The organism is Gordonia sp. N1V, assembly GCF_029269935.1.
GTDB classification, from domain to species: Bacteria; Actinomycetota; Actinomycetes; order Mycobacteriales; family Mycobacteriaceae; genus Gordonia; species Gordonia polyisoprenivorans.
The window spans coordinates 1-57671 of the sequence record NZ_JARJDD010000004.1 but is presented as its reverse complement, the minus strand read 5'-3'; the positions used below and the strand labels follow the sequence as shown (position 1 = coordinate 57671).

The following is a 57671-nucleotide window of genomic DNA, read 5'->3' as shown; positions in this document are numbered from 1 at the left end:
CACCGTCATCCGGATACCCCGCGGCACAAGGGGTCTCGAGGCCCAGCGCCTGGGGCGCCGTGCACCTCGACCACCGGGTGGGGAGGGCCGAGCACGCAACCATCGGGCGGGAAGGGCCCGTCCATCCAACGGGGGTAGGGCGGTCGTCACCGAGTGGCGCCGCTACTCCAGTCGACTGGCCCGCAACTCGTGGCCCTTCGATGTCAGGCAGCGGCCGGTCGGCAGATCCCATTGCCAGCCATGGAGATTGCACGTCAGCTTCTCACCCTCGATCACGCCGAACTTACTCAGGTCGGCCTTGAGGTGTGGGCACCGACGCTGGATCTCCCAGCCGTCCTTGGTGATCGACGCCGAGTCGTCATGCGCCTCGGAGAACCAGCCGTCGGCGTAGGCGATCCGCTCGTCGGTGAGGCACTTGAAGAACGTGTAGAGGAATTCGTTGTAGCCGCCGATGCGCCACGTGGTGAACCGCGTGGAGAGGAAGATCGTGTTGACCCAGTCCGGTTCGTCGTCGCGCAGCACGGTTCGTACGATCTCCGGGGTGATCCGGAAACCGTAGCGGTACTTGCCCTCTCCCTCCTTGGGTTCCCGCACGATGCGGTTGGGAAAGTCCAGGACGACGGTCTCCTCGCCCATCACGAGGCCGACCGGATAGCCGATGCCGTCGCAGATCAGATCTGAGGCGGCCATGATCGGTTCGAACAGCTCCTTGAGTTCGGGGAGCAGCGGGTCGCCTTCGGCAGGGGCCCAGGTGGCCTTCTCCGCGGCGATGACCGGGGCGAACTTCTCCTTCATCCGCTCGAGATAGGCCTGCTTGTTCTCGCCGAAAACCTCATGCGGCGCATAGGGATGGCTGATCTCGTTGAGTGTCGACCCGGTGAAATCGGCGACCGACCCGGAGACCATCATCAGCCCGCGGTGCTTCTCCCCGTCGTCGGTGCCGTGGATGCGCATCTGTTCCAGGAACGTCTCCTGATCCGGGAAGATCGATGTCACGTCGCCTGGGCGCGGGTTGTCGGCACCCTCGATCCCCGACCCGAAATCGTTGAGCGAGAACAGGTCGTCGTCGAGGAACATCGGCGGACCGGCCGAGGGCACCACCCAGGTCGCACCGACCTGCTCGATGTAGGAGCGGGCACGATCCATGCCACGCTGGCGTTTCTGCGCGGCGAAATTGGCCTTGGACCGGCGCGGGATGTCGTAGACCATCGGATACCAGATCGCCCCGGAATACTGCAGCAGGTGCACGTCGACGTGCCCGAACTGCTCACCGATGACGTCGAGATCGATGGGCCGGGCGTCGTTCATGTTGAACACCGTCGTCTCGCCGTCGGAGACGATCAGTCCCGAGTCGCCGATGGGCCCGTCGGCCGGTGCACGCAGCGCGATGATCATCACGTCGAGCGAGCCCTTCGGGCCGTCGACGGTGATCTTCTGCGAGTCGGTGGTCTCGACGAACTTGGTGAAGCCGAGCTTCTCCAGCTCACGCTTGAGGTCGGGGACCGGGTAGTCGGGCAGCAGGACCGTCGCGTCCTTGCTGACGTTGTCGCGCAGGTTCTGCTCATCGAAATGGTCGCGATGCAGATGCGAGACGTAGAGGTAGTCGCATTGCCCGAGACTCTTCCAATCCAGCTCCGAGTTGTCGGGGAAGGGCACCCAGGACGCGAAGTAGGCGGGATTGGTCCACGGATCGCAAAGGATCGACCCGGCGGTGGTCTGGATGTGGAATCCGGCGTGACCGATGCTGGTGATCTGCACGTTTGGCCTTTCGGAGGGGGTGCGCGGGGCTGCGCGCGGTGACGCGTTGCCCATCCAATCTATCGACCCGCGCCGAACCCGTCGTGGGCCCTCGGTACCTGGTTGGGTCTCCGGTGGCTCAGTGGCCGTCGCGTACCAGGAACTTCGGGTGGTCCAACCGCCATGTCACGACCGCGATGATCGCGGTCACCACCGCGAGCGTGGCCAGCGAATTGTTCTCCCCGAACACCGTGAACAGCGCCCCGCCGATCGCGGCACCGGCCAGGAAGCCCGCGTAGGTGGTGGCGTGGGCCACCCAGCCCCATCGTTTGACGCCCGCGAGGTGCAGGCCGGCGCCTTGGCCGATCTTCACCAGGGTCCCGGTGACGTACGACAGCGGCATCACCACCTCGCCCTTGCGGCTGATGGAGGTGTTGAGAGCGCCGAGGCCGAAGGCCAGACACAGCACCGGGCCCGCTCCGTAGTCCTGGTCGGTGGTGTTGATCGCCGAATCCCACACGTAAGCGGTCGTCGTGGAGGCGGCGGTCAACACAGTTGCTCCATGACGTGCCTTGCGCCACAAGCCGATTCGAGCGAGGGTTGCGACCACGACGCCGCAGCAGAAGGCGACGACGGTGGCCAATGCGGTGAATCCCAGTTGGTGGGCGCCGCGATAGTGCTCGAGAACCATTCGCTCGGTGTTGCCGGTCATGAACGTCACGTACCAACCGGCCGAATAGAGCCAGGCCGCTGCGCCGGTGGCGCCGGCGAGTGCGGCGAGCACTGCGGCCAGGATCATTTCGCGGAAGTCGTAGAAGGGGCCGAGTACCGCGCGGGTGGTCGCGACGGTCGATTGCAGTTCGGTGGTGGGCATGAACCTCTCCGGGGCAGGCTGGGCGTGCGTCGGGCGGGGGTGTCGTCGTGCTGTGAACACCGTCGAGCTGAGAGCAGGGACAGCGCAGGTGGACGTGCCTTCTCGCATGGACTTCGGTTCGGCCGGGCCCGCGGATGCGCGAGATGGCCATGAGTTCGGTCACCGCGTCGTGCCACGGCGGCGAGTTGCCTGGTGTGACCGCGGCGTCGGCGCGACCACTAAGCTCGACCCATGGAACCCGTGTACTCCACCGTGATCACCACGGCGCGGTTGTTGTGGCTGGCCGAAGGTCTGAAGTTCAGCATCTCCGGTGTCGAGAACGTGCCCAAGTCGGGTCCGGGCGTGGTCGCGATCAATCACACCGGCTACCTGGACTTCACCTACGCCGGCATCCCCGCGTATCTCCAGGGTAAGCGGTATGTGCGGTTCATGGCCAAGAAAGAGGTCTTCGACAACCGGTATTCGGGCCCGATCATGCGGGCGCTCAAGCACATTCCCGTCGACCGGGCCAACGGGGCGCAGAGTTATCACGACGCGGTCAGCTATCTCAAGAGCGGCGAACTCGTCGGTGTGTACCCGGAGGCGACGATCAGTCGCAGCTTCGAGCTCAAGGAGTTCAAGTCCGGGGCCGCGCGCATGGCCCTCGAGGCCGACGCCCCGATCATCCCGACCGTCATCTGGGGTGCCCAGCGGGTGTGGACCAAGGGTCATCCCAAACGCCTGGGCCGGACCGGCTACAAGATCGCGATCGGCGTGGCCGAACCGATCGAGCCCGTCGGCGACGCCGAGGCGATCACCGCGCAGTTGCACAAGGTGATGGGCGAGAAGTTGCTGGAACTGCAGGATGCCTACGGCGAGCACCCGAAGGGTGAGTTCTGGGTGCCCGCCCGGCTCGGCGGGTCGGCGCCTACGCTCGAGGAGGCCAACCGGATGGATGCGCAGGAGCAGGCGGCCAAGGCTGCGCGGCGGGCCGAGCGCGACCAGCAGGGTGGGGAGCAGCGGGGCGAGTAGTGGCCCCGCGCTCGCTCAGACCGGGTCGGCGACGGGCACCGATGCCTCGCGCATGTCCAGGGTCGGCGCCGGACGCCGGAATCCGCGGGTGAGGTAGATCAGATAGGCGACGCCGACGGCGAGCCACACCAGACCGACCGTGATGGCGGTGGCCGACAGACTGGTCCACAGCCACATCGTCAACCCGAACCCGATCAGCGGCAGCACCCCGAAACGCACCAGGTCGGTGGCGCTGCGTCGCCGCTGCTCGATGAGATAGACCTTGATCACCGACAGATTGACCATCGAGAAGGCGACGAGAGCGCCGAAGCTCACCATCTCCGCCGCGGTGGACAGGCTGATGGTCAGCGCGACCAGCGACACCGCACCGACGATGACGATCGCGTTGGCGGGCGTCGAGAACCGCGCAGTGATCCGGCCGAACACCTGCTTGGGCAGGGTGGCGTCGCGGCCCATGGCGTACAGGATGCGACCGACGCTGGCCTGTGAGGCCAACGCCGAGGCGAAGCACCCGGCCACATAGGCGGCGGTGAAAAAGGTCTCCAACGCGGTCCCACCGACCCGGACCATCACGTCGTTCGCCGCCGAGTCGACGTCGGTGAAGTTGACATAGTCCGGGAAGGCCAACGAGGCGACGAGCGAGACCACGATGAACAATCCGCCGCCGATGACCGTCACCAGCAGGATGGCCCGGGGGATGAGTCGCCGCGGGTCGCGGGTCTCCTCCGACAGGGTGGAGATCGCGTCGAAACCGAGGAACGACAGGCACAGGATGGCCGCCCCGGAGAACAGCAGACCTATCTGGGCGTTGCCGAAGAACACCGAGCCGATCGACGGGGTGCCGGTATCTCCGATGATGTGGCGGACGGCCAGGGCGACGAAGACGACGATGAAGACGATCTGAAAGATGATGAGCGCGTAGTTGAATCGGGTCACCATCTTGATGCCGAGCACATTGAGGGCGGTGACCACCGCGATGGAGACGACCACCCAGACCCAGGCCGGCACCGCGGGCCACAGGGCGTTGACGAAGATGCCGATGACCAGGAAGTTGATCATCGGTAAGAAGATGTAGTCCAACAGCAGCGCCCATCCCGCGGCGAAGCCGACCGACCCGCCGAACGACCGCTGCGTGTACGAGTAGGCCGAGCCTGCGACGGGATGGATGCGAACCATGGCGCCGTAGCTCAGCGCGGTGAAGATCATGGTGGCCAGCGTGATGACGTAGGCCCCCGGCAGGTGGCCCTCGGTGCCGTCGGTGACCACGCCGTAGGTCGTGAACACGGTGAGCGGCACCATGTAGGCCAAACCGAAGAAGATCAGCTCGGGTAGACCGAGGACGCGGTGCAGTTGTCCCGATGACGTTGCGGCAGGGCCGGTTCCGCTCTGGCTGGATGGGGTCGCGGGTTCGGACATCAGTGATCTCCTCGGTGATGGACCACGGCGCCACCGGCGATGGTGGTGACGACGACGGCGTCGGTGGGCAGGTGGGCTGAGCGGGTGATGTCGAGGTCGAGGACGGCGAGGTCGGCGCGGGCGCCGACGGCGATCCGCCCGCCCGACGGATCGTGGTTCACATACGCCGACCCGGCGGTGAAGGCGCGTAGCGCGGTGTCGAGGTCGAGTGCCTGCCAGGGCAGGAACGGCTCGCCGTCGCGGTGGTCGGGGTCGCGACGGGTGATGGCGACCTCGATCTGGGCCAGCGGATCGGCGGTGGTCACCGCCCAGTCGCTGCCCATCGCGATGCGCGTGCCTTGCGCGACGAGATCGGCGAAGGGAAATTGGAGAGCGGCACGGCGTTCGCCGAGGAACGGGATCGTCAGCGCATCCATCTGTGGCTCGTGCTGGGCCCAGTACGCCTGCAGATTGGCCACCACGTCCAGCGCGGCGAAGCGCGGGAGGTCATCGGGATGAACCAACTGCAGGTGGGCGATGTGATGGCGAAGATCGTTGGGGCCATTGGTGGTACGGGCACGCTCGACGGCGTTGAGACAATCGCGGGCGGCGCGATCGCCGATCGCGTGCATGTGCACCTGGAAACCCGCGGCATCCAATGCGGTCACCGCGCGCTGCAGGGTGTCGGGATCCACGTAACTGAGCCCACTGCCGGTGCTGTTGCCCTTACCGGCACCGCGATGGTCCACGCAGGAGCAATAGGGTTCGAGGAGGGCGCCGGTGTAGTTCTCCATCACCCCGTCGGCCATGATCTTGACCGTCGTCGGCGAGAAGTTCGGTGCCGCACCGTGTTCGCGCTGTGCGGCGAACAGTTCGAGCTGTTCGAGACCAGCGTGTCGATCCCACCACAATGCGCCGACGACACGGGCGGTGAGCCCGCCATCGTCGCCGAGATCGCGGTAGGCGGCCAGGGTGTCGGGGGTGACCCACGCATCCTGCCAGCCGGTGATGCCGAGGGAGTGCAGGTGGCGCTGTGCGGTGACGATCGCCGCGCGCCACTCGGCGAGATCGGGTCGGGGTACGTGGACGGCGTCGAAGGCGTATGCCGCTCCTTCGTGCAGTGTCCCGGTCGGATATCCGTGGGTGTCGCGCTCGTAACGTCCGTCGATCGGGTCGGGTGTGTGCTCGTCGATGCCGGCGATCTCCAGCGCCCTGGTGTTGACCCAGGCGCCGTGGACGTCGCGGTTCATCAGGAACACCGGTCGGTCGCCGACCACGGCGTCGAGGTCGCGACGGTCGGGTGTGCCGCCGGGGAAGTACTCCATGGCCCAGCCGCCGCCGACGATCCACGGCAACTCCGGATGCGCGGCCGCGTAGTTGGCGATTTGCTGGAGGTAGGCGCTCTTGCCCTCGGTGTCGTTGAGCCACAGACAGTTCAGGTTGCGCCCGGCGAACGGTGCGTGGACGTGGGCGTCGACGAATCCGGGCAGGACGAGGCCACCCGGAGTGGTCAGCACCCGGGTGCTGGACCCGATGAGGGCCTCGGCCGCCGCACCCAGTGCGCTGATGCGTCCGTCGGTGACGGACACCGCGGTGACCCCGGGGTGGTCGAACACTGCGGCACCGGTGATGACGAGATCTGCTGCCACCGACTACCCCTCTCTGCTCTGCGGAATCAGTGACCTCGATCGAGGTTTGGTGTTCATAACAGCTGTGCCGGAACGTTCCGGCCACTCGAATCGGCATTTTGTAACGTGCAGTTGACATTGCGTTCGGGGAATTACCCGAAGCTCCGCACCGTTGCTGCCGCCGATCTTCGGCCCGCTTACTGTGGTCTTCATGAGTTCTCGCCGTGCGACCCTGCACGACGTCGCCCGCGCGGCAGGGGTGTCCACCACCACGGCATCGGATGCGTTGGCCGGCCGCGGGCGCGTCGCCGACCGCACGCGCGCCCACATCCTCGAGGTGGCGTCGGGACTCGGGTACGTGGCCAGTGCGGTGGCCCGCGGGTTGCGCTCGGGAACCGCCGGGGTGATCGGACTGTTCATCCCCGAGGAGACGGTCGGCCTCGACTACTACCTGCAGCTGATGCAGGGGGCGGCCGAGGCGGCCATCGGTGAGGGGCTCGCGATCACCCTCGTGCCGCCCGGCATCCGGCGCGAGCAGATGGCGGCGCTGGCGCTCGACGGGTTGATCGTCTCCGACCCGAGCCTCACCGATCCGGTGATGGAAACCGTTCGCGGACTTCCGGTTCCGCATGTCACTCTGGAGCGTGACCTCGCGCCGGATGCCACGGCCGCCGCGGTGGTCACCATCGACCACCGCCACGGCGTGGAGACACTGCTCACCCATCTGGCCGACCAGGGGGCGCGTCGGATCGCGGCGCTGGTTCCCCCGTCGACCACCGCCTTCGGTGCCGACCTGCATCGTCTCTTCGCCGAATCCGACCACGACGTTCGCGTGCGCGACGTGAACTTCGCGACCGACCCCGAACAGATCGTCGCCGAGGTGACCGCGGTGCTCGACGATGCGCCCGACGCGATCGTCGCGGCACCCGACGGCGCGGCCCGGTTGGCTCTCGACGTACTCCTCTCCCACGGCATCGAGGTGCCGCATCAGATGCTGCTCGCCGGCTACACCGACACCGCCGCCTACGTGTTCTCCCGCCCCGACATCACCGCCGTCGATCTCGCGCCGCGCAGCACCGGGCGAATCGCGGTGCGGGCCATCTGCGACGTCCTCGAGGGGCGTCCGCCCGGTCCCGCCCTGGTCGAGACGTCACTGCGGGTGCGTGCGTCCACGGCCGGACCGCTGCGCGCGAGGCCGTGATGCGGAGTCTCGCGCGGGCGGTGACCCGATAGTCTGACCGCATGACCAACGCGGATCGGGAGCCGGTGTTCCGGGCCCTGGAGATCATCGCGAACACCCTCGTCCGCGCGCAGAAGGTGGATCTGCGGTTCACCGGGCTCGACAACATCCCCACCCGGGGTGGCGCGGTGCTGGTGGTGAATCACACGGCCTACGTCGATTTCCTGCCTGCGGCGCTCGGTCTGTACCGGGTCGGGCGGCGGGCGCGGTTCATGATCAAGTCCGAGGTCATGGACGTGGCCATCATGCGATTCCTGGTCAACCACACCCGCACGATCCCCGTCGACCGCTCGCAGGGCACCGACGCCTATCGCGCGGCCGTCGACTCGCTGCGCTCCGGTGAGATCGTCGTGGTGTACCCGGAAGCGACGATCAGTCGCAGCTTCGAGCTCAAGGAATTCAAGACCGGCGCGGTGCGCATGGCACTCGAGGCGCAGGTCCCGATGATCCCGACGATCGTGTGGGGAGCGCAGCGGCAGTGGACCAAGGGCGGCAAGCGTCGGATGGGGCGGGCGGGTATCCCGATCGCCGTCGGCTACGGGGCGCCAATCCACGTGCCCGCCGACGCCGACGTCGAGGAGCAGACCGCGCGGTTGCGCGCGCAGATGACCGAGGTGCTGCACGAGGTGCAGGACGCCTACCCGCATCCGGCCGGTGAGTTCTGGGTGCCGACGCGACTCGGCGGCACCGCACCCACCCCGGAGCAGGCTGCGGTGATCGAGGACGAGGAAGCGCAACGCAAGGCGGCGGCACGGGCGGCGAAAGCGGCACAGCGAGAAGGGAAGTCGCGTAGGTGAAGCTCGAAGGCAAGGAGCCGGTGACCCTCTCACGACCAACGCTGATCGCCAGCGACGTCGACGGTACGCTGATCGACGACGAGAACCGGGTGTCGGAGTACACCAAGACGATCCTGGCCAACGCGTGTGCCGCCGGAGCCGAGTTCGTCCTCGCCACCGGCCGTCCACCCCGGTGGATCGCCGAGATCACCGACCAGTTCGACCGGTCGCGTATCCCGGTGCGACATGCGGTGTGCGCCAACGGTGCCATCCTCTACGACGTCGAGCACGATCGCATCATCTCCTCGGCGACACTGTCGCCGGAGATTCTCGTCGAACTCGGCAAGATCGCCCAGGCGCAGATCCCCGGGTGCGGTATCGCCGCCGAACGTGTGGGTCGATCCGCGCACGACGCCGCCACCGCGCCGTTCGTGGCCACCGCGGGCTATCAGCACGCGTGGCTCAACCCCGACCATGTCGAGGTCGGTGACGAGGAGATCTACACCGAACCCGCCGTCAAACTCCTCGTCCGTGCCCCCGGAATGCCGAGTTCGGAGATTGCGCAACGACTTTCCGGAACCATAGGCGATCTGGCGCAGATCACCTTCTCCACCGACAACGGACTCGTCGAGCTGTCGCTTCCGGACACCCACAAAGCCTCCGGGCTCCGAAAGTTGCTGGACCACAACGGAGGTGACGGGTCGACGACCGTCGCGTTCGGTGACATGCCCAACGATGTCGAGATGCTCACGTGGGCGTCGCACGGTGTCGCCATGGGCCACGCACACCCGGCCGCGCTCGCCGCGGCCGACGAGATCACCGTCGGCAACAACGAGGACGGGGTTGCCCGCGTGCTGGCTCGGTGGTTCAGTTAGGTGTGATGTCCAGCCGGGGCGCGTCATTCACTACTGCGCGGGTGCCGGTGCCTCGGGGGCCGGGGAGTCGGGGGCGGGGGATTCGGGTGCGGTCGGCGCCACCGCACCGGCGAGTGCCCGGATCTGATCGAGGGCCGGATATCCCTGAATACCAGGGCAACTGGTGTTGTTGTAATCGCGATGACCGGCGATCACCGGAAGACGCGTCTGCGTTCCGGGCGGAAACTTGCTGTCGGAGAAGTACTCCGACGTCAGGGTGGCCGTCGCGGCGGGGTTGAGGCCGGCCCGGTTCAGACGCCACTTGAGGAATCGGCCGACCGCGGCGAGCATCTGGCCGCTCGGCGCGACCTCGTCGAGGTTGCCGATCATCGAGACGCCGACGGTGTTCTTGTTGAAGCCGCCGGTGTGGGTGCCCTCGACGTTGCGGTCGAGGCCGCCGAACGCGCCTTCGAAGATCTGCCCGTACTTGTCGACGAGCACGTTGTAGCCGATGTCGCACCAGTTCAGGGTTCGTGCGTGGTAGGCGTAGATGCCGCGCACGATCTCCGCCGACTGCTGCGGGGTGTAGTCGTTGCTGCCCGCGGTGTGGTGGACGATCGCGCCGTTCAGCGTGGGGGAGATCGTCGGCTGCGAGCAACGGATGCTCTCGTCGGCACCCCACGCCGCACGTGAGATCACCTGCGGACCACCCGAGAGGGTCGTCAGCATCGACGACCCCAGTGAGAGCAGACTGTCGGGGCTCAACAGGATCGCCGTCAGTTCCGGCAGCACGGTGCTCGCGAGGTTCTTCAGAACCTCTCCGGCAGAGCCGACCACGAGATCGGCCAGGCCGGCACCGGTGGAATCGGCGGCCGGAATGGCGCTCTGGCCGTCGGTGAGCGCGACCTGGATCTCCTTGGCGGCCCCGACCCACACGGGTTCGGTGCCGCCGGGGTGATCGGCCGAGGGGTCGGTGGAGGTCTGGATGGGCTCGAGTTCCACCCAGTCACCCCATCCGCGGACCGGGTCCTTGGCCCGCAGCATCATCGTCGCGTCCTCGGCCTCGTCCCAAACCGGCTTGTTCCACGTGAATCCGACCATCTTGAACGGGGTGTCCCGCACGAGATGCTTCACGAGGGCGCCGACGGGTTGGCGGCCGGGCGCTGTCGGCGACGTAGAGGGCGCTGTCGCGGCGGGCAGGGGGAGCGCGGACAGATCGACCTCGGGCAGCCGGATACCGGCACGCGCCAGGCCGGACCGCGCGAGTTCGACCACCGCATTCGGGACCTCGCGGAGGTCGACGGTGTCGATGGAGGTGGGGTCGGTGGCGGTGGCGTCGGTGGCGGTGGGGTCGATCGCGCCGGCGTCGCCGGGCCCGGTCGAGCGATGGGTGTCGACCGGTCGCACCGACGGCGCCGAGCGCTCGGAGCCGAGATCGATGAACAACGCCGCGCCGAGGGTCATCGCCACGGCGGCAAGGACCACCGAGGGCTTTCGTCGTGGATACCGCACTGGTCTTCTCAGCTCCCTCGGGTCGGTGGTGCGTGCGCGCCGATCGTGTCGTGGTCGGCGCACTGCAGCCGTGCGCCCACGCCGCACCGAGGCAACTCGTGATGTGGTTGTTATCTCCTGTGGTTGGTGATATTCAAGTGACTTGTCTATCGTCACATGAGTCCCACTATTCACATACGTAACATTCGATCATGAGAAACGAGACCTCGTGGCTGTGACGTCCCTGGTCGGCCGAGTCCTGACCATCCGCACCCGACCGGGCCACGCCCGGCGTCGGCGGTTGTCGACGGTCATCGGTGCCGTGTCGGCCACCGCGCTCATGGGCGGCGTCGGTCTCGTCGCCGTCACCGCGTCGGATCGTGTCGAGATCGGCCTGACCGCCGGCTCGGAGATCACCTTGATCGGTCATGGCTTCGGTCACGGCCGCGGGATGGGACAGTACGGCGCGTACGGCTACGCCAAGCAGGGCTGGTCGTACCGGCAGATCCTGCAACACTTCTACGGCGGGACGACGTTCGGCCGCCCGGCCAACCCGATCGTCAACGTCGCCCTGTCGAACAAGAGCGGTGGCGTGAGCGTGCGCTCGGACGCCGGCATGTCCGTGGGTGGGCAACCGGTCGCGCCGAACCAGGCCGTCACCGTCAACGGCACCACCGCCTCGATCACCGCGGGCTGCGGCGGTCCCGTCGTGCGCACGGTCAACGCCGCCTTCGCCGACCCGATCAACACCGCCCCGAACCGACCGGCCAACGAATTCCTCAAGTTCTGCGGATCCAACGAGCCATTCCGCGGCTCCCTCGGCCTCGACGGCGGACGGGTCACCAACCGGCTCAACGTCGACGACTACGTCAAAGGCGTCATCGCCAAGGAGAGCGTGCCCGGGTGGGCGACCTCCGGCGGCATGGAGGCGCTGAAGGCCCAGGCCGTCGCCGCCCGCACCTACGCCCTGGCCGCGATCGCGAGCGGCAAGAAGATCGACGACACCCAGAACTCGCAGGTCTACGGCGGTGTCACCGGCGAGGACCCGGGCGGCGACCAGGCCGCCGACGCGACGGCAGGGCAGATCCTGCTGCAGAACGGCCAGCCGGCATTCACCGAATTCTCCTCGTCCACCGGTGGATACACCGCGGGCGGCCGGTTCCCGGCGGTCGTCGACGACGGAGACGCCGCGTCACCGAACCACAACTGGACCACCACGATCAGCCCCAGCGCCATCGCGAGCGCGTTCGGTCTGCCGAGTCTGGACAGCTTCGAGGTGATCCAGGCCAACGGGCTCGGCGCCGAGAACGGGCGTGCACTCAAGGTGCGGGCCACCGGCGGCGGCCGCAGCGTCGAGGCGTCCGGCGAGGACGCACGCATGAAGCTGGGCCTCAAGTCCGACTGGTTCGCCGTGCAGGGCCAGCGCACCCCGCCGCAGATCGTGAAGCCACCGACCGGCCCGGCCGGCGGGCTGGGCTCCCTGGACCTCGGATCCCTGGACGCGGGATCACTGGGCGGGATCGCCGATCAGGTGGTGCCCGGAGCCGGTGATCTGGTGAGCACCGCGGCCGCGGCGTTCCAGGGCCTGCTCGGCAGCCTCGGCGACGTTCCCGGAACGCTCGGGACGGCACTCGGGGTACCGACCCTGACGCCCGACGGCGCCGGGGTCACCCAACTCTTCCAGCAGGGGATGCTGTTCTTCTCCAAGCAGACCGGAGCGCATGTGCTCGCCGGAAGCGGCTACAAGAACTTCCGGGCACGCGGTGGCATCCCGGTCCTCGGATTCCCGAAGGCCAACGTCCTGCGCTAGGTGGAAGGGTCGGGGCCGGTCAGGTGCCGGGGCCGGCGACGACGACGTTGGCGGCCACGTCGACGAGCTTGGTGTTCGACTCCTGCGACAGGCGCGCGAGGAGCAGGAACGCGGCGTCGGCGTCGATCCGGTAGCGCTCCATCAGCATGCCCTTGGCCTGACCGATCAGATCGCGCGACCCGAGCGCATTGCGCAGTTGCTCCTTCTCGCGGACGGCCCCGAAGGTGGTGGCGCAATGCGCGGCGAACAACTCGGCCAGCGAGCACGTCTCGTCGTCGAAGGCGAAGGGGGTGGTGCTGTGCAGGTTGAGCGCGCCGAAGTCGTTGCCGTCGATGTAGAGGCAGAAGCACGCCATCGACGCAACGCCCAATGCGCTTGCCGCAGCGGCGAACCGGGGCCATCGCGGGTCGTTGGCGAGGTCGTCGATGCGCACCGTGATGTCGTCGACGGCAGCACGGACACACGGGCCCTCGCCGAGCTCACGCTGGAGATCGTCACACTTGCCCGCGAGATCGCCGAACATCACCGGTGTCTCGATCCGACCGCGGGTGACCAGCGTGACACTCGCATACTCTGCGTTGTCGATCGTGTCGACGGCGGCTTTCGAGATCGCGCGCAGCACGGCCTCCTGGTCGTTGCTCTCAACGCGTAGATCGTTGATTACCTCGGTGATCCGGGTGGTGATTTCCGGCGTCATCCCCTCAACTCCTTGCTGCCGACAACTGATGGTCCGTGGACGACTGTGCGCGCATCCGGCGACGCAACTCCTGAGATTACCGCGCTCCTCGACCGCGGTGCGCCCGGTCAGCCGGGAGTGAGGGCCTCACGCTGCGCGACGCTGTCGCGTGGACCGCGATGGAACACATCAAGGCAAAGATCTCTGTCCCGATAGCCCGAATAGTGCAGCAACGGCGAGTGCAACAGCCGCTCGTGGACGGCGTCGCCGGACTGCGGATAGTCGGCGACCGGCCACCGCCAGTGGACCGCGATCACCTCGCCGTCGTCGGTCAACGCCCCGGGAAGTCGCTCTACGACGACGTCGAGGTCGGCGTCACCGAGGTAGTAGAGCACCTCGCTGAGCACGATGAGGTCGAAGGTGCCCGGCGGCCACGGACCGGTTAGATCCCCGGTGGACACACTGACCCGGGCGTCGGTGGTGGCCAGTCGGCGCACGGCGAGTTCGACCGCCCGCGCACTGACGTCGATACATGCGATCTCCTCGCTGCGGTCGGCGAGCGCGGCGCTCAGAATGCCGATGGAACAACCGGGTTCGAAGGTCCGCCGGTACCGCGGAGCGGTCAGCGACGCCAGCGTCAGCGCGTACTTGCGTTGTTCGTACCAGCGGTCGGTGAACCCCCACGGGTCGTCGGTGTCGCGGTAGACGTCGTCGAAGTAGTTCTCCGGCAACGTCTTCGGGCCGTCGTCGGGGTGTCGTGGAGTGGTCATCAGGTGAACACGTATTCGGTGGGCCGGGTGAGGTGGGCCAGCACGTGCGGCGGCAGGATCGCCTTGTCGGCCGGGTCGTCGGACAGGGGCCGGACCTGCGAGGCGAAGGCATGCACGGCGGCGTGCTTGACGGCAACCTCCAACGGGGACAACGGCGCCCGGCGCAGACGATCCCATGGCACGGCATCGTCGCCGGGAGTTGCCCAGTGCCACATCCAGATCGGGTACATCCAGAGCGGAACGCCCCGGCGTGTGCAGACCTCGCGGGCACAGTTTCCGAGTGCCTCGTGATCGGGGTGGCCGTCGCCGGACCAGACCGCGAGCACGGCCACCGACTCGTCGCCGCAGGCGTCGAGGTAGCCGTCGACGATGCGGCACATCGCCTCGTGGTGGGCGGCGAGGTCACCGTCGGGCAGGCCGTGCCACCGTGGCCGGTCGAGTCCGAGAAGGGTTGCAGCCGTGTCGAGTTCGAGATGGCGACGCATCACCAATCGCTCGGGTGAGACCGTTGCCGACCCGGGGTGGGATCCCGAACCGTCCGACATGCACACCACCGTGACCGCTACGCCCGCCCGGGCGGCGATCGACATGATCCCGCCGACCCCGAGGACCTCGTCGTCGGGGTGGGCGCCGAGGACGATCAACCGATCGACCGTCACCTCCAGATCGGTAGGAGTGCGCCCCGAAAGCCATTCTCGCCATCGTGATTCGGGGGTGCCGGGGATGTCGATCGGTCGCTCGGCGAAGCGCAACTGGGTGGGTGAGGGGCCGATGGTGGTCATCGTGTACCTGCTCCGGGCTCGAGGGTGATGCCGTCGCGGCCGGCGAAGCGACCGAACAGCGGGGCTTCGGTGAGCCGTCCGAGGTCGATCAGGTCGCGCTCGGCATGGGACTGCCGGAGGTAGACCTCGAGATCGGCGACGGCCTGCGCGTGCTCGGCGTCGCGCACCAACGGTGTCGGACCGAGAGCCCGCGCGACCCGGTCGATGACCTCGGTGGCCACCTGCTCGACCGACCAGCGGACCGACAGCGCAAGGCGGCGCGCCCCGTCGAGATCGTCGGGGTGTGCATCGACGATGCCGGCCGCCTGCTCGAGCATGGCGAATCCGGCCAGTAGGCGGGCGTCGATCGCGCCGAGATGCATCGCGGTCACGTCGTCGGCCGGGGACGTTCGGAAGATCGCATCGGCGACCTTGCGTGCCCCGCCCCACCAGCACGCGGCCACGCCGATGCCGCCGTGGAAGAACCCGGGACGGTCGAGGTAGGCACCGGGGGGACCGATCGGGCGGGCCGGTACGTCGTCGAGATGCACGGTGCCGGTCTCGGTGGTGCTCATCCCCGTCGCGGCCCACTCGGTGGTCTCCCGACGCACGCCCGCCTCGCTGAGGTCGACGGCGAACAGGGCGCGGGCGCCGTGGTCGACGTCGGCGGTCACCAGGGCGTGCGTGCACGTCTGTACACCCGAACACCACGGCTTCGCGCCGCGCAGCCGCCAGCCGCGATCGGTGCGGCACGCCTCGATACGAGGCTGTGGCGGCTCGGCTGCCCACACGCCCCAGAAGGACCGGGGTTCGGTTGTACCGGAAGCGATTTCGTGAAGGATGGTGCGCGCGTCGAGGTGTGCCTCGACGAGTCGGCCGACGGCGATGTCGTCGTGGGTGAGGTCGGCGAGGAGACGCCAGCGTGCGGTGGTGTCGCCCTCGCCCGGATGCGACACCCGATCGGTGAGATCGTCGGCGATCCGGCGGGCCCGGGCTGCCGGGGTGGCGGGCGGGGGTATTTCAGGCGGGGGCGTGGCGGGAGCGGTCATGCCGAGCGCCGTCCGGTCGTGGAGAGCGAGCGCAGATGCGCGGCGAAGCCCTCGGGAGCGCGACCGTGCCGACGTGTCGAGGTCGCCACCGGGGCCTGGGCGCACCAGGCGATCGAGACACCCGCCGACTCCAGGCGTTCGATCAGGTCGACGTCCTCGTCGTGCGGCAGCTCGCCGAATCCGCCGACCGCGAGGTAGGCGTCGGCCCGCACCCCCAGGTTCGCCCCGTGGATGTGACGGTGGCCGTCGTGATCGCGGTAGCGCCGCCGATAGCGATCTGCCAGTGCCGCGGGCCACCGCGTCCAGTCCTTGGGTGTCACCGTGCCGGCGTAGGCGTCCGCGCCCTCGGACGCGCGCGTCAGATGGCGCTGCAGCCAGTTGCCGGGTACCTCGGAATCGGCGTCGGTGGTGGCCACCCAGGTCCGCTCGGGGTCGCTCTCGGGGAAGGCGCCATGCAGCAATGCCGCGATGCCGGCGGCTCGCGCGGCCCCGACCGTCCCGAACTCGCCGACGATCGGGGTGACCGCGGCGCCGATCACCTCGGCGGACCCGTCGGTGCAGGTGTCGAGCACCACCCCGATCTGCACCGGAACAGGTACCGCGTCCGCCGCGATCCGCACCGCGCGCAGACACGACGGCAGCAGGTCGCGTTCGTTGTGGGCGGGAATCACCACGACAACACGATCGACGGCGAGATGATCGGAGTCGTGAGAGGAATGCGATGCGTTCGGCACGGGCGGCCCCTGAACTCGTTCGCGTGGTCGGGGATGATCCCCGGACCGCGATATCGGGAGTTGCAGGCCCAATGGCTGAAGGCCGGTGTGAAACTCTCAGGTTACCGGACTCGCAGGTGAACGTCGCTCCCACGGACGGACGACATCGGCCGCGCATCCCGACCCGCCACATCGCTGCCCGGCTTTGGGATTCCCTCGGTCGGGTCGGTTACCCTGAACACCCGTGGCATCCAATACCAGCGCCGATTCGCCCCGCTCCGGCCCCTATGACCTGATCGTCGTCGGCTCCGGTTTCTTCGGTCTCACCATCGCCGAGCGCGCGGCCGCCGAACTGGGCAAACGCGTCCTGGTGATCGAGCGTCGAGGCCATCTCGGCGGCAACGCCTATTCCGAGGCCGAACCGACGACCGGCATCGAGATCCACAAGTACGGTGCTCACCTGTTCCACACCTCCAACCAGAAGGTGTGGGACTACGTCAATCGCTTCACCGACTTCACCGGCTATCAGCACCGCGTGTTTGCGATGCACAACGGTCAGGCCTACCAGTTCCCGATGGGGTTGGGCCTGGTCAGCCAGTTCTTCGGCCGGTACTTCAGCCCCGACGAGGCACGTGCGCTCATCGCCGAACAGGCCGCCGAGATCGATACGAAGAACGCGGCGAACTTCGAGGAGAAGGCGATCAGCCTGATCGGACGTCCGCTGTACGAGGCGTTCATCAAGCACTACACCGCCAAGCAGTGGGAGACCGACCCGAAGAACCTCCCGGCCGCCAACATCACGCGGCTGCCGGTGCGCTACACCTTCGACAACCGGTACTTCAACGACACCTATGAGGGTCTCCCCGTCGACGGTTACACCGCGTGGCTGGAGAACATGGCCGCCGACGACCGCATCGAGGTGCGGCTGGACACCGACTGGTTCGACGTGCGTGACGCGCTGCGCACGCAGAGCCCCGACGCGCCCGTCGTCTACACCGGCCCACTCGACCGCTACTTCGACTACTCCGCCGGACGCCTCGGCTGGCGCACCCTCGACTTCGAGACCGAGGTGCTGCCCACCGGCGACTTCCAGGGCACCCCGGTGATGAACTACAACGACGCCGACGTGCCCTACACGCGTATCCACGAGTTCCGGCACTTCCACCCCGAACGCGACACCTACCCGACAGACAAAACGGTCATCATGCGGGAGTACGGGCGTTTCGCGAAGGACGACGACGAGCCGTACTACCCGATCAACACCCCCGAGGACCGAGAGATGCTCGCGTCCTACCGAGCCCTGGCCAAGACCGAGACCACCGACTCCAAGGTGCTCTTCGGTGGACGGTTGGGCACCTATCAGTACCTGGACATGCACATGGCCATCGCCAGTGCGCTCACGATGTTCGAGAACACCTTGGCGCCACACCTGCGAGACGGTGCGGCGCTGGTGGGTCCCGACGCGTAGTGCCCGAGCACGACCACCGGCGATGACAGTGCATTCGCAGACCAGAGCGGAGTAATGAGTGTGACCCCTGCCCAACAGGAGAACGTGGCCGCGTCGTCGACGGTCGAACCCGACTCCACGGCGGTCGAACTGCTGCAGCGGGTCATCTTCCCCCGGCCCGGCGAGCCCATCGACGTCCGTTCGCTCTACCTCGTCGAATCCGCGAGCAATGCGCGCCGTGCCCACGCCCCGAGCCGCACCTCGGTGATCCTCGGCGCGGAGTCCGAGGTCAGCTTCGAGAGCTACTTCAACGCCTTCGCCGCGGCCTACTGGCGACGCTGGTCGATCCTCACCTCGGTGGTGCTGCGGGTCGAGGTGATCGGCACCTGCCGCGTCGATCTCTACCGCTCCAAGGTCGACGGCTCCCGCATCGGCATCGGTGGCGATCTGGTCCCCATCGATGAAAACGGCCGTGGCACCATCGAGTTCGAGCTCGACCTCGGACCGTTCGAGGACGGCGGATGGATCTGGTTCGACGTCACCACCGACACCGAGACCGAAATCGTCTCTGCCGGCTGGTATTCGACGATCCCGGTGCCCAGCGGTCCGGACACCAAACGTGTCACCGTCGGCATCCCGACGTTCAACCGGCCCACCGACGCGGTGAACGCTCTCGCCGCGCTCACCTCGGATCCATTGGTGGACGAGGTGATCGACGCGGTGCTGATGCCCGATCAGGGCACCCGCAAGGTCGTCGACGAGCCCGGTTACTCGCAAGCCGCTGCGGCACTGGGCGATCGGCTGCACATCTTCGATCAGGGCAACCTCGGTGGTTCCGGTGGCTACTCGCGGATCATGTACGAGGCGTTGCGGCTGACCGACTCCCCGTACGTCCTGTACATGGACGACGACATCGCGATCGAGCCCGACTCGATCCTGCGTGCGCTGGCGATGTCGCGGTTCGCCCGCACCCCCATGCTGGTCGGCGGGCAGATGCTGAACCTGCAGGACCGCAGTCACCTGCACTGCATGGGTGAGGTCATCAATCACCACACCTTCATGTGGACGGCGGCGCCGTTCGTGGAATACGACCACGACTTCGCCGAGTATCCGCTGCGTGACCGGGAGAACTCGAAGAACCTGCACCGCCGGATCGACGTCGAGGGCAACGGCTGGTGGATGTGCATGATCCCGCGTGTCTGCGCCGAGGAGATCGGCCTGCCGATGCCGCTGTTCATCAAGTGGGACGATTGGGAATTCGCCTTGCGCGCAGGCAAGGCCGGATACCCGACGGCAACGGTTCCCGGCATCGCGATCTGGCACATGGCGTGGAGTGACAAGGACGACGCCATCGACTGGCAGGCGTACTTCCATCTGCGCAACCGGCTCGTCGTCGCCGCGATCCACCACGACGGTCCGATCAAGGGCATTCTGCAGTCGATGGTCAAGGCAACCGCCAAACATCTTCTCTGCCTTGAGTATTCGACGGTGGCTATCCAGAACGAGGCGATCCGCGACTTCCTCGCCGGCCCCGATCACATCCGTTCGCTGCTGCCGACCGCGCTGCCGAAGATCGCCGCCATGCGCAAGGAGTACCCGGATGCCGTGGTCCTGCCGTCGGCGACCGAGTTGCCCCGAACCAGTGGTGAGGCAACGCATCTCGGGACGACGGTGCCGAGCAACCCGGTCACCAAGCTACGGGCGCTGGCCGGGGCGATCGTCAACAACATGCGCCCGGCCGATCCGCGGCATCACCAAGTGCCCCAGGCCAATTACCCGCCGATCGAGGCGCGGTGGTTCTCTCTCGGCCGGGTCGACGGCGTCACCGTCACCACCGCCGACGGCCGCGGCGTGGTGTACCGCCAGCGCGATCGCGACAAGATGATCGCCCTCGCACGCGAATCCGCGGCGCTGGTACGTGAACTCAACGAGCGGTTCCCCGAGTTGACGGAGCGCTACCGCGCCCAACACCGGGACCTGACCAGTAAGGAGAGCTGGGCGCGTGTCTTCGGAATCGACTGATCGGGGCCCATCGCCGGCCGCACCGCCGCAGGCCGCGGAGCCGTCGGGCGAGGTCGCCGCACTGATCGGTGTCCAGGGTGTGCTGCTCGAGGCGCCCGGCGTCGTGCCCGCCGCCCGTGGGCTCTCGCATTTCGGTGAGCATTCCCTCGGCTGGCTGGCGATCAGTGCTGTCGGTTGGGGGCTGGCGGTGCGGCGCGACGACGAGACCGCGCAACGACGGTGGATCGAGGCCGGCGTCGGCGCCTTCGGCGCACACGCGGCGTCGGTGATCATCAAGCGCATCGTCCGACGCAAACGTCCGCACGATCCGCGAATCCGCGTCGGGGTGTCGACCCCGAGCCGTCTGAGTTTCCCGTCGTCGCACGCCACCTCGACAACCGCCGCGGCGATCCTCATCGGAAGGGCCGCAGGTTTGCCGCCCTACCTGCTTCCGGCGGCGCTGGTGCCGCCTATGCTCACCTCGCGACTGGTTCTCGGGGTGCACTATCCGAGCGATGTCGCCGCCGGAGCCGCGATCGGCGCACTGAGCGCCGGTGCCGTCGTCGTCGGCGATCAGTTCATCGAGCGTGCCGCCGACACCGCGGCCTGCCACCCGCGATCCACCCGGCTCGCAGGTGCTGCTGCCCGCGTCGGCGCAGTGGCACTGATGCCGGGGTCGACAGCACGCCTCCTCGTGGGGCGGGTCGTCGGCGGCAAGTCCACTAAGGAGAAGGCATGAGCGAGGAGCCGATCGAGCACGGAAAGATCAAGGGCCCGCCCAAGAACCTGGCCACCGGGCTGATCAAGGCCGTCCGGCCACGTCAGTGGGTGAAGAACGTCCTCGTCCTCGCCGCTCCGCTGGCCGCGGGTAGCGATGCCCTGACCAACGTCGGTGCGATGGGACGCGTCGGCCTGGCGTTCATCGCGTTCTGCCTCGTCGCCTCCTGCATCTACCTGGTCAACGACGCGATGGATGTCGAATCGGACCGCAACCATCCCACCAAGCGGTTTCGGCCGATCGCCGCGGGCGTGGTGCCGGTATCGCTGGCCTACGGCCTCGCGCTGGTCCTGGGTGCGGGATCGATCGGGGTGGCGCTCATCGCCAACTGGCAGACCGCCGTCGTCATCGCCATCTACCTGGTGATCCAGCTCGGTTACTGCTTCGGGCTGAAGAACCAAGCCGTCATCGACATCTGCATCGTCTCGTCGGGCTTCCTGTTGCGCGCCATCGCCGGTGGTGTGGCGGCCGAGATCCGACTCTCGCAGTGGTTCCTGCTGGTGATGGCCTTCGGGTCGCTGTTCATGGCGGCCGGCAAACGCTACGCCGAACTGCAACTCGCCGAGCGCACCGGCGCCAAGATCCGCAAGGCGCTGCAGTACTACACCACCAGCTACCTGCGCTTCGTGTGGACATTGGCGGCCACGGCCGTCGTGCTGTTCTACGGACTGTGGGCCTTCGACAAGAACTCCGGCCACGACACCAACGTTGCCTATGCCCTGTCGATGGTGCCGTTCACAATCGCGATCCTGCGCTACGCCGTCGACATCGACGGTGGTCAGGCCGGAGAACCCGAGGAGATCGCCCTCGGCGACCGTGTGCTGCAGGTCCTGGCGGTGGCCTGGATAGTATGCGTGGGTGTCGCGGTCTATGCAGTCTCCTGATCGAGGGCAGTCTCCTGATCACGGGCAGTCACCTGATCGAGGGCAGTTGCCCGAGGACGACGCGCCCACTCAGTGGCTGCGTCTGAATCTCGGCGGCGACGAGCCCGACGAAGAGCGCCCGGTCGGCGCGAACGAGCGCACGGTCGACGACGACGAGCGCACAGTAGATGACAACGAGCGCCCAGTCGATGAAGATGAGCGCCCGGTCGACGCAAAGAAGCGCACGGTCGACGTCGGCGCATGGCGGCGTTGGGGTGGCCGCGAGTGGACCGCCATCATCAGCTTCCTGATCGGTGCCATCACCGTCACCACCTTCTTCGCGATCGGTGCGTGGCAGCGGCGCTGGATCGCCGACGACGGACTCATCGTCCTGCGCACCCTGCGCAATCTGTTCGCGGGCAACGGGCCGGTGTTCAACGCCGGAGAGCGGGTTGAGGCCAACACCTCCACGGCGTGGACCTACCTGCTGTGGTTCTGGGCGTGGGTGACCGACGGCCAACTCGAGTACGTCGCCCTGTGGGTGGCGCTGGTGTTGTCGGTGTCGGCGGTGCCGATCGCGATGTACGGGACCGCCCGCCTGTTGCGTCGACGCCTCGGTGGGATCACCGGCGACGGCTACACACTGCTGCTTCCGCTCGGCCCCATCATTTACATCGCGTTGCCGCCGGCGCGCGATTTCGCGACCAGCGGCCTGGAGAACGGGCTCTGCATCTTCTGGGCCGCGGTGCTGTGGTGTCTGCTGATCTCCTGGTGTCGGCGACCTTCCGGGGCCGACGCGACTCGCGCCGGCTCGGCGGCCACACTGTTCCTCGCCTTCTGGGCGGGCCTGGCGCCGTTGGTTCGGCCCGAGCTCACAGTCATCGGCGGTATCGCCCTGGTGCTGGTGTTCCTGGCGCCCCAGACGTGGAAGATGCGTGTCGGCATCGTCGTCGTCGCCGCGATCCTCCCGGTGGGCTACCAGATCTTCCGGATGGGCTACTACGCCCTGTTGGTCCCCAACCCGGCCGTCGCCAAGGACGCCAGCGGTTCCAAGTGGCATCAGGGCTTCATCTACCTGGCCAACCTCTTCGGGCCCTACACGTTGCTGTTGCCGGTCGTCCTCGCGCTCATGGCGGGCATCCTGCTCGCCGTCGGGGTGCGCGCACGCAAGCTCAGCCCCACCGAGCCGCCGTCGCAGACCCCGAAGTCGGTACGTGGCCGGTTGGCGTCGTGGTCGCGGCGTCTGCAGACGCCGGGCGCGGTGGTCACCGCGATGGTGCTCGCCGGCCTCATCGTCGGTCTGTACTGGCTGCGTCAGGGCGGCGACTTCATGCACGGCCGCGTCCTGCTGACACCACTGTTCGTGATGTTGTTGCCGCTCATGGTGATTCCGGTGACCATCCCGGTGCGCGGTGTCGCCGCGGCCTTCCGCCGCACTCGCCGGCCCGTCCCCGCCGACAGCGCCCCCGCCGACACCGACAGCGCTCTTGCGGACGCCGACGGCGCCCCCGCCTCCGCCGACAGCGCTCCCGCTGACGCCGACGGCGCTTTGCGCGCCCGCCGCACACGCCTGCAGCTGGTCGGCTCGACCGTCCTTGCGGCCATGTGGATCACCACCATCGCCTGGGCGGCGATCGTCCACGAGGATGTCCTGCCCAACGCCGGCATCGACATCGGCCGCAGCGGCATCGTCGACGAGCGACGCTTCTACGTCACCAACATGGGCATCGAGAACCCGGTCACCGCCAAGGATTACCTCGACTATCCGCGAATGAAGGCGATGGTCGAGGACATCGCGCAGTATCAGAAGGAGGGCGGCGTGCTGATCGCGTCCTTCGACTACGACCAGTGGTACATCGCCCGCCTCCCCGCCAATACCCCACAGGACAAGCGCCACCTGACGGTGTTCTTCCTCAATCTCGGCATGACCAGCATGAATGCACCGCTCAACGTGCGGGTCATCGACCAGATGGGGCTGGCGTATCCGATCGCCGCGCACACCGAGCGCCTCGACGACGGCCGCATCGGGCACGACAAGGTGCTGCCGACCGAGTGGGTGGTCGCAGAGGCCGGAGCGGTATCGCGAGCCCCGATCCTGCCCGGGTTCCTCGACGAGGACGTCGTACGTCAGGCGCAGGTGGCCCTGACGTGTCCGGCCACCCGGGATCGGATCGCCTCGTACGAGGCGCCGTGGACGTGGCAGCGGTTCAAGAGCAACCTGATCCAGTCGTTCACGTTCAACGACTATCGCATCGACCGTAACCCCGAATACGAGATCCAGCACTGCGGTCTGACGATGCCGCCGCGCATCCACCCGCGCTGACCCGTTAAGAGGAACGCTGTGAGGAACCTTCGCGCAGCATCGGAGGAACTTGCGAGAAATTATCTCGAATCGGTAACGTGCCGCGCAGTGCGACCGATAGACCGACCGTGAGAACTGCGGTGGGACCGATCCGTCCGCGCCAACCTGAGAGAGCTGTGAGAGACATCACAGAGTTTGTCAGGGTTCGGTGGCTGCAATAGGCTGCCGGGGGTTCCTCGTGCTCAAAGTTGCGCGAGGGTTCGGTGTGGGGGATCGGACGTCGCAGAGGTGTAGTCCGGAGTTCGACGCAAGGCTGATCTGCGTCGGAACCGGTGACAGAGGGAGAATGCAGGTCGATGGGTGTAGGTGAACTGAAACCGAAGGCGTCCACGGGACTCAGTGCACGGTTCGTGGCGATTGTGGTCGCCGTGATGACCGTCGCGGGTCTGATCGGAGCAGTGGTCGGGACGGGCCAGGCCGATGCGCGCATCAACGGCACGGGCTTCCGCAAGACGCTGTGGATCGACGCCTGCGGCATGCCCACCAACGGCGCCTTCGGCAACAAGTCCATGGCTCCCGGCAAGGTCCAGGTTCGTACCTGGTTCAAGCCGCAGAACAAGCGCACCGTCATCCTGCTCGACGGCATGCGCGCCCAGTACGACTTCTCCGGCTGGGAGATCAACACCAACGTCCAGGAGCTGGTCAATCGCGGCGTCAACGTCGTCGAGCCGATCGGCGGACCGGCCAGCTTCTACACCAACTGGAACGCGCCCAGTAACTTCAACGGCCAGCAGAGCCGCTACATGTGGGAGTGCGTGATCAACAACCGCCTCCCGCAGGCACTCCGGGCCAACGGATTCCAGGGCAAGAACGGCAAGTACGCCATCATGGGCGTGTCGATGGGCGGTAATGCCGCGCTGGTCCTCGCCTCCAAGCGTCGCGATCTCTACTACGCCGCCGGCTCGTTGTCGGGCTACAACTTCCTCAGTGCCCCCGGAATGCACACGATGATCCGTCTGGCGATGCTCGACGTCGCACCGCAGCCGTGGAACGTCGACGCCATGTGGGGGCCGCCGTGGGACGGCCGCTGGTACGACAACGACCCGTCGCTGCGCATCAACCGCATGCAGGGCCTGAAACTGTTCGTCGGTTCCGGTAACGGACTCTTCGGCAAGTACAACGCGTTGCCGAACGTCTTCGACGACCTGTTCAAGGGCTCGACGCTGGAGTTCCTCGCGTTCACCCAGGCCAAGGCATTCGAAGGTCTCGCCTTCGTCAACGGGCTGCCGATCATGAGCTACTACGCCAACGGCACCCACGCCTGGGGCTACTGGCAGGACATGGTCTGGAACGCCTACTCGCGAGGCTTCTTCAACTGATCGAGTAGCACACTGCTCGACTGAGCAGCGGTCAACTGAGCACCCGGGACAACCCCGGCCGCCACCACACGGTGTCGGCCGGGGTTGACTCGTTGGTCCGGCATGACCGGCTGCTTACGCAACTCACATCACAGAAGTCACAAAAATCTCACCCGCCACAGCGTGGCGTCGCGCCAACCCGTGCCACGACGTGTAAGAAACACCTGAGGCGTAATGACACCAGTGAGATTTCTGTGACTTGAGGGGCCACTGAGTCGACGCGGTCGCCGACCGCGATGCGTCGACCATCAGGGGTGCGAAGGAGCGCGAGGGTATGCGAACAGTGAGTGCGGGGCGAACGAGTGGGCGTACGGCTCCTCGCGGTGCGATGAGCCGGCGAACGCCACGAGTCGTCATCACGATGGTGGTGGTCGTGCTGGTGGCGCTCGGCTGGGCCCTGATCGGTCAGCAGGACGCCGTCGGTGCCCCCGCCCCGGCCCCGGCCCCAGCGAGTCCGGCAGCCCCGGCGAGCCCGGCCCCGGCGGCCCCGGCGAGCCCAGCTGCCCCGGCTCCGGCGGCCACTCCCGCGGCCTCCCCGGCGCCCACCCAGCCCGCCCGCGTCACCAAGGTGTTCTGGTACACCGACCGTCGTGTCGCGCTCTGGGTGTTCTCCCCGTCGATGAACACCGAGATCCAGGTCCAGATCTTGTTGGCCCGTGATTGGTGGGCCAATCCGACGGCGCGGTTCCCGCAGCTGACCATGCTCGACGGTTTGCGCGCGCAGGACGATCAGAGCGGCTGGGTCATCAACACCGACGTCGTCGACTTCTACAAGGACAAGAACGTCAACGTCATCCTGCCCATCGGTGGCGAGTCGAGTTTCTACACCGACTGGAAGGAAACCGACAAGGGCAAGAACTACAAGTGGGAAACCTTCCTCATGCACGAGCTGCCGCCCATCATCGAAGGTGATTGGCGCTCAACGGATGTCCGTGGCATCGAGGGGCTCTCGATGGGTGGCTCGGCCGCCATGATGCTCGCTGCACGCAACCCTGGGTACTACAAGTTCGCCGCGTCGTTCTCCGGCATCCTGCAGCTGACGTCCTACGGGATGCCGCAGGCCATCCAGTTCGCCCTGCGTGACGGTGGTGGCTACGACGCGATGAAGATGTTCGGCCCGCCCAGCGATCCGGAGTGGAAGGCCCACGACCCGTACCTGCTCGCCGACAAACTGCGGGGCACGAGCCTCTACATCTCGTCGGGCAACGGCATGGTCGGCCCGTACGACAAACCGTCCGACATTCCGATGCTCGCGACCAACTACTCCGGCGTGGGACTCGAGCTGCTCTCCCGGGTCACCTCGCAGCAGTTCGCAATCAAGTTGAACCAGTTGGGAATTCCCGGACAGGCAGTCTACCGGGCGTCGGGTACCCACACCTGGCCCTACTGGGAATTCGAGATGCATCAGGCCTGGCCGCAGGCGGCGGCAGCGCTCGGCCTCAGCGGTGACAAGGTGGCCTGCGGGGTCAGCCCGGCGTTCAAGAAGGTCGCCGGTCCGGCCCGGCTGGGAGTGTGCCTGACGCCGGAGTACGGCGTGCCCGGCGGACGCGCCCAGGACTTCGCGGAGGGGCGGATCATCACCGGACCGAAGGGTCCGCAGGTGGTCGGCGGCGCGATCGGCGGGGCATATGTCGGCGCGGGCGGCCCCGGCGGCAAACTCGGGCTGCCGACCAGCGGTGAGATGCCGTGGGGTCGCGACGGCGGCAAAACGCAGACCTTTGAACACGGCCGGATCAACTGGTCACCGAAGGGTGGCGCGCAACTCGCGCGATAGATCCAGCTCACACACGCGGCACCCACATCGGGTGCCGCGTGTGTGCGTCCTGAGATCTGACTGTGGAATCGCGATGTTTGCGCAGGTGAGGTGGCTCCGGTGGCGAATCATGTCCGCCTTGTTGGGTAGCCTTGCTGGCGGTTGGGACAAACCACCACGTGTGTGTACGTGGTCACCGGCACGCCTCTCGTCGAACCAGGGGTCGGAGGGTTCGAGGCGGCATCGGTGATGCGTGACGAGGAAGTGATGATGACGAAGTACTTGAGGCTGGGTGTGCTGATGACCGGCGTGGTGTTCGCGCTGGGTTCGTTGGCGGCATGTTCGGACGACTCCACCGCGAGCGCCCCGATCACCAGCAATCCGGTCACCACGACGTCGCTGTACTCCGCGCCGTCGAGTGCATCGGCGTCGAGCGCGCCGGAGTCCGGTCAGGCCTCGGCCGGTGCCACCCCGACCACCGGCGGGTCCACGCTGCCGGCGACCACCCCCGGCTCGACGGCACCGGCATCGGGACAACTCACCGCGCCGGACGGGGCGCCGCTCGACGACAAGGCCAAGCGATACCTGCAGGCCCTGCGCAGTCAGAACGTCACGCTGCTCGGTGACACCGACAACGGTGTCGCGCTGTCGCTGGCGACCTACGTCTGCGACGCGCAGAAGAAGAACACCGACCCGGTGACCACCAAGGCGTACGTCACCGCACTGGTCGCGCCCGGCACCCAGAACACCGCGGAAGCCAATGCCAAGGCCGACAAGGTGATCAAGGCCGCCCAGGACAACTATTGCTAGCGGCAACCGACCTGTGAACGCCCGGAAGAAACGCTCACGGACCTCACGTGCGCTGCGCCTGCTGATGCTCGCGGTCGCACTGATCGCCGTCATCGCGATCGTGCTGATCGTGATCTGGATCAAGGGCATCGTCGAGGGCCCGCCGGCACCGCCGCGCGGTGGTGGCCCATCGACGACGACGCCACCGAACCGGCCGGAGGCCCAGCCCGCCGACTGCGCCGACGTGTTGACGCTGGTGATCCCGGGCACCTGGGAGTCCACGCCGAACGACGATCCGCTGAATCCGAGGTCCAAGCCGGCATCGTTGCTGCTGCGCGTCTCCAAGGCGATCAAGAGTGAATTCCCCGAGTCGCGCACCGAGGTCTACACGGTGCCCTACATCGCCGAGTTCCGGAATCCCACGAACCTCAACGACCGGCAGAGCAGCTACAACGACTCGCGTACCCAGGGCTACAAGCGTGCCGCGGGCAAGATCATCTCCACCCACGAGCACTGCCCGCTGACGCGCTACGTCATCGTCGGTTTCTCACAGGGTGCGGTCATCGGCGGCGACCTCGCCTCGGCGATCGGCAACGGTCGTGGGAACGTCCTGCCGCAGGCCGACGCCGACCTCGTCCTCGGGGTCGGACTCATCGCCGACGGTCGCCGTCAGCCCGGCGATCAGCGTGACATCGGGCCCAACCCGCCCGGCGTCGGTGCCGAGATCGCGCTCGCGGGTATGGGGTCGCTGGTGCCGGGGACCACGATGACCGGCCCGCGTCCCGGTGGCTTCGGGGATCTGCAGAGCAAGGTTGTATCCATCTGTGCCCCAGGTGATCTCATCTGTGACGCGCCGACGGCGTCGAATCCCTTGAGTGCCGTGAGTCAACTGGCGAGCGCGATCAACAACCCGGTGCACGCGATGTATGCGACGCCGCGGTACTGGTCTCTCGACGGTGCGACCGCGACCCAGTGGATGCGCGGCTGGGTCAACGGACTCATCGACGAGGCCCCGCGTCCGGCGCACAACTGAGCACCCATGTCGTGACGTCGCGTGCTGCGGGGTGGCTGGGAAGGCCCTGAGCGGGGACCGATCCGTTTGGGCGGCGCCGACCTGCTGCATTAACGTTGTGGGCTGGCTCGGCGGTGTCCTGCGGAATGGGGACGCCCCGCGGGGCCACGAGAGCTCATGACGACGCCGCTGACGCGACGAGGAGAACCAATGACCCAGGGCGAGACCACCGGGACCGATGGCGGCGAGACCACGCTGCGCGCGTTCCGGTTCGGCGCCGGTGGTGAGGGCAACAAGGACGAGGGCGGCGCCCGCAAGTTCGTGAAGTTGGCCCAGACCGCCGAGGAATACGGGTACGACACCTTTGCCGTACCCGACCACCTCGGCAACCAGGTCGGCCCGCTGGCCGCACTGGGAGCGTTGAGCCAGGCCACCGACCGCATCAGGCTGGCGACGTCGGTTCTCGCGAACGGCTTCCGGCATCCGGCGCTATTGGCCAAGGAGGCCAACACCATCGACGTCCTGAGCAAGGGCCGCCTGGAACTCGGGATCGGTGCGGGCTGGCTCAAGGAGGAGTTCGACAAGGCGGGTATCGAGTTCGAATCCCCAGGTGTACGCATCCGACGGCTCGATGAATCGCTGACGATCCTCGACAAGCTCATGCGCGGGGAGACCGTCGATTTCGACGGTGAGTTCTACCAGATCACGGGGCTCGAGGGCAGCCCGCGACCGCGTCAGGGGCCGCGCCCGCCGATCGCCGTCGGCGGTGGCGGACCCAAGATGCTCGCCCTGGCCGCCAAACACGCCGACATCATCTCCGTGGCGCCGGGCACCACCCCCGACGGGCGGATGAAGTTGTCGGACATGACCATCGAGAAGACCGCCGAGCGGGTCGACCGCATCCGGCAGGCCGCGGGCGATCGCTTCGCCGAGATCGAACTCAACTGGACGATCGCGGTCATCGTCATCACCGACGACCGGCAGTCCACTGCAGAGATGGCGCTCAAGGCACTCGAGCAGGGGTATCCGCCGAACATCGAACGCGACACCGAGTTCACCATCGACGACGTGCTGAACTCGCCGTACATCGCGATCGGATCGTTCGAGGAGATCGCCGACCAGATCCGGGCGGTGCGGCGGCGCACCTCGATGTCCTACGTCGGGGTGTTCCCGACGCAGATGGATGCCTTCGCGCCGGTCATTTCGCTCCTCAAGGGAGAGTAAAGTGTGTCCTCGGTCCGGGGGCGGAAAGCCGCACGACAACCGCTGGTGAAGGACCGCTGCAGTGGCGTGATCACACTGCGGTGGAGTCAAGGTGGACATGACGATCATGAAGTGAGCGAAAGAGTTGGGAAGTGTCGTGCGACCGCGACCAACGCGGTCCACGGACGAATGGGTACCGACACGACCAACGGTGCACGGCAAGGAACGACTCGAGGGTCACACTGAACCGAGCAGCGCGGTCGGGCGCCGCGGGGTGTGCCACGAGGTACGCACGATATGCCCATTTGGGGGCAGGAACGTGGGGGCCACAGGAGTAATGAATGCTGAAGACTGAATTTGAGCAGTTCCTCGACGAGAACGGTCAGCTGCACTTCACCGAGGACGCAACACTCGTCGACTACGTCGAGCGGAACGTCCGCGACGCGGCCGACACACTCGCCTACCGCTACATCGACTACAGCCGGGAGCGCGAGGGCGAACGTCAGGACCTCACCTGGGCGCAATTCGGCAAACGGCTCCGGGCGGTCGCTGCACGGCTGCAGCAGGTCACCAAACACGGCGACCGCGTCGCGATCCTCGCCCCGCAGTCGCTGGAGTACGTGATCGGCTTCTTTGCCGCGCTCTACGCGAGCAACGTCGCGGTTCCGCTGTTCAGCCCCGACGAGCCCGGTCACACCGACCGGCTGACCGCGGTGCTCTCGGACTGCGAGCCGACCGCGATCCTCACCTCCACCAAATCCGCCGAGGCGGTCCGCAACTTCTTCGCCGACCGCCCGGCCAAGGAGCGTCCCCGCGTCATCGCCGTCGACGCGGTGCCCGACTCCGTCGGCTCGAGCTGGGTCGCACCCATCGCCGGTAAGGACCACAACAAGGACACCGTCGCCTACCTGCAGTACACGTCGGGATCGACGCGCGTGCCCGCCGGTGTCGAGATCACCTACCAGGCAGTGGCCGCCAACGTCCTGCAGATCTACGACTGCATCGAGATCGACCGCAACGCCCGCGGCGTCACCTGGCTACCGATGTTCCACGACATGGGCCTGCTCACGGTGATCCTGCCCGCGCTCGGCGGCAAATACATCACGATCATGAGCCCGCAGGCCTTCGTGCGCAGGCCCGGCCGCTGGATTCGCGAACTCGCCGCCGACGACGACAACGCACCCACCTACGCCGCCGCGCCCAACTTCGCCTACGAGCACGCCGCCGCCCGCGGCCTGCCGAAAGAGGGCGAGAAACTCGACCTCTCCAACGTCATCGGCCTGATCAACGGCTCCGAACCGGTGACCGTCAGCTCGATGAAGAAATTCAACGAGGCATTCGGCCCGTACGGGCTGCCCAAGACCGCTATCAAGCCGTGCTACGGCATGGCCGAGGCCACCCTGTTCGTGTCGGCCACCCAACGCGACAACGAGGCCAAGGTCATCTACGTCGACCGCGAAGAACTCAATGCCGGGCGGATGAAGGTCATCGACTCCGACGCGCCCAACGCCGTCGCCCAGGTCTCCTGCGGACAGGTCGCGCTCAGCCAATGGGCCGCGATCGTCGACGCCGCCGAATACGACGAGACCGGCGTCGGCATCGAGAAGGCCGACGGCGAGGTCGGCGAGATCTGGCTGCACGGCCTCAACATCGGCGCCGGCTACTGGAACAAGCCGCAGGAAACCAAGGACACCTTCGAGAACACCATCACCACACCACTCACGCAGAACAGCCACACCGAGGGTGCTCCCGCCGACGCGACCTGGATGCGCACCGGCGACTACGGTGTGTGGCTCGACGGTGAGCTCTACATCACCGGCCGCGTCAAGGACCTGGTGATCGTCGACGGCCGCAACCACTACCCGCAGGACCTCGAATTCAGTGCGCAAGAAGCCAGTCCGGCCCTGCGCCCCGGATTCGTCGCGGCGTTCGCGGTCCCGGCCAACGAACTGCCCAAGGTGGTCTTCGAACAATCCACCAGCGGACTGACCTTCGACCCCGACGACGCCTCCGAGCAACTCGTGATCGTCGCCGAACGCGGACCGGGCAAACGCCACGACCCGCAAGAAGTCGCCGACACCGTGCGCGCCGCCATCGCCGGACGCCACGGCGTCATGGCCCGCGACATCCTGCTCGTCCCCGCCGGGTCCATCCCACGCACCTCCAGCGGCAAGATCGCCCGTCGCGCGACCAAGGCCGCCTACATCGACGGCAGCCTGCGAGGTGGGTATAAGCAGACGGCCTTCCCAGATGCGGGCGTGTAGCGCAGCGAAGCCTTTCGCCGCACACACTCCGCGTCGGCCGGCCGCCGTCACGAACCCGCGCGGCCATCGAGCCGTCGCCCAGTACCCTGAGAAACGATGTCTGAACTGAATAACGACGAGCCGAACAACCAGGTCGACGCCACCAGCACCGACGGGGAGACCGCCGGTGGGCTGACCGTCTCCGAGCTACGCGACTGGTTGCGTGACTGGGTGGCGCAGGCCACCGGTGTGCCGGCCGATCAGATCTCCGATGACCGCCCGATGGAGGAGTTCGGTCTGTCCTCGCGCGATGCGGTGGCGCTGGCCGCCGACGTCGAGGACAAGACCGGCGTCATCCTCACCGCGACCGTCGCCTACAACCATCCGACGATTGCGATGCTGGCGACGCGCATCATCGAGGGCGATCCCGACGAGGGCATCGACGCCGACGACGACCGCTTCTGGGAGCGCGAGCGCAGCGACGCCGACGACATCGCCATCGTCGGGCTATCCACGCGATTCCCGAAGGCCGGTCAGTCGCCGGAGTCGACGTGGGAGGCCCTGATCGAGGGCCGTGACGGCATCTCCGACCTCCCCGATGATCGCTGGACCGAGTTCAAGGCCGACCCGCGGATGGCCGAGGTCCTCGAGAAGCGCAATCTGCGTGGCGGATACCTCGACGACGTCAAGTCGTTCGACGCCGACTTCTTCCAGATGAGCCCGCGCGAGGTCGAGATGGTCGACCCGCAGCAGCGGCTCGCGCTGGAACTGACCTGGGAAGCCCTCGAACACGCCCGCATCCCGGCCAGCGATCTCAAGGGTGGCAGTGTCGGCGTCTTCGTCGGCACCTCCACCAACGACTACCAGCTGATGGCCGCGCTCGGTCTCGGTGAGGGCTCCGACGAGACCGCGGCGTACGCCCTGACCGGCACCGCCACCTCCATCATCGCCAACCGAGTTTCCTACTTCTTCGACTTCCACGGGCCGTCGGTCGCCATCGACACCGCGTGCTCGTCGTCGCTGGTGGCCGTCCACCAGGCCGTCCAGAGTCTGCGTTCGGGCGAGTCCGAGGTCGCCCTGGCCGGTGGCGTCAACATGATCCTCACCCCGGCTGCCACCGTCGGCTTCGATACGATCGGCGCGGTCGCCAAGGACGGGCACATCAAGGCCTTCTCCGCCGACGCCGACGGCATGGTGCGCTCCGAGGGCGGCGGTCTGTTCGTCCTCAAGCGACTCGCCGACGCCCGCCGTGACGGCGATCAGGTCCTCGCGGTGATCTCCGGTACGGCGGTCAACTCCGACGGCCGTTCCAACGGCATCTTCGCGCCCAATCCCGAAGCGCAGGTGGAGGTTCTGCGATCGGCGTATGCCGACGCCGCACTCGATCCGCGTCAGGTCGACTACGTCGAGGCGCACGGCACCGGCACCATCCTCGGTGATCCGATCGAGGCCGATGCGCTGGGCCGGGTGGTTGGTCGCGGACGCGTCGTCGGCGCCCCCGCGCTGCTCGGATCGGCCAAGACGAACTTCGGACACATGGAGTCCGCAGCCGGTGCCGGCGCACTGGCCAAGGTCGTGTTGTCCATGGGTCACAACAAGATTCCGGCCTCCCTGAACTACGCCGGACCCAACCCCTACATCCAGTTCGAGGCGACCGGCCTCAAGGTCACCGACGAGATCACCGAATGGCCGCGCTACTCCGGGCACGCCATCGCCGGGGTATCCGGATTCGGTTTCGGCGGTACCAACGCCCACGTCATCGTCCGCGAGGTACTCCCGGGCGACCTCGAGGAACCGGCCGCCGTCGCCGATCTGACCGACGCGGCCGCCGCCGAGACGCCGGCCGCCGACCTCGACGACGACGAGGACTTCCTCACCGAGGCCGAACGTGCGGTACTCGCCGCACAGTCGGCCGCCCCCGAGGCGGACGCTGTTGTCGCCGAACGTGATCCGGCCGACGATTTCGCGCCCTGCGCGGTCGACGGGGCGGTGGTGCCGCTGGTGATCTCGGCGTTCCTGCCGTCGCGGCGCCGCAAGGCGGCCGCCGATCTGCTCGAATGGCTCGAATCCGATGCCGGACAAGCCACCCCGCTCGCCGACATCGGGCGTGCGCTTGCCCACCGCAACCACGGACGGTCGCGCGCCGTCGTGATGGCCCGCTCCCACGAGGACGCCGTCAAGGGTGTGCGTGCGGTGGCCGAGGGCAAGGCCAATCCGCTTGTGTACTCGGCGGATTCGCCGGACGCCGCATCGGCGGTGTGGTTGTTGAGCGGCTTCGGGTCGCAGCACCGCAAGATGGCCAAACAGCTCTACACCGAGAACCCGGTCTTCGCCAAGTACGCCGACCGCGTCGATCACCTCGTGCAGCGTGAACTCGGATACTCCATCGTCGAGATGTTCCTCGACGACGCACAGACCTACGGCATCGAGACCAGCCAGGTCGGCATCTACACCATCCAGGTCGCCCTCGCCGACACGCTGCGCCACTTCGGCGCGCAACCCGGTGTGCTGGTACCGCATTCGATGGGGGAGGCCTCGGCCGCCTACATCAGTGGTGGACTCTCGCTCGAGGATGCGACACGGGTGATCTGTCAGCGCTCGCGTCTGATGGGTGAGGGCGAGTCGATGCTCGCCGGCGACGACATCCGGCTGATGGCGCTCGTCGAGTACTCCGCCGAGGACATCAACGATGTCCTCGTCGACTACCCGGACCTCGAGATCTGCGTCTATGCGGCGCCGACTCACACCGTCATCGGTGGTCCCGAGCCGCAGGTCGACGCCATCGTCGAGCGCGCCGAGAAGGAAGGCAAACTCGGTCGCAAACTGCAGACCAAGGGTGCGAGCCACACCTCGCAGATGGACCCGCTGCTCGGCGAATTGGCCTACGAGCTCACCGGAATCGAACCACTGCGCCCGACCGTCGGCTTCTACAGCTCGGTGGACCGCGAGACCTTCTATCGTCCCGGGCACGAGCCGGTGCACACCATCGACTACTTCCTCAAGGGGCTGCGCCACAGCGTGTGGTTCTCGCAGGCCATCGCGAAGTCGGTGGAGAACGGTCACCGCACCTTCCTCGAACTCTCGCCCAACCCGGCGGTGCTGATCTCCGTTGCGGCGGTGACGTTCTCGGCCGGACTTCAGAACGCCGAGCTGATCGAGACGCTGCGCCGCAAGGAAGACGAGAGCTTCGGCGTCATCAACGCCCTGATGAAGTTGTACGTGCACGGTCACGCCGTGGACGTCGCGTCGCTGTTCGGCACCGGTGCCGACCGCGCGTTCGCTGACATCCCGCGCACCCGTTTCGAGCGAAAGCCGTACTGGCTCAAGGCCACCGTGAATTCCGGTGGTGGCAGCGGATCGATCCCCGGTGCGCACGTGGCGCTGCCCGACGGCCGGCATGCCTGGGAGGTCAACGCCGGTGCGGTCACCGACCTGCGTGAGCTGGTCCGTGCGGCGGCCGCTCAGGTCCTCGCCGAGGCGGCGGTCGGTGCCGCGGTGACCCACGGCGAGATCGGTGCTGGTGTTGGCGAGGGCACGCTTACGACGACGCTGAGTCCGCACCCGGGTGGTGCGTCGGTGACCGTCCATGCCAAGCACGACAAGAACTTCCGCCTGCTGTTCGAGGCGGTCGTCACCGGCGCCACCGTCACCGGTACCGCCGAGGGCGCCCCCCAGCCCGCCGACGGCGCCCTCCAGCCCGCCGACGGCGCTCGTCAGAACGCCGACGGCGCCATCGATCCGCGCAAGGTCGGCTACATCGACAACTCGGTGGTCGTCGAGGACGAGATCATCGACGACATCGGCAACAAGTGGGACCCGCAGTCCGGTGAGTCGATCGACGACCGGCTCGCGATCATCGTCGGCGAATCCATGGGCTATGACCCGGAAGATCTGCCCCGCGAGATCCCGCTCGTCGAGTTGGGCCTGGATTCGTTGATGGCCGTGCGCATCAAGAATCGCGTCGAGTTCGAGTTCGATATCCCGCAGCTGCAACTTCAGGCCATGCGGCAGGCGAATCTTTCCGATGTCTCCAAGTTCGTGAACTACGCGGTCCATCACCGTGACGAACTCGACGACCTCGCCGAGAATGCCGCCGGCGGAGGCGAACTCGACACCGCCGCGCTCAACGCCTACATCGACGAGCAGAACGCCAAACGCGCCGACAGCGCTCCTGCTGCCGCTGACAGCGCCCCTGCTGCCGCCGACAGCGCTCCTGCTGCCGCTGACAGCGCTCCTGCTGCCGCTGACAGCGCTACTGCTGCCGCCGACAGCGCTACTGCTCCCGCCGACAGCGCCCCGACTGCCGCCGACAGCGCCCAGAAGCCCGCCGACCTCACCTCGCAGGCCGCGGTCGCCGAGGCCGCGGGCTCCGATGTCCCGCCGCGTGACGCCGCCGAACGGCTCACGTTCGGGGTGTATGCGGTGGTCACCAAACGCTCGGCCGGCGGCATCTTCAACAAGCTGCCGGTCCTCGAAGAGGATGTGGCACAGGCGCTCACCGACAAGCTCAACGAGCGCACCGGTGGTGACATCGACGTCGAGGACATCCTCGATTCGGAGACCATCGAGGAAATGTCGAACTATGTTCGCGAGTTCCTCGACGCGGCCGCCGACACCGACGGGTTCGTGCGCTACCTGCGACTGATCGACGGGAAGAAGACCTACGACCCGCAGGCCGGTGATCCGACGCCGGTGCTGCTGTTCCATCCCGCCGGCGGTAACACCTCTGCGTACGAGGCGCTGCTCAAGCGGCTGCCGGATTCGGTGCCGGTCATCGGTTTCGACAGGGTCGAGGGCAGCATCGAAGAGCGTGTGCGGCAATACATGCCACGCCTGCGCGAGTTGCAGCCGCACGGCCCGTACGTTCTGGTCGGCTGGTCGCTCGGCGGCGCGCTCGCCTATGGTGCCGCGCAGGTGTTGCGCGACGAGGGCGAGGAGGTCGACTTCGTCGGTCTCATCGACGTCGTCCGTCCCCGCCACGATGTCGTGGAGACCCCCGACACCAAGCGGGCCCGACTGGAGCGCTGGAAGGACTTCGCGATCCGCAACTACGATCTCGACGCCGACATCCCGATCCCGATGGATCGGCTCGTCGAGGCCGACGACGAGGGGCAGTTCGCGATCATCATGGAGATGATGTCGATGTCGGGCACCAAGATCCCCGGCGGCATCATCGAGCACCAGCGCACCTCGTTCATCGACAACCGCGCACTCACCAACATCGCTCCGACGCCCTACGGCGGCAAGGTCGTGTTGTACCGCGCCGACAAGATGCACGACGGCGCAATCGAACTCGAGCCGCAGTGGGCGGAGATCGACGAAGACGGTCGGTGGGGCGAGGTGGTCGACGACCTCGAGATCATCCACATCGGCGGCGATCACCTGTCGATCGTCGACGAGCCGTATATCGGCAGGATCGGCGCCGATCTGACCCGCCGACTCGGTACCGTCGGTTCCACCACCAGCAAGTGACAGACCGCGACACCGCGGACCACGCAGAGGATCACATGGACACCACCGCAGCCAAACTCGCCGACCTGAGGGCCAAGCTCGAACTCGCCAAGGAGCCGGCCGGGGAGAAGGCGGTCGCCAAGCGTGCGAAGAAGGGCATCTTCTCCCCGCGCGAGCGGCTGGCGATGCTCTTCGACCCGGGTACCTTCATCGAGATCGGGGCCCTGGCCAAGATGCCCGGCGCCGCCGAGACCGGATACGGCGACGGCGTGGTGACCGGTCACGGCCTGGTGCACGGGCGTCCGGTCGCGGCATTCTCCCACGACCAGTCGGTGCACGGCGGCACCGTCGGAGAGATGTTCGGCCGCAAGGTGTCTGCGCTGATGGAGTGGGCCGGCAAGATCGGGTGCCCGATGGTCGGCATCAACGACTCGGCCGGCGCGCGCATCCAGGATGCGGTGACCTCGCTGGCCTGGTACGCCGAGATGGGCCGGCGCAACGACCTGCTGTCCGGACTCGCCCCGCAGATCTCGATCATCCTCGGCAAGTGCGCCGGCGGCGCGGTGTACACCCCCGCCAACACCGACATCCTCGTCGCCGTCGAGGACAAGTCGTACATGTTCGTCACCGGCCCCGACATCATCAAACAGACCACCGGAGAAGAGATCTCGGCCGAGGACCTCGGCAGCGCGCACAACCAGGCACGGTGGGGCAACATCCACCACGTCGCCGCCGACGAGAAGGCCGCGTTCGAGTGGGTCCGCGAGTATCTGCAGTACATGCCGTCGAGCTGTTATGAGAAACCGCCGGTGATCAATCCCGGACTCGAGCCCGAGATCACCGACTCCGATCTCTCACTGAACTCGTTCATGCCGGACTACGACAACGCCGGCTACGACATGCACGACATCATCATCAAGCTGTTCGACGACGGTGCGTTCCTTGAGGTCGGAGAGTTGTTCGCGCCCAACATCATCACCGGATACGCGCGCGTCGACGGTCATGCCGTCGGGGTGGTCGCCAACCAGCCGAGCGTGATGGCAGGCACCCTCGACACCGACTCGTCGGAGAAAGCGGCGCGATTCGTCCGCATCTGCAACGCTTTCGGCATCCCGCTGATCTTCCTCGTCGACACCCCGGGCATCCTCCCTGGCCTCGCCGAGGAGCAGAAGGCGACGATCCGACGTTCGGGCCGATTCCTCTACGCCTACGTCGAGGCGGACGTCCCCAAGATCACCGTGGTGCTGCGCAAGGCCTACGGCGGTGCGTACGCGGTGATGGGCTCCAAGCAACTCGGCGCCGACCTCAACTTCGCGTGGCCCTCGGCCAAGATCGCGGTGATGGGTGCCGAGTCGGCGGCAGCGGTACTCACCCGTCGCCAGACCGAGGGCATGTCGGCGGCCGAGGCCGATAAGGTACGCCGCGATTTCATCGACTTCTACAACACGATGATGGCCACGCCGTACCTCGCCGCCGAGCGCGGCTACATCGATGCCGTCATCGAACCCGCCGAAACCCGACTTCAGCTACGAAAGGCGTTGGCGCAGTTGCGGGACAAGCAGACGATCCGCACCCCGCGCAAGCACTTCCTGATGCCGATCTGACGGTTCCCTTCGCGTGCGCTCGGGGTGCGGTGGTTCGGATCCAGCACCGCTGCAGGCGGTCTCGAGGCTCGTCGCTATCGCTCCTCGCACCTCGACCATCGGTCTGGGGGAGGTCCATCCATCGGTTTGGGGGAGATCCTTCCCCCGCTGGTCCAGGTGCCCGACCACCGGTTTGGGGGAGATCCATCCCCCCGCTGGTCTAGGTGCCCGACCACCGGTTTGGGGGAGGTCCTTCCTCCCCCGCTGGTCCAGGTGCCCGGCCACCGGTCTGGGGGAGATCCTTTCCCCCCGATGGTCGAGGTGCCCGGCGCCCCGGGCGCCGGGCCTCGAGACCCCTTGCCCTGGTGCTGGTTCCGCCCGCCGCTCACCCCACCGCATGCCCGACGAGGCGACCGATCGCGAATGTCACGATCATCGCTATCGCGCCGCCGACCACGACGCGGCACACCGGTCGCCATGGTGACGAGCCGCCCAGCCGAGCGCCGGTGAATCCGGTGATCGCCAGCGCCGCGACGACCGCGGCGAAGGTGATCGGGATGCGCAGCGACGCCGACGGGATCAGGATCGCCAGCATCGGCAGCAGCGCCCCGCTGAGAAACGACACCGCCGACGACGCGGCCGCCTGCCACGGACTGGTCAGTTCGTGAGGATCGATGCCGAGCTCGACGTCGACGTGGGCCTCGAAGGCATCGCGGGCGGTGAGCTCGGTGGCCACCCGGCATGCGGTCTCGTGCGTGAGTCCCTTCTCCTCGTACAAACCGACGAGCTCGTCGAATTCTGCCTGCGGCTGCTCCCGGAGCTCGCGGCTCTCCTTGGCCAACAACGCTTCCTCGGTGTCACGCTGGGTGCTCACCGACACGTACTCGCCGAGCGCCATCGACACCGCCCCGGCCGCGAGCCCGGCGATTCCGGCAGTGAAGATCGGTCCACGGTCGGTGGTCGCGGCGGCCACGCCGATCACGATTCCCGCGGTCGAGACGATTCCGTCGTTCGCCCCGAGCACGCCGGCGCGTAACCAGTTGAGACGATTCGACAACGATCCCCCGGCATGGGGTTCGCCCGAATGCTGGTGTGGCGGCTCTGCGGAATCATGCTCGGCAGCCGCGCCGTCGAGAGGGGTCATGGACTCACCCAAACGTCGAAAGCCGCTCCGCGCAAGCAAGGTGAGGCTGAGCATCACCGCGGGTGTGCCGACGCGGCGAGACCGGATTCAGGCGAAGCGTTGCAGGATCGAGTGCACCGCCTGCGTGACGGTGAGCCGGTCGTAGCTCTGGACGAAGTCGAAGGTGCGGTCCAGATCGTCGGCGCCGCAATGTTGATCGCGCGCCGAGAGCAGAGCGGCGAAGTGTGGCCCGAGCACGGCGACGTTCCATTCCTCGACCAGGTCGTCGTCGGGGGCCAGTGGCGCGCGATGCACGTTGCCGTCGCGGATGTCGACGAGGTCGACCCCGTACACACCGGCCAGGCCGGTCCGTTCGGACATGGCCCGCCAGCGTGCCGCGGTGCGCTCGGTGAAATGCCGGGCGTGCTGAAAGGTCCCGACGACGATGGCGGCACCACCGATCGCGGCCTGCTCTTCGAGCGCCTTGCTCATCTCGATCAGGAGGCGCTTGTTGCCCAGTCGCGGCGTCAGCGACGCCGAGGCGATGGCGTAGGGCGTGGCCGCCTCGGGCGGCGGCGTCGACCACACGGGCAGCTCGGGCAGTGCGACGACGGTCGCGGTCTGCAGCGCCGCCGGTGACTCGACGGACGGATACAGCGCGCCCGTCCCGAAGGACGCACCCAGGGTCATCGCTGCGACGCGTTTGGCATCGGTGTCGACACCGTCGGCGATGACGACGGCGTGCGAACGTTCGGTGTGCGCGGCAAGGGTGTGCGCCAGCCGGGCCGGGTCGAGGTTGGTGCCGTCGGGTTCGATGATGGCGTCGAGGAGGTCGGCGCCGGTGATGACGATGTCGGGTTCCACGAGTGAGAGCAGGGTCGCCGCCTGATCGCTGCTGGTCAGGCCGTCGACGCAGACGATGCGTCCTTCCTGCCGCGCCCGGGCGACCCGCGCCAGGGTGCGTTGGGGACTGCGTTCGACGGCGTCGGGGAGTACCACGAGCACTCGCTGCTCGAGCCGTTCGCGGGTGTCGTCGTCGAGGCCGTCGATGAGTTCGAGGTCCATCGGCACCAGCAACGGCAGGATCTTGGCGATCGACTGAGCCGTCGGCGTGGCCGCATACTCGTTCCTGCGGCGGTCGAGGACCTGGTGTTGTTCCATCAGACGGGCAGCGCGACGCAGTGCTCTTGCAGTACCCAGGCGCGTCCCGGTGGGACCACGCAGGGTGAGTTCGACGGCGGCGACGGCGCCGTCGTGCAATCGACACACCGGTGCGAATTGCATGTGGAGCTCCAGATCATCGAAGAGGGTGAATCCGCTCTCCGCTGCGATCTGACCAGGCTGGGATGTCATCGATTACCACGTCCATCTGCCTCTCGTGGCCTCAAGATCCGGACAATCACTGGTGACTGTCGTTCGACTACTTGCGGCCAGGCGGTGGGATGCGGTTGGCTTCACATCCGGTGTATCGGCAGAGGATTCTCCCCGGTACTCCGGTGAATCACCCCAGGGGCAGATCTCTTGGAGGGCAGATCTCTCGGAGGGCGGATCGCTCAGAGCCGGGACAGTGCGAACACCGTGCCTGCGGCCAGGATAACAAAGAACCCGACGAGGGCCAGGGCGAGCAGGATCGAGCCGACGAAGCCCACGGCCATCACGGTCATCCAGATGATGACCGCCACGATCATGGCCCACCACCAGAAGCCGACGCGGGACTGCCCGGAGTCCGGTGACGCCGGGGTCGCGGAGACCTCGGCATCACCGGCGGCGGGGTGGATCATGGCCGGATGCCGGGCATCCGCGGCCGCAGGAGCGGAATCGGTTGGCATGAGCAGGTTTTCAGCTGCGAGCCGCGGCTGCGGCGTCGGCCTCGGTGGTCTGGCCGGCCGTCGCGAGGTCGCCGGTGTAGCTCTCGAGGTGCGCGCGAACGAACCACTGGAACTTCTCCAGCTCGGCGGTCTGACCGATCAGGATGTCCTCGGTCACCGGGTCGAGTTCGCCGGTGGTGGCGATCGCATCGCGCTGCGAGGTGATGAAACCGTCATACACCAGATTCAGCGCGCCGAGGTGCGCCTGCGCGGTGTCGCGACCGATCGAGTAGTCGTCCCACGAACGGTCGGCCTCGATCGCCTTGGCCGTGCCGTGCGGGGATTCGCCGAGGGTGGCGATGCGCTCGGCGATGGTGTCGGCGTAGCCGCGCACCAGCTCGACCTGCGGATCGATCATCTCGTGCACACCGATGAAGTTCGCGCCGACGACGTTCCAGTGCACATGCTTGAGGGTGAGGTGCAGATCGTTGAGCGCACTGAGACGCTCCTGCAGGATCTTCGTGACGGTAGAAGCGGTTTCGCTGCTGAGTCCGGGAGCGGTGAATGTGGTCATGCCGCAACGCTATGGCCGGCGCGAGGTGTGCCCAAGCCGGCTCCGTCATGCGTCACGGAACCGAAATGGTCGGTAACGATCGGATAACGCCGCGGGTTTGGCGTCGAGTGGCGCCGGCAGTGGTCAGCCAGCGGTGGTCAATATCCGCTCGAGCGCATCGGTGCCGGGTTGTAGAGCCCCGACCTCCGGGCGGTACCGAGATCGAGCCGTGCCGGTGGTGCCGGATCGATTTCGGTGAATCGTTGCAGGCCACCCCAGTCGCGCGCCCAGTTGTTGCGCAGATACGTCGGCAACAGGGTGGGGGTGAGCATGGCCTCGGTGATGCCGAGTGGTCCACCTGCCGTACCGGCCATCCACGTCTGGCTGTTCTTGCGGGTTGCGTCGGCGTCGGGCATGATCCGCCACCGGGGTACCTGCAGCACACCGTTTTTCACGGCCATCGGCTGCTGGCAGGGGAACACCATGCCGGGCAGCCAGTCGATGAACACCGGATCGGTGCGTCCGACGACGTCGTCGAGGGTGGCCATGGTGGTGATCCGCGGCGGGGTGAGTGCCACCCATTCGGCGGGCGCACCGGCGGTGTCGCGGACCTCGATGCGCACGACATCGGCTCGTGCCGGCGAATTCGCCAGGGGGAAGCGTAGATTGCGCCAGGTCGGCGCCTCGCCGATATCGAGTGGCGTCATCGTGCCCAGTGGGATCACACGTCCGTCGGCACCGAGCCGGCCGAACCGGGCGATCACCTGCTGGCCGGGATGGACGACGCCGACCCCGTCGGTGGCCTGCACCGATCCGGCGACCGCGATCGTCAACAACGGTGCCGCATCCGAGGGCGCCGGCATCGAATACCAGGATGTGGTCAGGCTTGCGGTCCCCGTCGGCGATCCGTAGGTGCCCAGAACCGGGGTCTGTGACGGGGTCAATCCGAAGGGCAACTGCACCGTCGACCCGTTGATACCTCGTGCGCCCTGTCCGCCTGCGGTGCCGCCCTGTGCGGAGTCGTCCGACGACGAGGACTCGTTGGCGCCGGCCCCCGATTGCGCACTGTTGGTCGCCGACGACGCGCTGTCGTCCTCGGTGGTGTCGACACTGAGCTGGTTCGGAATACCGTTGGGGGAGAATCCATTCGGTGGCACACCGGTCGGGGTACCGGCAAGCGCGGCGGAGGTGTCGGGCGCCGGACGGCCGTCGACGGCAACCGGGCGCAGCAGACCGGTGTTCGGGTTCGCCTCCACGAGCACGTCGTCGGCCAGACCGCACGAGTTGCCGGTGAGCGCGCGCACGTTGGAGTTCAGCCAGGAGAACGAATCGCGCTGCGCGTAGGCGCCCTTGGCGAAGGTGGCGACGGTGAACACGATGACGAAACACGAGATGACCGGTAGCGGTGAGAATTTCAGCCGCGAGTACCAGTGGTCGGAGTGGCCGGTGCGGGTCGGCTCGTCGACGTAGTCGTCACGGAAGTGGAACCACAGCCCGACCGCCGCGGTGATCACCGCGAGGACCAGGAACACCCAGCCGAACTGCACACCACCCAGCGACGGCGGCCGATCCCACCACGGGACACCGTAACTACCGACGAACCACCACCCGTTGGTGCCGGTGAAAGAAATGCCGGTCACCGCGAGAAGCGCTGCGGCGAAGAAGGTTCGGTTGCGGCGCGACCGCAGGATGGCCGGCGCCATCATGGCCCCGGCCGCGGCGGCCAGACCACCGGCGATGCCGGCGTACACACCGAAGTGGTGGGTCCACTTGGTGGGTGTGAACGAGATGAAGAACATGGTGCCCAGGGTTACGGCGATCAGCCGCCAGATCGGTGCGCGGGCAACGCCGTTCGGATGAACACGGCGCAACAGCCGCAGTAGCACGACCACCAGGCACAGGATCATCACCAGAATTCCGAAGCGCCGGGTCAACGTACCGTCGGCGGTGGGCAGGATCAGGTAGTAATACCGAACCGGCTCCTCCCACCACTCCAGGGTCGGGCCGACGTCGGTCGCGACCTGATTGCCGACGAGCAGCGGCATCAGCGGTTGCGCGGCGAAGATCTCGAACAGCACCGCGGTGCCCGCGGCGAGGATCGGCGCCAGCATCGGCACCAGACCGTCACGGCGACGTCGGGTCACCACGGCCTTCACCATCGGCCGGACGCCGGCGAGCAGGGCGGCCACCGCCATCAGACCACCTGGCGCGAGTGCCAGGGTGAACGCCGCGGTGATCACCGCGACCGCGTACGGCAGCAACCGGCGAGTGGCGATCGCACGCTCGACGCAGCACCACGTCAGCAACGCGCCCACCGCCTCGCCGGGTTCGGGACGCAGACCGTTGTTGTACGGCAACCAGATCGCGAGGTAGACGAAGGCCGCCGACCACACCGCAGGGGTGCTGTGACGCACCGCGCGCCCCAACCGCGGAATCACCTCACGCGAGATCAACCACCAACCGAGCAGGCCGAGAGCGAACGCGGGCAGCCGCATCCACGGCGCGGCGAGACTGACGTGGGTCATCGCGGCGATGACCTGGAAGTGCCAGCCGAACGGGTCCTGCGGTACCCCGAAATACCGGAAGTAGTTGTCGGCGTACCCGGCGGCGCCGGTGATCCGGCCGACGGTGAAGTTGTAGCCGTCGTCGGAGGTGTTGGCGCCGGCGATCCACCAGAACGCCAGGATCACGAACACCACGACGTCGGGCGGGCGAATCGTCCACCACCCCGACGGCAGGAAACGCTTGTGCCCCCGACCGTCCCGATGGTCGAGAACGCCCAGCAACACCAACGACGCGATCGTCATCGCGATCCCCGCGACGATGGCGATGATCTTGAGCGTGGTCGGGGAGTTCACGTACCGGGTGTCGATGGTGGCGTGCAGGCGTAGACCCTCGCGGGACGCTGTCGCGGGGAGATCGGTGTAGACGCCGACGATCTGCGGGCGCATCTGCTGATCGGGTACCGAGAAGGTGTGCTGGCCGTCGCCAGGCAAGGTGGGCGCCGACGACGCCGACCCGGGACCGTCGGCGAAGCGCGCCGAGACACCGGTGCCGTCGGCATGGAAGAGGATGCGACAGTTCGGATTCGACTGTGCGGCCGCACGTGGGGTGCTCAGCAGTACTACGTCGCGGTCGGTGACCACCAGCGAATCGGATGTTGCCCGAATGAACAGCGCTCGCGCCGACGCCTGCTGCCCGCCCTCGGGCAGCGTCGAGAGCAACACCCCGCCCGACGTCGGCAACTCGGCGGCCGGCGAGCACGGCACCGCGACGTCCATGTCGATCGGGACGAACGCCACCAGCGGCGCGGCGACGTTGCCGACTGCCGACCCCTGCGGCCAATTCAGTTCGGCTGTGGACTGATTCACCGGCAACAGTGGGGTGAGGAGCGCGAGCAGAAAACCCAGGAGGCCGGTGACCGCGGCGGCGATCCGCACGCCGCGACCACCGGGTATCCGAGTACCACGGGTCCGAATACCCGGTGTCCCTTCGGCGACATCGGTCTGCCGACCCTCACTGGTCATCCGACGACTCCACCCTGATCGATCCCGTTCGAGCCCAGCCCCACCGCGTGCTCGTGCCGACGGTCAGCGCGGCGACGGGCGCTCCGGCGGCCAGCGGCGTGAGTTTCTCCAGTGCTCCCCAGCCCTGGTACCAGTCGCCGGACAGATACGTCGGCACCGTCTGCGCCGACGTCGTACTCTCCGAAATCGCCAGGAGGCCACCGTCATCGCCGTCTTCCCAGGTCTTCGACTGCGAGTTGGCGGTCACAAAGTCGGGTTGGATGCGCCATCGGGGCACCTGCGCGACCCCGTGGGTGACCTGCAACGGCTGCTGGCACGGGAAGTGCGCGGCCACACTGAAGTCGATCAGCGTCGGCGCATCGGAACCGACAACCTGTTGCAGCGTTGCCAGTTTCGGCGCCCGCGGTGGGGTGATCACCAAGAACTGATCCTCCCCGAGATTGTCGTCGAGCAACGACAGCCGCATCACCGTGGCCGCCGGCGGTGCCGCCGCCATCGGCACCCGGAGATTGCGCCACGGCCGATTCGCGATCACCGGCCCGGGATCGATCGGTAACACGTCGGGACCGACCTGCTCGAAGGAGCCGTCCGGTCCCGGCCTGCCGAACTGCACCACCACCTGCCGACCGAAGATGTATACCCCGAACATGTCGATGCTCGCCACAGATCCCGAGGCCGAGAACACCAGCAGCGGAGTCGAATTGCGCGCCGGCAGGTCGTACCAGTCGGTGGTCAGCCGGGCCTCGCCGTTGTAGCCGTAGCTGCCGAGCACCGGCGTCGTCGCGGGATCGAGGCCGTACGGGAGCGCCGCGGTGGAGCCATTGACGGTCCGCGGTCCGCGCCCGCCGGTGGTCCCCGCGCCGAGCCCGCCGGTGATGGCGAACGGCTGGGAAAAGGGTGCGGCCACATTCATCTGACCGGGACGAGCACTACCGGGCTTGGGCGTGAGATCGTCGGGAACACCGTCGGGGGAGAAGCCGACCGACGTCGCACCGGATCGCGTGCCCGACAACGCCGCCGACGCCGTCTCACCGCCCGCCGGGCGCAACATGTTCGCGTTGGGGTCCGACTCAACCAGAACCTGGTCGGCCATGCCACAACTGTTGCCGCGCACCGTGTTCAGATTCTCGCCGAACACCGTGAACGCCGGATACCGGACCGCCACCGCCTTGGCGAACACCAGCACCTCGGAGATCACCATCAACGCCGCGATGATCGCGATCGGCGACGACGCGACAATCAGGCGCCGGCGGTCGGCGCGGCTGTGCCCGTCGCCGTGCGCGAGTCCGCGATTGGCGACGTAATCCAGGCGCAGGTGTTGCCACACCGCAAGTGCCGCGGCAACAACCGCGAGTACCAGGAAGATCGTCGACACCCCGATACCGGCCACCACCGGCGCCCGATCGAACCACGAGATGCCGTACTCGTAGGCATAGGGCCAGGCGTTCTTGCCGGCCATCGCCGCAGCGAGCGCGAAGAACAATCCGGAGACGAACACCGTCAGGTTGCGCGTGGAGCGCGCCGCAGACTGGGCCACCGCCACCGTCGCGGTGGCGGCCAGCGCCGCACCGAGACCGGCGAAGATCCCGAACTGGATAGTCCACTTGGTCGGGGTGAACGCCAGCAACAGCAAGCTCACCCCGACGGCCCCGATCAGCCGCCACGCGGGACCCGGCGCCACCCCACTGATCCGGCTGCGCCGCAACATGACCGCCACTGTCACGATCAATGCCGCCAGCAACAACAGCACCGGCACTCGCCGCGTAAGGGCGCCGTCCTTGGTGTTCACCGTCAAGAAGTAGTAGCGCAGATACTCCTGATTCCAGTCGATCACCGGCCCGGTCACGTACCGGACCTTGATCGCCTCGATCACCGTCGCCACTGTCTGATCACGAAAGACGACGACGAGCACCAGCACCCCGGCCGCGACGATCGGCGCGACCAACGGCGCCAGCCCCTCCGCGCGCCGCCGGACCAGCAGGATGTGCAGCAGCGGCCGTGCCGCGACGATCAGGATGGCCACCCCGATGAGACCCTGCGGGGCCAGCGCGAGGGTGAACCCGGCGGCGACCGCGGCGAGGGCGGCCGGGAGCAGAGCCCTTGTGGCGATGGCCTTCTCGGCGGCCCACCAGGTCAGCAATGATCCCAGGACGATCATCGACTCGCTGCGCAGCCCACTGCAGAACGGAAGCCAGAACGCTGCGAACACCAACGCCGCCGACCACATCGCCCACCGCGAACGGCTCACGGCGCCACCGAGTCGCGGCAACAACGCCCGACTCAGGACGAACCAACTCGCCAATCCCGCAACGAGTTGTGGCACCAACATCCACAACAGTGCAGGCGAGAGCGCCGACCAGTGCCCCAGGAAGGCGTAGTACCAGTCGAACGGCGCCTCCGGAATCCCGTAGAAGCGGTAGTAATCCGAGAGGTAACCGAACGAACCCGCGGTGCGCCCCATGTTCAGGATGTAACCGTCGTCGGGTGTCCCCGCACCCACCAACGTCCACACGCCCAACACCGCGGTCACCACGAGATCGGTCGGCGATGGGCGCAGCCGCCGCGCCCATCGGGGGCGCGCACCGACCCGTCGTCGATACCCGCCGAGTCGGTCCAGCCAGAACAACGCCCCGAGTGACACCAGAACGCAGAGCACCGCGAGGATCATCACGAGCAGTTTCAGCGTCGACGGCGTGCTCTCGTACCGATTGTCGATCTGCACGTGCGCCCGCATCCCCGACCCGGCGGCCCGCACCTGCGCGGTGGACAGATCGGTGAACATCCCGTCGATCTGCGGCCGAGCGTCGGCGCCGAGATCGCCGGCCGCGTTGCCGACACGTGCGCCGCCCGGCCCGGCGAACTCCGCTTCCGTCGCGCGCGCCGAGGAGAACACATGAAGCCGCGCACACGCGGCGAGCTCGGCGCGCGGGATCGAGGCGGCCGCGACGTTGCGGAACGTCACCGACACCGCATCCCGGCTCGCCGTCACATACAGGGCCTTGGCCTTCGAGTCGGGAGCGGCCGTCGGCATCGTCGCGAGCACCACGCCGCCGGCGGCGGGCAGGCCGCGCAGCACAGCGCAGTCGATCGTGACGTCGAGGGACTCGGCCGTCTGCGCGATCAGCGGCGCCGTCACCGACGGCGTCGTCGCCTGCGCGCCCACCAGGCGCTGCGGCCAATCGAAGGACGCCTGCGTCACGCTCACCGGCAACAGCGGGGTGATCACACACAGCACCGCGCCCACGACACCCGCGATGACGGCGATCAACGTGATCGGTGCAGAACGGACCGTGGGCGACCCCGTCGGCCGACACTGATCAAGCGCGGGAGACGACGCGGTCACGGGCACGATCCCACATGCTATGTGACCCGCTCGAGAGACGGGGTTCCGTCACCGCGCCGCCCCACTTCACCGATGAGTGCCGATCACCCAGGAGGGGCTCGCCGGGTTGCCCCATGCTCCTACATAGAGCGGCCGGTCGTACCTTGCGGCAACTCCGGTCTGGAACTCGATGGACTGGCCGACGGTACGGCCGCTCGACGAGCTGTGACCGAACCCGGGGGTGACCGCATCCACAGCGCCGCCCACATGTGCGTTGTGCACGGCGGCAGCCTCGCCCGGGGTCAGGGTGACCATTGCGCCGTTCCCGTATGGAGCGACGGTGAATGCGGAGGCGGCCGGCGCTGCCAGACCCGCCCCGAGTGCACCGAGAAACAACGCCGAGCACGTGATGATGATCCTGCGACCGATGAGAGTCATGGCCGAACCCTTCTCGTGAGAGTGGTCGACGACGCGGTCCGTCGCCGACGCCGGTCGATACCGGCGCCTCAGCCAAACCGATCAGTGGAATGCAGTCAAGCGGATTCTGTATTGACAATAGGGAAGTTCCAGGCAGCTGACGGATACGCGTTTTCCGGACCGGAATATTCCGTGGCCTGGGCGAGGATGCCTCGAGACCCATCCCGTACCGCGACACCGACTACTGAGACGGCTCTCAGTAAGCGTCCACTACTGTGTCGGTCTGAGATGACTGAGCCCGCGACGCCGACGTCCACCACGCCCGATCGGCGTGGCGATCGACGCACCCTGCACATCGGTGGGATCAAGGTCCCGTCGAATCCACGCACCTGGTCGATCGTGGCCGTGGTGGCCGGACTGATCGCCGTCGTCGCCGCGGTCCTGACGCCGTTCCTGCCGGTCACCGCCCACACCGCGACCATCACGTGGCCGCAGCCGCAGTCACTGTCGGTGACCGCCCCGCTGGTCGCACAAACGCCGTCGAACCTCGATGTGACCGTCGACTGCCGGGTGCTCGCCGATGCCGTCGGGAAGACGGGGACCGGATCAACGGTCGTCGTGTCGACGATGCCGCGCAGTGCGCAGAAGGCCACCGATTCCGGCCTGTTCATCACCGCCGGCTCCGGCGGTGTGACGGCCGCGGTGCGCAACTCCCAGCTGGCGAGCGCCACGCCCGAACAACTCGCCACCTGCCAACGCCTGCACGTGTGGGTCTCGCGGACCGACACCGCCGGGATCACCCACGCACGCTTCGTCGGAGTGCCGGGACCCGCAGCGCAGGGCACCGCCGAAGCCGCCGACCAGCCCCAGGTCGCGGGACTGTTCACCGACCTGGACTCGACGTCGGGAATGGCCGCCCGCATCGCCGTCGACAACCGCTTCGATACCACCCCGTCGGCGATCAAGCTGACCGTGATGATCCTCGGTGTGCTCGCCGCACTGGTCGCAGCCGTAGCCGTCGCGGCCCTCGACATCCTCGGCGGCTATCACCGGCGCATCGGCCTGCCCGACGTCCGCCGACTGCTGATGCCGCGCGCCGTCGACCTCGCGGTCACCGCGGTGTTGGTAGTGTGGCACTTCCTGGGGGCAGGCAGCCCCGACGACGGCTACATCCTGGAGATGGGCCGCAACAGCGTCGACGCCGGATACCTCGCCGACTACTACCGCTTCTACGGCATCCCCGAGGCGCCGTTCGACTGGTACTACTCGTTCCTCGCGCACTGGTCGCAGATCTCGACGGCGGGCATCTGGATGCGCCTGCCCGCGCTCGTCGCCGGGCTGCTCGGCTGGTTCATCCTGAGCCGGGTGTTGCTGCCGCGACTCGGTGGCGCGGTGCGCCGCTCACAGTGGGCGATGTTCACCGCCGCAGCGGTGTTCGTCGCGTTCTGGATGCCACTCGACAGCGGCCTGCGCTCCGAACCGATCATCGTGCTCGGCTCGCTGCTGACCTGGTGGGGTGTGGAGCAGGCGATCGCCACCCGCCGGATGTTGCCGGCTCTCGGCGCCACACTGGCCGCCGGGATGACCCTCGCGGCCGCACCGCAGGGACTCATCGCGGTCGCGATCCTGGTGGCCGGGTCGCGGCCGATGCTGCGCAACGTGCGCCGTCGCGCCGCTGAACACGGTCTGCTCGCGACGCTCGCCCCGGTCGCGGCGATGGCCGGGGTGGTCGTCATCATCGTTTTCCGCGACCAGACGCTGGCTGCCGTCGCCGAGGCGGTTCGGGTGCGCTACACCGTCGGTCCGGTGCTGTCGTGGTATCAGGAATTCCTGCGCTACTACTACCTGACGCTCAGCAGCCAGGACGGCACCCTCGTGCGCCGCGTTCCGGTTGTGCTGCTGCTCGCCGCGGTCTTTGTCACCATCGCTGTCATGTTGCGCCGCAAGCATGTTCGTGGCGTCGACCCGGCGCCGGTGTGGCGTCTGATCGGCACCTTCGGGCTGTCGATGCTGCTGCTGTCGTTCACCCCCACCAAATGGACGATGCAATTCGGTGTGTATGCAGGCGTCGCGGCCGCACTGGCCGCCGTCGCCGCGGTGGCCGTGGCCGAATCGGCACGCCGCTCGCCCCGCAACCTCTGCGTGTACATCGCAGGCCTGCTGTTCGCCTGCGCGGTGGCCGCCGCCGGCCAGAACGCCTGGGGCTGGGCCTACGACTTCGGTATCTCGTGGTTCGACAAAGCCCCGGTGCTGGAAGGTCAACAACTCTCGAGCATCTTCCTTGCGCTCACGGTGCTCGCGCTCGCCGCCGCGGTCTGGTTCCATCTGCGCATCGACGTCGACGCCGAACACGGTCGGATGCGGGAGAACTCGCGCACCCCGGGGTGGGTGAAGATCGCGATCGCCTCCTCGCCGATGGTGATCATCGCGACGCTGGTGGTGCTCATCGAGTTGCTGCTGTTCGCCAAGGCCGCTGTCGCCCGGTCGGATTCGTACACCACCGCCAGCGCCAACCTGCGCGCGCTCACCGGCAATCCGTGCGGGATGGCCGATCAGGTCCTCGTCGAACCCGACCCGAACACCGGTGCGCTGCGACCGATCGGGACCGCAGACATCTCCCGGGCACTCGCCGGGAAGTCCGAGGGCTTCGACCCCAACGGCGTCGCCGGGGATCTCACGCCCGACTCGACGACGGTGAGCGCGGGCACCATCAACACCGGCGCCGACCCCTCCCGGCCGTTCGTGGTCACCGGTGCGCAACCGGGCACCACCGGTGGGGTCGGGCCCAAGGGCGTCAACGGCTCCACCGCGGCACTGCCGTTCGGGCTCGATCCGGCCCACACCCCGGTCATGGGCAGCTACGGCCACGACAACGGCACCGCCACCCTCACCTCGATGCCGTACGCGCTGCCGGCGCGCACCTCCTCGCCGCTGATCGTCATCACCGCGGCCGGGCCGGTGTTCTCCGTCGATCAGGACGGGGTGGTCACCCCCGGCCGCTCGTTGACCGTCGAGTTCGGAACCTCCAGCGCCTCCGGTGATTTCCGGCAGATCGGGCCGTCGGTCGTGCCCCTCGATCCCGGACCGGACCGTCCCAACCGCCCGTGGCGCAACCTGCGGATCCCGATGTCGTCGGTGCCCGCGGGCGCCACGGCGATGCGGATCGTGGCCGTCGACGACAATCTCGCCAACGACCAGTGGCTGGCGTTCACCCCGCCGCGCGCGCCGCGGCTGGAAACGCTGCAGAATCTCGTCGGTTCCACCGCGCCGGTGTTGCTGGATCTGTCGGTCGGCAGCCAGTTCCCGTGCCAGCACCCGATCACCGTGACCAATGGGATCAGCCAGGTCCCGCAGTGGCGGATCACCCCCGATCGCACCACGACGTTCTCCAAATCCAAGTCGTGGCAGTCGGCGACCTCCGGTGGCGGCATCCTCACCACCGCCGACGCGTTGACCTCGGCGAGCACGATGGCGACGTATCTGCAGGGTGACTGGTATCGGGATTGGGGTGCGCTGCAACAACTGACACCGTTGGTGCCCGATGCGCGACCGGCCACGGTGCGCACGGGAGACACGACGGAATGGGGTTGGAGCAGGAGCGGAGCGATCAGGGTGGTGAGTGAGAATGACTGAGACCACCACGACACCCGCGCCCGCCGAGCCCACCGGCCGTAGCCGCCGAATCCGCATCGCACGGATCGTCGCGGTCGTCGCCGGCCTGATCGGCATCGTGCTGGCGCTCGCGATGGCGGTGCTGCCGGTCACCTACACCAAGGTGCAGATCAAGTGGCCCCAGCCGACCTCGCAGAATGCGTCCGGTGTCGAGAACATCTTGGCGCCCAACGTCTCCTACACGCCGACCAACCTCGACCTGAGCGTTCCGTGTCGGCTCGCCGCCGATCTGCCGGCCCGGGGCGGAGTGCTCGTCAGCACCGTTCCGGAGAACGGGGCCGAAGCGGGCAAGGTGGGGCTGTTCGTCCGCGCGACCACCGACCGGTTGCTGGTCGCCCAACGAAATGCCGTTCTGCTCAATGTCCCCCGGGCGCAGGCGCAGAGCACTCCGGACTGCACGATCGTCATCCACGCCGACACCTCCGGCATCCGCGGTGAGATCCAGGGCTTCTCGGCCGCCGACGGCGCACCGACCTCGTTCCGCCTCGACGATCCCAACGCACGCCCACAGATCATCGGTGTCTACACCGATCTGCCTTCCACCGTCGACACCACGGGACTGTCGTACTCCTCGACCGTCGACACCCGCTTCGTGTCGAGCCCCACGACACTGAAACTCGCTGCGGCGCTGGTCGGCATCATCATGACCATCGCCTCGATGATCGCGCTGGCGGTCCTCGACACCCAGGACGGACGCAGACGCCGCCGCCTGCTCCCGGGGCGCATGAAGCGGCCCCGGGGGGACGACGAGGACGAGGACGCCCCCGCGCTGCCGCCCGGTCGTAAGCCGTGGTGGCACGTCAGCGTCCTGGATACGCTGATCGTCGCCGTGCTGATCGTCTGGCTGTTCGTCGGCGGCAACACCGCCGACGACGGATACCAGGTGACCGTCGGCCGGATCGCGCCCGGCGCAGGCTATCTCGACAACTACTACCGGTATTTCGGTGTGCCGCAGGACCCGTTCGGGTGGCACTACCAGTATCTCGCGCTGTGGATGCAGGTCAGCACCGCCACCCCGTGGCTTCGGCTGCTGCCGTTGATCTTCGGCGTCCTGTGCTGGTTCATGCTCTCGCGCGGGGCGTTCGGCCGGATCGGCAGCGCGGTCCGCAATTCGCGTGCGGCCCGCTGGGCGGGTGCCTTCGCCTTCCTCGCGGTGTGGCTGGCATTCAACAACGGTCTCCGTGTGGAACCGTTCCTGGCCGTCGGCATCCTCGCCACATGGTTGCTGGTGGAGCGTTCCGTGGCGACCGGCCGCCTCTTCCCGCTGACCCTGGCGATCGTCGTCGCGGCCTTCACGCTGACCGTCCACCCGGCCGGTGCCATCGCGGCGGTTGCCCTGATCGCGGCGCTGCGACCGATTTTCGTGCGCTTGCGTTCACGGATTCGGCGCGACGGCTGGTTCCCGACGCTGACCCCGATCCTTGCCTCGGGGCTGCTGGTGCTCTACGAGATCTTCGCCGACCAGCCCCTCGCGTCCATTCTCGAGGGCGTCAAGGTGCAGGGCATCGTCGGACCCACCAACAAGTGGTGGACCGAGGCCATGCGGTACTACATCCTGCAGAACCCCACCACCGACGGCTCGATTGCCCGCCGGGTCGGGATCTTCATGACGCTCTTCGCGGTCATCCTGATCGTGCTGGTGCTGTTGAGTAGGCGCCGAGTGCCCGGCATCGCCACCGCGCCGCTCTGGCGGATCGTCGCGATCCTCGCCGGAGCCGTTGGGGTGCTGGCCTTCTCGCCGACCAAGGCCACCCATCAGTACGGCGCGTTCGCCACGTTGACCGGTGTGCTCGTCGCCGCGGCGACAGCGTTCATCTCTCCGCAGGTGATCCGCCGACGATGCAATCGGACCTTCATCGCCGCGGCGGCCACCTACGTACTCGCCGTCGTCTTCACCGGCCGCAACCAATGGTGGTACGTAGGCAGTTACGGCATCCCGTGGGGCGACGACACCCCGAATGTGGCCGGAATCAAGCTCTACCAACCGATTCTGCTGATCGCCGTCATCATCACGCTGGTCGGTGCCTGGCAGTATTTCCGCGACGACCGCCGCGCCCAACTGGGTGAGCCGATCGTCGAGCCGACCTCCGGGGTCCGCGGATTCCTCGGCCGGATGCCCACCTACTCGCTGGCGATCGTGCTCGCGATCGTGCTCGTGTTCAACATGATCTCCTTCGCCAAAGCGATTCAGACCCAACGCAGTTCGTGGTCGTGGGCGAGTTCCAACGTCAATGCCCTGCGTGGCAATCCGTGTGCGTTGGCCGATGCGATCCTCGTCGAAGCCGACCCCAACAAGGGCCTGCTCTCCCCGGCACGAGTTGCCGGACAAGAGAACTCGTCGCCAGGTGCGGCGCTGGCAGGCAAGGGCATGGTCGGATTCACCCCCAACGGGGTGGCGACGGATCTGCAGACCACCTACGACGACGACAACGACGCTGACTCCGACCAGCAGGACCCCACCCAGACCGACCCCAGCGCGGCCACCGACACCGGCGAGAACTCCACCGGCACAGCCGATACCGCAGGTGGCACCACCTCGACGAAGGGTGTCAACGGTTCGTCGGTGAAGCTGCCCTTCGGTCTCGACCCGGGCAAGGTGCCGGTGCTCGGCAGTTACGGTGCTCCGGGCAGCCGTGCCTCGTTGACCTCCGAGTGGTATCAGCTGCCCAAGCGCAGCCCCGATGCGCCGTTGGTGACGATGTCGGTGGCGGGCACCGTCGGCTACGTCGACGACCTCGCTGTCACCCATCCGGGACCGGAGCTGCGGCTCGAGTTCGGTCGTGTCGAGCCCGACGGCTCGGTGACCACGGTTGCCTCGCAGGTGCCGCTGGGGATCGCCACCGACCCCGCATGGCGCAACATGCGGTTCCCGCTCGAAAAGGCGCCGCCACGGGCGAGTGTCGTCCGCGTCGTCGCGGCCTACACGTCCTCGGATCCCTCGGGCTGGCTCGCGGTGACCCCGCCGCGGGTGACCTCGATGGTGACACTGAACGACCTTGTCGGCAGCAAGGACCCGACGCTACTCGACTGGGAGGTCGCCCTGGCGTTCCCGTGCCAGCGGCCGGCCGAGGTGCACAACGGCATCTGGGAGATCCCGAAGTGGCGGATCACCCCCGACGCCGACGGTGAACGGGTCAACTCGCGCAACTGGATGGCAGGCAACTACGGCGGTCCGCTCGGCATGGTCGACAACGACCTGTCGGCGACGGTGCTGCCGTCCTACCTGCGCAACTCGTGGGCCAAGGATTGGGGCAGCCTGCAGCGGCTTACCCCACTGGTCGACCAGACGCCTGCCGATCTCGTCGTCACCCAGGACACCCACACCGGTCTGTGGACCCCGGGGCCGATGCGCGCGATCATGAACTGACGCCGATGGCGCCCACCAGCGCGCCGACAGCGCTCACTTAGATCGATGGTCGAGGTGCCGAGGAGCGATAGCGACGAGCCTCGAGACCCCCTGTGCCGAACAGCTACCGGGCCACAGTGGTCCGAATCCAGCACCGGTGCAAGCGGTCTCGAGGCTCGCCGCACGCGGCTCGCACCTCGACCAGCGATTGATGAATCGGGCCCTTCCCATCCGATGGTCGAGGTGCCGAGGAGCGCCAGCGACGAGCCTCGAGA

General features: G+C 67.4%; 37 protein-coding genes. 20 read left to right on the top strand and 17 right to left on the bottom strand.

Features of this window, described 5'->3' with window-relative positions:
- Positions 1–162: 162 nt before the first annotated feature.
- Together P3L18_RS06930 and P3L18_RS06925 are read right to left on the bottom strand one after the other, a co-directional pair.
- Positions 163–1758: a Rieske 2Fe-2S domain-containing protein gene (locus tag P3L18_RS06930; protein WP_079928460.1), complete on the bottom strand. Its 1596-nt coding sequence runs from the start codon at positions 1756–1758 to the stop codon at positions 163–165.
- 118 nt (positions 1759–1876) lie between these two features.
- A complete protein-coding gene (locus P3L18_RS06925; RefSeq protein WP_006369219.1) occupies positions 1877–2611 on the bottom strand; it encodes a YoaK family protein in 735 nt (244 codons plus the stop codon).
- Between the two features lie 231 nt (positions 2612–2842).
- Here P3L18_RS06925 and P3L18_RS06920 point away from each other — a divergent pair, with 231 nt between their 5' ends.
- On the top strand, positions 2843–3622 hold the full coding sequence (locus P3L18_RS06920) for a lysophospholipid acyltransferase family protein (protein WP_079928461.1): 780 nt from the start codon (positions 2843–2845) through the stop codon (positions 3620–3622).
- 15 nt (positions 3623–3637) lie between these two features.
- Here the strand turns inward: P3L18_RS06920 and P3L18_RS06915 are convergent, their stop codons facing one another.
- Positions 3638–5038: an APC family permease gene (locus P3L18_RS06915; RefSeq protein WP_276113699.1), complete on the bottom strand. Its 1401-nt coding sequence runs from the start codon at positions 5036–5038 to the stop codon at positions 3638–3640.
- Positions 5038–6666 (bottom strand): amidohydrolase, encoded by a 1629-nt coding sequence (locus P3L18_RS06910; RefSeq protein WP_276113698.1) that lies wholly within the window; start codon positions 6664–6666, stop codon positions 5038–5040. The genes P3L18_RS06915 and P3L18_RS06910 overlap by 1 nt, the downstream gene beginning before the upstream one ends.
- A 190-nt stretch (positions 6667–6856) precedes the next feature.
- On the opposite strand from P3L18_RS06910, the gene P3L18_RS06905 reads away from it, so the two are divergent.
- The 3 genes from P3L18_RS06905 to P3L18_RS06895 are packed head-to-tail and all read left to right on the top strand — an operon-like array spanning position 6857 to position 9536.
- On the top strand, positions 6857–7846 hold the full coding sequence (locus P3L18_RS06905) for a LacI family DNA-binding transcriptional regulator (protein ID WP_139765574.1): 990 nt from the start codon (positions 6857–6859) through the stop codon (positions 7844–7846).
- Between the two features lie 41 nt (positions 7847–7887).
- Positions 7888–8682, top strand: a complete 795-nt coding sequence (locus tag P3L18_RS06900) for a lysophospholipid acyltransferase family protein (RefSeq protein ID WP_014358476.1) — start codon at positions 7888–7890, stop codon at positions 8680–8682.
- 20 nt (positions 8683–8702) lie between these two features.
- Positions 8703–9536, top strand: a complete 834-nt coding sequence (locus P3L18_RS06895; RefSeq protein WP_172398710.1) for an HAD family hydrolase — start codon at positions 8703–8705, stop codon at positions 9534–9536.
- Between the two features lie 30 nt (positions 9537–9566).
- On the opposite strand, the gene P3L18_RS06890 is transcribed toward P3L18_RS06895, so the two are convergent.
- Positions 9567–11027: an N-acetylmuramoyl-L-alanine amidase gene (locus P3L18_RS06890; protein ID WP_276113697.1), complete on the bottom strand. Its 1461-nt coding sequence runs from the start codon at positions 11025–11027 to the stop codon at positions 9567–9569.
- A gap of 214 nt (positions 11028–11241) precedes the next feature.
- Here P3L18_RS06890 and P3L18_RS06885 point away from each other — a divergent pair, with 214 nt between their 5' ends.
- Entirely contained in the window at positions 11242–12816 is a 1575-nt protein-coding gene (locus tag P3L18_RS06885; RefSeq protein WP_276113843.1) for a SpoIID/LytB domain-containing protein, read from the top strand.
- A gap of 19 nt (positions 12817–12835) precedes the next feature.
- Here the strand turns inward: P3L18_RS06885 and P3L18_RS06880 are convergent, their stop codons facing one another.
- The 5 genes from P3L18_RS06880 to P3L18_RS06860 all read right to left on the bottom strand — a co-directional run bounded on the left by P3L18_RS06880 (position 12836) and on the right by P3L18_RS06860 (position 16806).
- On the bottom strand, positions 12836–13513 hold the full coding sequence (locus tag P3L18_RS06880; protein WP_014358480.1) for a GAF and ANTAR domain-containing protein: 678 nt from the start codon (positions 13511–13513) through the stop codon (positions 12836–12838).
- Positions 13514–13620: 107 nt separating this feature from the next.
- Complete coding sequence (locus P3L18_RS06875; protein WP_276113696.1) at positions 13621–14262, bottom strand: class I SAM-dependent methyltransferase; 642 nt, start codon at positions 14260–14262, stop codon at positions 13621–13623.
- Positions 14262–15044, bottom strand: coding sequence for a PIG-L deacetylase family protein (locus P3L18_RS06870; RefSeq protein WP_014358482.1), 783 nt, complete (start codon positions 15042–15044; stop codon positions 14262–14264). Before P3L18_RS06870 ends, P3L18_RS06875 begins: the two co-directional genes overlap by 1 nt.
- A complete protein-coding gene (locus P3L18_RS06865) occupies positions 15041–16072 on the bottom strand; it encodes an acyl-CoA dehydrogenase family protein (protein ID WP_276113695.1) in 1032 nt (343 codons plus the stop codon). Before P3L18_RS06865 ends, P3L18_RS06870 begins: the two co-directional genes overlap by 4 nt.
- Positions 16069–16806: a glycosyltransferase gene (locus tag P3L18_RS06860; protein WP_276113694.1), complete on the bottom strand. Its 738-nt coding sequence runs from the start codon at positions 16804–16806 to the stop codon at positions 16069–16071. The genes P3L18_RS06865 and P3L18_RS06860 overlap by 4 nt, the downstream gene beginning before the upstream one ends.
- 223 nt (positions 16807–17029) lie before the next feature.
- Here P3L18_RS06860 and glf point away from each other — a divergent pair, with 223 nt between their 5' ends.
- The 13 genes from glf (at position 17030) to P3L18_RS06795 (ending at position 39649) form a co-directional block, all read left to right on the top strand.
- Positions 17030–18253 carry a UDP-galactopyranose mutase gene (gene glf / locus P3L18_RS06855; RefSeq protein ID WP_276113693.1) on the top strand — a complete coding sequence of 408 codons (1224 nt, stop codon included), beginning with the start codon at positions 17030–17032 and terminating at the stop codon, positions 18251–18253.
- 54 nt (positions 18254–18307) lie between these two features.
- Positions 18308–20254 carry a glycosyltransferase gene (locus P3L18_RS06850; protein ID WP_276113692.1) on the top strand — a complete coding sequence of 649 codons (1947 nt, stop codon included), beginning with the start codon at positions 18308–18310 and terminating at the stop codon, positions 20252–20254.
- Entirely contained in the window at positions 20235–20972 is a 738-nt protein-coding gene (locus P3L18_RS06845) for a phosphatase PAP2 family protein (RefSeq protein ID WP_276113691.1), read from the top strand. Before P3L18_RS06850 ends, P3L18_RS06845 begins: the two co-directional genes overlap by 20 nt.
- Positions 20969–21895, top strand: a complete 927-nt coding sequence (locus P3L18_RS06840; protein WP_276113690.1) for a decaprenyl-phosphate phosphoribosyltransferase — start codon at positions 20969–20971, stop codon at positions 21893–21895. The genes P3L18_RS06845 and P3L18_RS06840 overlap by 4 nt, the downstream gene beginning before the upstream one ends.
- Positions 21896–21941: 46 nt before the next feature.
- Positions 21942–24197, top strand: coding sequence for a flagellar motor control protein ZomB (zomB, locus tag P3L18_RS06835; RefSeq protein ID WP_276113689.1), 2256 nt, complete (start codon positions 21942–21944; stop codon positions 24195–24197).
- A gap of 335 nt (positions 24198–24532) precedes the next feature.
- Entirely contained in the window at positions 24533–25555 is a 1023-nt protein-coding gene (locus tag P3L18_RS06830) for an alpha/beta hydrolase family protein (protein WP_276113688.1), read from the top strand.
- A gap of 400 nt (positions 25556–25955) precedes the next feature.
- Positions 25956–27368 carry an alpha/beta hydrolase-fold protein gene (locus tag P3L18_RS06825; protein WP_276113842.1) on the top strand — a complete coding sequence of 471 codons (1413 nt, stop codon included), beginning with the start codon at positions 25956–25958 and terminating at the stop codon, positions 27366–27368.
- A gap of 246 nt (positions 27369–27614) precedes the next feature.
- A complete protein-coding gene (locus P3L18_RS06820) occupies positions 27615–28157 on the top strand; it encodes a DUF732 domain-containing protein (RefSeq protein ID WP_249155133.1) in 543 nt (180 codons plus the stop codon).
- A 13-nt stretch (positions 28158–28170) separates the two neighbouring features.
- Complete coding sequence (locus P3L18_RS06815) at positions 28171–29169, top strand: cutinase family protein (protein ID WP_276113687.1); 999 nt, start codon at positions 28171–28173, stop codon at positions 29167–29169.
- A 189-nt stretch (positions 29170–29358) separates the two neighbouring features.
- Positions 29359–30372, top strand: a complete 1014-nt coding sequence (locus P3L18_RS06810) for an LLM class F420-dependent oxidoreductase (protein WP_276113686.1) — start codon at positions 29359–29361, stop codon at positions 30370–30372.
- A 320-nt stretch (positions 30373–30692) separates the two neighbouring features.
- Positions 30693–32615, top strand: a complete 1923-nt coding sequence (fadD32, locus tag P3L18_RS06805; protein ID WP_006369240.1) for a long-chain-fatty-acid--AMP ligase FadD32 — start codon at positions 30693–30695, stop codon at positions 32613–32615.
- Between the two features lie 96 nt (positions 32616–32711).
- Entirely contained in the window at positions 32712–38066 is a 5355-nt protein-coding gene (gene pks13, locus P3L18_RS06800; protein ID WP_276113684.1) for a polyketide synthase Pks13, read from the top strand.
- 35 nt (positions 38067–38101) lie between these two features.
- On the top strand, positions 38102–39649 hold the full coding sequence (locus P3L18_RS06795) for an acyl-CoA carboxylase subunit beta (protein WP_006369242.1): 1548 nt from the start codon (positions 38102–38104) through the stop codon (positions 39647–39649).
- Positions 39650–40013: 364 nt separating this feature from the next.
- On the opposite strand, the gene P3L18_RS06790 is transcribed toward P3L18_RS06795, so the two are convergent.
- The 7 genes from P3L18_RS06790 to P3L18_RS06760 all read right to left on the bottom strand — a co-directional run bounded on the left by P3L18_RS06790 (position 40014) and on the right by P3L18_RS06760 (position 50399).
- Positions 40014–40772, bottom strand: a complete 759-nt coding sequence (locus P3L18_RS06790; protein ID WP_014358497.1) for a VIT family protein — start codon at positions 40770–40772, stop codon at positions 40014–40016.
- 87 nt (positions 40773–40859) lie between these two features.
- On the bottom strand, positions 40860–42104 hold the full coding sequence (locus tag P3L18_RS06785) for a DICT sensory domain-containing protein (RefSeq protein WP_079928481.1): 1245 nt from the start codon (positions 42102–42104) through the stop codon (positions 40860–40862).
- A gap of 200 nt (positions 42105–42304) precedes the next feature.
- Positions 42305–42580 carry a hypothetical protein gene (locus tag P3L18_RS06780; protein ID WP_253193840.1) on the bottom strand — a complete coding sequence of 92 codons (276 nt, stop codon included), beginning with the start codon at positions 42578–42580 and terminating at the stop codon, positions 42305–42307.
- A gap of 10 nt (positions 42581–42590) precedes the next feature.
- A complete protein-coding gene (locus P3L18_RS06775) occupies positions 42591–43133 on the bottom strand; it encodes a DNA starvation/stationary phase protection protein (protein WP_079928482.1) in 543 nt (180 codons plus the stop codon).
- Positions 43134–43270: 137 nt separating this feature from the next.
- Positions 43271–46552: an arabinosyltransferase domain-containing protein gene (locus P3L18_RS06770; RefSeq protein WP_276113841.1), complete on the bottom strand. Its 3282-nt coding sequence runs from the start codon at positions 46550–46552 to the stop codon at positions 43271–43273.
- A gap of 76 nt (positions 46553–46628) precedes the next feature.
- Entirely contained in the window at positions 46629–49913 is a 3285-nt protein-coding gene (locus tag P3L18_RS06765; protein ID WP_276113840.1) for an arabinosyltransferase domain-containing protein, read from the bottom strand.
- A 135-nt stretch (positions 49914–50048) separates the two neighbouring features.
- Positions 50049–50399 carry a hypothetical protein gene (locus P3L18_RS06760; protein ID WP_276113683.1) on the bottom strand — a complete coding sequence of 117 codons (351 nt, stop codon included), beginning with the start codon at positions 50397–50399 and terminating at the stop codon, positions 50049–50051.
- 267 nt (positions 50400–50666) lie between these two features.
- On the opposite strand from P3L18_RS06760, the gene P3L18_RS06755 reads away from it, so the two are divergent.
- Both P3L18_RS06755 and P3L18_RS06750 read left to right on the top strand, forming a co-directional pair.
- Entirely contained in the window at positions 50667–54011 is a 3345-nt protein-coding gene (locus tag P3L18_RS06755; protein ID WP_276113681.1) for an arabinosyltransferase domain-containing protein, read from the top strand.
- A complete protein-coding gene (locus tag P3L18_RS06750; RefSeq protein WP_276113680.1) occupies positions 54004–57417 on the top strand; it encodes an arabinosyltransferase domain-containing protein in 3414 nt (1137 codons plus the stop codon). The genes P3L18_RS06755 and P3L18_RS06750 overlap by 8 nt, the downstream gene beginning before the upstream one ends.
- Positions 57418–57671 lie beyond the last annotated feature (254 nt).

What these genes read in the sequence shown, in the direction of transcription:
- P3L18_RS06760 (WP_276113683.1), bottom strand. Translation starts at nt 50,399, where the DNA reads ATGACTCTCATCGGTCGCAGGATCATCATCACGTGCTCGGCGTTGTTT.
- P3L18_RS06865 (WP_276113695.1), bottom strand. Translation starts at nt 16,072, where the DNA reads ATGACCGCTCCCGCCACGCCCCCGCCTGAAATACCCCCGCCCGCCACC.
- P3L18_RS06900 (WP_014358476.1), top strand. Translation starts at nt 7,888, where the DNA reads ATGACCAACGCGGATCGGGAGCCGGTGTTCCGGGCCCTGGAGATCATC.
- P3L18_RS06880 (WP_014358480.1), bottom strand. Translation starts at nt 13,513, where the DNA reads ATGACGCCGGAAATCACCACCCGGATCACCGAGGTAATCAACGATCTA.
- P3L18_RS06850 (WP_276113692.1), top strand. Translation starts at nt 18,308, where the DNA reads ATGAGTGTGACCCCTGCCCAACAGGAGAACGTGGCCGCGTCGTCGACG.
- P3L18_RS06905 (WP_139765574.1), top strand. Translation starts at nt 6,857, where the DNA reads ATGAGTTCTCGCCGTGCGACCCTGCACGACGTCGCCCGCGCGGCAGGG.
- P3L18_RS06750 (WP_276113680.1), top strand. Translation starts at nt 54,004, where the DNA reads ATGACTGAGACCACCACGACACCCGCGCCCGCCGAGCCCACCGGCCGT.
- fadD32 (WP_006369240.1), top strand. Translation starts at nt 30,693, where the DNA reads ATGCTGAAGACTGAATTTGAGCAGTTCCTCGACGAGAACGGTCAGCTG.
- P3L18_RS06870 (WP_014358482.1), bottom strand. Translation starts at nt 15,044, where the DNA reads ATGACCACCATCGGCCCCTCACCCACCCAGTTGCGCTTCGCCGAGCGA.
- P3L18_RS06825 (WP_276113842.1), top strand. Translation starts at nt 25,956, where the DNA reads ATGGTGGTGGTCGTGCTGGTGGCGCTCGGCTGGGCCCTGATCGGTCAG.
- P3L18_RS06820 (WP_249155133.1), top strand. Translation starts at nt 27,615, where the DNA reads ATGATGACGAAGTACTTGAGGCTGGGTGTGCTGATGACCGGCGTGGTG.
- P3L18_RS06925 (WP_006369219.1), bottom strand. Translation starts at nt 2,611, where the DNA reads ATGCCCACCACCGAACTGCAATCGACCGTCGCGACCACCCGCGCGGTA.
- P3L18_RS06780 (WP_253193840.1), bottom strand. Translation starts at nt 42,580, where the DNA reads ATGCCAACCGATTCCGCTCCTGCGGCCGCGGATGCCCGGCATCCGGCC.
- P3L18_RS06915 (WP_276113699.1), bottom strand. Translation starts at nt 5,038, where the DNA reads ATGTCCGAACCCGCGACCCCATCCAGCCAGAGCGGAACCGGCCCTGCC.
- pks13 (WP_276113684.1), top strand. Translation starts at nt 32,712, where the DNA reads ATGTCTGAACTGAATAACGACGAGCCGAACAACCAGGTCGACGCCACC.
- P3L18_RS06920 (WP_079928461.1), top strand. Translation starts at nt 2,843, where the DNA reads ATGGAACCCGTGTACTCCACCGTGATCACCACGGCGCGGTTGTTGTGG.
- P3L18_RS06755 (WP_276113681.1), top strand. Translation starts at nt 50,667, where the DNA reads ATGACTGAGCCCGCGACGCCGACGTCCACCACGCCCGATCGGCGTGGC.
- P3L18_RS06875 (WP_276113696.1), bottom strand. Translation starts at nt 14,262, where the DNA reads ATGACCACTCCACGACACCCCGACGACGGCCCGAAGACGTTGCCGGAG.
- P3L18_RS06795 (WP_006369242.1), top strand. Translation starts at nt 38,102, where the DNA reads ATGGACACCACCGCAGCCAAACTCGCCGACCTGAGGGCCAAGCTCGAA.
- P3L18_RS06790 (WP_014358497.1), bottom strand. Translation starts at nt 40,772, where the DNA reads ATGACCCCTCTCGACGGCGCGGCTGCCGAGCATGATTCCGCAGAGCCG.
- P3L18_RS06775 (WP_079928482.1), bottom strand. Translation starts at nt 43,133, where the DNA reads ATGACCACATTCACCGCTCCCGGACTCAGCAGCGAAACCGCTTCTACC.
- P3L18_RS06830 (WP_276113688.1), top strand. Translation starts at nt 24,533, where the DNA reads ATGGGTGTAGGTGAACTGAAACCGAAGGCGTCCACGGGACTCAGTGCA.
- P3L18_RS06840 (WP_276113690.1), top strand. Translation starts at nt 20,969, where the DNA reads ATGAGCGAGGAGCCGATCGAGCACGGAAAGATCAAGGGCCCGCCCAAG.
- P3L18_RS06810 (WP_276113686.1), top strand. Translation starts at nt 29,359, where the DNA reads ATGACCCAGGGCGAGACCACCGGGACCGATGGCGGCGAGACCACGCTG.
- P3L18_RS06785 (WP_079928481.1), bottom strand. Translation starts at nt 42,104, where the DNA reads ATGACATCCCAGCCTGGTCAGATCGCAGCGGAGAGCGGATTCACCCTC.